Here is a 48,202-nt window from a genome sequence, read left to right on the forward strand (position 1 = left end):
CTCGCTGGGCTCATAACCCAGAGGTCGCAGGTTCAAATCCTGTCCCCGCTACGACGACGAAGGCCCGGATCCCAAGGATCCGGGCCTTCGTCATGCTCAGGGACTCGGCGGGGCTCCGCGCGAACTGCTCGGGGCTTACCCAGCCTGTGGGCGGCTGCCGCGGCAGCCCCTTCACGTTCCGGTGAAAAGAAGGCCGGATCGGCCCCGGGTGAGAAGGGCCGGGGCCCGATTATCAGGCCGAGGCGCAGTTCGGGCAGAGGCCGCGGTAGGTGACCTCGACGCCCGAGACCGCGAAGCCGAAGCGCTCGGCGTCGGGGAGGTCCGCCAGCGGATTGCCGGCGGGGTGGACGTCGCGGACCGTGCCGCACTTCGCACACACCAGGTGGTGGTGGGGGCGGTGCGCGTTCGGGTCGTAGCGCATGGCGCGGCGGTCCGTGCTGACCTCGATCACCTCGCCGAGCGAGACCAGCTCGCCCAGCGTGTTGTAGACGGTCGCGCGGGAGATCTCGGGCAGCCGCTCGGCGGCGCGCGCGTGCACCTCGTCGGCGGTCAGGTGGACGTGTTCCCCGTCGAGAACCTCGGCCACGACCCGCCGCTGCGCGGTGAGACGCCAGCCGCGTCCTCGAAGTCGCTCCAGCAGGTCACTCATGAAATCAGCCTAACAGCGAGGAGGCCGTGTTCCGAACGGGTACGGTCTTCGGCAGAATCTTGACTTGGATTTAGTCCAATGTAGGATCGCAAGCGGCACAGGCCAAGGTCCAGGACGATATGCAGGAGGCGTACGTGACGGTGCAGGGCGAGGCAGCCAAGTCGACAGGGCCGCTGACCACGGAGTCCGGCGCTCCGGTCGCGGACAACCAGAACAGCGAGACCGCCGGCGCCGGAGGCCCGGTCCTGGTCCAGGACCAGCTGCTGCTGGAGAAGCTCGCGCACTTCAACCGCGAGCGCATCCCGGAGCGGATCGTGCACGCGCGCGGCGCGGGGGCGTACGGCACCTTCACGGTGACCGCCGACGTGAGCGAGTACACACGAGCGAATTTCCTCTCCGAGGTCGGCAAGCAGACCGAGACCTTCCTGCGCTTCTCCACGGTCGCGGGCAACCTGGGCTCGGCGGACGCGGTGCGCGACCCGCGCGGTTTCGCGCTGAAGTTCTACACCGAAGAGGGCAACTACGACCTCGTCGGCAACAACACCCCGGTGTTCTTCATCAAGGACGCCATCAAGTTCCCGGACTTCATCCACACCCAGAAGCGCGACCCGTACACCGGCTCGCAGGAGGCGGACAACGTCTGGGACTTCTGGGGCCTTTCGCCGGAGTCGACGCACCAGGTGACCTGGCTGTTCGGTGACCGCGGCATCCCCGCGTCGTTCCGCCACATGAACGGTTACGGCTCGCACACCTACCAGTGGAACAACGCCGCGGGTGAGGTCTTCTGGGTCAAGTACCACTTCAAGACCGACCAGGGCATCAAGTCGCTGACCCAGGACGAGGCGAACCGGATCGCGGGCGAGGACCCGGACAGCCACCAGCGCGATCTGCGCGAAGCGATCGAGCGCAACGAGTTCCCGAGCTGGACCGTGCAGGTGCAGATCATGCCGGCGGCCGACGCGGCCGGTTACCGCTTCAACCCGTTCGACCTGACCAAGGTCTGGCCGCACGAGGACTACCCGCCGATCGAGATCGGGAAGCTGGAGCTCAACCGCAACCCCGACAACATCTTCGCCGAGGTCGAGCAGTCGATCTTCTCGCCGGCGCACTTCGTGCCGGGCATCGGCCCGTCCCCGGACAAGATGCTCCAGGGCCGTCTCTTCGCGTACGGGGACGCCCACCGCTACCGCGTCGGCATCAACGGCGACCACCTCCCGGTGAACCGGCCGCACGCCACCGAGGCGCGCACCAACGGGCGTGACGGGGCGCTGTACGACGGCCGCCACGGCCGGGCGAAGAACTACGAGCCGAACAGCTTCGGCCTGCCGACCCAGACCGACAAGCCGGTGTGGCAGCCGACCGCGGTGAGCGGATACACCGGCAGCGAAGCCGCCCCGTCCCACGCCGAGGACAACGACTTCGTCCAGGCGGGCAACCTCTACCGCCTGATGTCCGAGGCGGAGAAGGAGCGGCTGATCGCCAACCTCTCGGGCTTCATCGCCAAGGTGTCGCGGGACGACATCGCCGAGCGGGCGATCGCCAACTTCCGCAAGGCGGACGAGGACTACGGCAAGCGGCTGGAGGCCGCCGTCCAGGCCCTGCGCGGCTGACGGAACCGCTTGTCCGGCAGCTGGGGCCGATCCCGTACGGGGTCGGCCCCAGCTGCTTGCTCACCCGGCCAGTGCGGACGGCTGCTGTCGGCCCGGGGCCCAGCAGCGGATGATGTCGCGCACCGACACCACTCCGACCGGATCCTGGCTGCCCAGCACTATCAGATGGCGGAAGCCGCCGTGCGCCATGGCCGTAGCAGCCTCATCCAGCGTCCATTCGGGCGCTGCGAAGACGACGTCGGTCGTGGTGTGGGCGTGCGCGGTCTCGTGATCCGGGTCCTGACCCGCGCCGAGGGAGTTCAGGATGTCGCGCTCGGTGAGAATGCCGAGTCCGCTGGTGTCGGGGTCGAGGACGACTGCGGCGCCGACCCTGCGCGCGGACATCAGTCGCGCTGCCTGGCGAAGCGTATGGGCGGGACCGATGGTGAGGACCACCGAACTCATGGCGTCACGGACGAGCATGAATGGAGCCACCTCCTTGGTGAATCCTTTAGAGAAAGAATTCACAAGTTCACAAGCGGGCGGACTCTCATGTTCACATGGGGCGGCTGAGCCAACAAGAGGGCGTGCGCGGTCACGCCGGAGTCGGTGCCGTCGGCACGCAGGGTCGGTGCCGTCGGGCGGGCGGGATCAGTGGGGACCGGTACGCAGAGCCGGCAGAGTCAGTAGCGCTGATTCAGATAGCCCAGCAGGTCGTTGTGGAGCAGACCGTTGGAGGCGGCGGCGTTTGCCCCGGCCGGGCCCGGTGTGCCGTCCAGGTCGGTGAACTCGCCGCCTGCCTCCTTGACGATGACCGCGTTCGCCGCCATGTCCCACAGTGACAGTTCCGGCTCCGCGCAGATGTCCACCGAGCCCTCGGCGACCATCATGTATGGCCAAAAATCGCCGTAGCCGCGCGTCCGCCAGCAGTCGCGTGTCAGGTCCAGGAACCCATCGAGCCGGCCCTGCTCCTCCCACCCGCTCAGCGAGGAGTAGGCGAACGAGGCGTCCTCGATCTTGGCGACCTGCGAGACGTGCAACCGGGTCGCGGAGGTCAGGCTGCGGCCGGTATAGGCGCCCGCCCCGTGGGCCGCCCACCAGCGGCGGCCCAGCGCGGGCGCCGATACCACGCCGACAACCGGCTGGTAGCCACCCTCGCCCGGGACCATCAGCGCGATCAGCGTGGCCCAGACCGGTACGCCGCGGACGTAGTTCTTGGTGCCGTCGATCGGATCGATGATCCAGCGGCGCGGGCCGGTGCCCTCGCTGCCGTACTCCTCGCCGAGCACGGCATCGCGCGGCCTGGCGCGCTTCAGTGAGGAGCGGATCAGCTCCTCCGCCCGCTTGTCCGCCTCGCTCACCGGTGTCATGTCCGGTTTGGTCTCGACCTTGAGGTCGAGGGCCTTGAACCGGTCCATGGTGGCGGCGTCGGCGGCGTCCGCCAGCACGTGGGCCAGGCGCAGATCATCGTGATAGTCGGGCATGTGCGAACAGTATCGACAGGGGTACGAACCGGCCACACGGCCAGGGCCTTACGGGTCCTGCTCTGCTCCGTCAGAGCTATTGACACTCTCTGGCAGCACGTCAATTCTTTGCGAACGTCAGCCATGTGAGCCGCATGCCAGGGAGGCAACGATGCCTACCGCGCGGGAGTCCCTGCTCGACGCTGCCTTCGTGGCGCTGGCGGGCCGGCCGTGGTCCGTGGTGCGCATGGTCGATGTCGCGTCGGCCGCCGGGGTGTCCAGACAGACCCTCTACAACGAGTTCGGCAGCAAGGACGGCCTGGCGCGTGCCCTGGTGCGGCGCGAGGCCGACGCCTACCTCGCGGGTGTGGACAGAGCCCTGGCCGGACCAGCGGGCGCAGCCGCGGGCGCGGATACGGATCCCTGCAGGAGACTCGCCGCGGTGGCGGACTGGACGGTGCGCAGCGCTCGGACGAACCCGCTGGTCAGAGCCGTGCTGACCGGCTACTGGGGCGAACGGCTGCCGACCCCGGTCCGCGTCGTCGGAGCGCCGGCGACCTCCTTCTACATCCCGGCCCAACGGCGCGCCGACGCCGGGCTGCCCTCTCCGGTCGAGTTGCTCGGGCAGGTACGCGACCGGGCGCTGACGTCGCTGAGGGCGGGCCGTCCGCAGGAGGAGGCGGAACGGCTGGCGCGGGCCTGCGAGGTCGCCGTGCGGCTGGCGCTCTCGTATGTGGTGGCCCCCGCCGGTGCGGAGGATCCCGCCCGTCTGGTCAGAGTCGCTCTGCATGCGTGAGAGGGAGCGCTCCGAGCCCTGCGCGGGCCACGCGCGAGTCCCGCGCCGAGCGGAGCCTGCCGGTACCAGTGCCGGCGTCCAGTGCCCAGTGCCGTGCCGCAGCCGGCGCCGTCAGGCTGCGGAGCCGGAGAGCTGGAGGCCGATCACGCCGACGATCACCAGGGTGATCGAGACGATCTTCAGCGTCGATACGAGGTCCCCGAGGAAGATCATGCCGTAGAGGGCGGTGCCTGCCGCGCCGATGCCCGTCCAGACCGCGTAAGCGGGCCCCACGTCCAGCTTCTTCAGGGCGAGCGTCAGCAGCCCGAAGCTGCCGAGCGCGAAGACGCAGAAGGCGATCGTGGGCCAGAGGCGGGTGAAGCCGTGCGAGAGCTTGAGGCAGACCGCGAAACCTGTCTCCAAGAGTCCGGCGACCACCACCAGCAGCCACGCCATCTGTTTTGCCTCCCGCATCCCTGACCGCTTCGCCTGCCGTGGCCGGCCTCACGCGCTCGCCGACCAGGGACTACCCCCGGATACCCTGCGGAACTCCCGGGACGGGTGATCCACTTCGTCTACCTTCGTGCGATTATGCCCTTACCGCGCGCAACGGCCGCCAAACGTCGGGGGATCAGTCTCCTTCGCGTCGCTCCCGCGTCCGCAGCAGCCGCCGCAGCGAGTACAGCCTGGCCGGATCCGCGTGCCCGTCCGCGATCCACTCGTCCAGCGCGCATTCCTTCTCGTCATGGCTGCACGCGCGGGGGCACCCCTCCGTACCCGGTACGAGGTCGGGGAAGGCGTGGATGACCCGTGAGGGATCCACATGGTTCAGCCCGAAGGACCGCACCCCGGGAGTGTCGATGACCCAGCCCTCGCGGTCCGGCAGCGGCAGCGCCAGTGCCGATGTGGTGGTGTGACGGCCCCGGCCGGTCACCGCGTTGACCAGGCCGGTGGCCCGCTGGCGGTCCGGCACCAGCGCGTTGACGAGCGTCGTCTTTCCCACGCCCGAGTGCCCGACGAAGGCCGTGATGCGGCCCGCCAGCTGCTCCCGCACCACGTCGGCGGCCTCGCCGTTCGCCAACTCGTCCCGGCTGGTGACCACATACGGCACACCCAGCGGTTCATACGTCTTCAGCATCGGGCCCGCCGGGGCGAGATCGGACTTGGTGAGCACCAGCAGCGGCTCCAGGCCCGCGTCGTACGCGGCGACCAGACAGCGGTCGATCAGCCGGGGCCTGGGCTCCGGGTCGGCGAGCGCGGTGACGATGGCGAGCTGGTGGGCGTTGGCGACGACCACCCGCTCGTACGGATCGTCGTCGTCCGCCGTGCGTCGCAGCACGGAGGTGCGCTCATCGACCCGGACGATCCGGGACAGCGTGTCCTTGTCGCCTGACACGTCACCGACGATGCCGACCCGGTCGCCGACCACCACGCCCTTGCGGCCCAGCTCGCGGGCCTTCATCGCGGTGATCACACGGCCGTCGACCAGACAGGTCAACCGTCCCCGGTCGACGGTCAGGACGAAGCCGTCGGCCGCGTCCTCGTGCTTGGGGCGGATGTTCGTGCGCGGCCGGTTTCCCTTGCGGTTCGGGCGGACCCGGACATCGTCCTCGTCGGTGTGCTTGCCGTAGCGGCGCATCGCGGGACGCTCTCAGCCTCTCCGTACGGGGGCGGCCCCCGCCGGACTGCCGAGCATGCCCGCCCACAGGTCGGGGAAGTCGGGCAGCGTCTTGGCTGTGGTGCCGACGTTCTCCACCCGGACGCCCTCGACCGCGAGTCCGATGATCGCTGCCGCGGTGGCGAGCCGGTGGTCGTCGTAGGTGTGGAAGACCCCGCCGTGCAGCGGGCGCGGCCGGATGCGCAGCCCGTCCTCGGTCTCGGTGACGTCGCCGCCCAACTCGTTGATCTCCTTGGTGAGCGCGGCCAGCCGGTCGGTCTCGTGCAGCCGCAGATGCGCGACCCCGCGCAGTACGGACTCGGAGTCGGCCAGCGCGGCGACCGCCGCGATGCCCGGGGTCAGTTCGCCGACTTCGCTCAGATCCACGTCGATGCCGTGGATGCGCCCGCTGCCGGTGAAGGTCAGGCCCTCATCCGTGAGCTCACAGGAGCCGCCCATATCGGTGAAGATCTCGCGCAGCGCGTCACCGGGCTGGGTGGTGCGCCGGGGCCAGTCGGGGATGGTGACCCGGCCGCCGGTGACCAGCGCCGCGGCCAGGAACGGCTGCGCGTTCGACAGATCCGGTTCGACGACCAGGTCCCGGCCGAGCAGCGCGCTGGGCGAGACCCGCCAGACGTTCGGCTCGCCGCCCGACTCGGGGGTGTCCACGGCGGCGCCCGCGACCCGCAGCATGTCCACGGTCATCCGGATGTGGGGCAGGGAGGGCAGGGCGCGGCCCACGTGCCGTACCTCGACGCCCTGGTTGAACCGCGGGGCGGAGAGCAGCAGCGCGCTGACGAACTGCGAGGAGGAGGAGGCGTCGATCTCGACGGGTCCGCCGTCCAGGGCGCCGCCGCCGTGCACGGTCATCGGCAGGGCGCCGCGGCCGTCGTCGTCGATCCGGGCGCCCAGCGTGCGCAGGGCGTCGATCACCCCGTGCAGCGGGCGCTCGTACGCCCGCGGGTCGCCGTCGAAGCGGACCGGGCCGTCGGCCAGCGCGGCGACCGGGGGCAGGAAGCGCATCACCGTGCCGGCGTTGCCGACCTCGACCGCGGCGGGGCCGTGCAGTCCGGCCGGGATGATCCGCCAGGCCTCGCCGGTGTCGGGGCTGCTGCCCGCGCCCGAGGTGGCGCTGGACACCGTCTCCTCGATGCCGACGCCCATCGTGCGCAGCGCCTCCGCCATCAGCAGGGTGTCGCGGGAGCGCAGTGGACGGCGCAGCCAGCCGGGCTCCGAGGAGAGCGCGGCCAGGACGAGGCCGCGGTTGGTGACCGATTTCGATCCGGGCACGGTGACGGTCGCTTCGACGGGGCCGGACGCGAGCGGGGCGGGCCAGAGGGCAGTGTGCACGGGGTTACCGGTCATGGCACTCACTTTAGTGGCTCACGCCGAGCACCGATCTTGATCAAAAGTGGAGAAACCCAGCCGAAATATGGCGGTGGTAAAGGAGACATCGCGTCACAGACCGAGCAGCCAGCGACCGCCGCCGACCAGCGAGCTCAGCGCGACGGCGTGAAAGAGGAACAGCCATATCGCCGGTGGGACGTTGGTGAGCCGGGACAGCTGGTCGGCGTCGGAGTCCGGGGCGCCTCCGTGGCGGCGCTTGCGCTGCAGCTCGAACACCGGCCGTACGCCTCCGAGGAGCAGGAACCACACCACTCCGTATGCAAAGAGCGCTTGGACATCGGGCCCTGTCAGCCAGGAAACGAGGAAGAAGGTGGCGCCGGTGAGCAGGACGGTCAGCACGCCGTACGCGTTGCGGGTCATCACCAGCATCGCCGTGAGCAGCACGATCGCGCCCCACAGCAGCAAAGTGATGTGGCCCGCGGCCAGCAGCCAGGCGCCGCCGAGACCGATCAGCGAGGGCGCGGTGTAGCCGGCTGCCGCGGTCAGGATCATGCCGATACCGGTCGGCTTCCCCCGCGAGACGGTCAGCCCGGAGGTGTCCGAATGCAGCCGGATGCCGTCCAGCCGGCGCCCGCTGAGCAGGGCGACCAGGCCGTGGCCCCCCTCGTGCGCGATCGTCACGGCATTGCGGGTCAGCTGCCAGACGCGGTGCGGCAGTACAGCCGCCAGGGCGACGGCGGCGGTGGCGGCGACCAGCCACAGGGAGGGGTCCGGCTGGGTACCGGTGATGCGGTCCCACAGATCGCCGAGCGCTATGTCGTACATGGAGGGGCGGCTCCCTTGTGTGCAGGGGTACGGGCGTGTCGCCGGGTACGGACGTCGTGGCAGTCTGGCACCTATGTGCGGTCGATACTCAGCGAGCCGGAAGCCCGAGGATCTGGTCGGGCTGTTCGATGTGGCGAAATGGGAGCCCAAGGAGGCGCTGGCCGCGGACTGGAACGTCGCTCCGACCAAGGACGTCTACGCGGTGCTGGAACGCCAGGACCGGACGTCGGACAGCCCGGATCCCGTGCGCCAGCTGAGGACGCTGCGCTGGGGGCTCGTACCGTCCTGGGCGAAGTCCCCCGAGGTCGGCGTGAAGATGATCAATGCTCGGGCGGAGACGCTGCACGAGAGGTCCTCCTTCCGGCGGGCCTTCGCCGCCCGGCGCTGCCTGATGCCGGCGGACGGCTACTACGAGTGGGTCACCGGCTCCTCCGAGCGCCGTCTGGAGGAGCAGGGAAAGCGGAAGCGCGCTCGAAAGCAGCCGTACTTCGTGACGCCCGCGGACGGCTCGGTGATGGCGATGGCGGGGCTGTACGAGTTCTGGCGGGACGGCACGCTGCCCGATGAGCACCCGCGGGCGTGGTGGGTGACCTGCACGGTCGTCACGACCGAGGCCGAGACGACCCCGCTGCCCGGTGCGTCCGGGAACGCGGGCCCGCATTCGCTGGCCGAGATCCACCCCCGTATGCCACTCGTACTGCCGCCGGACCGCTGGGCGGCGTGGCTGGACCCGTCACGGACGGAACCGGACGATCTGCGCTCGCTGCTGGCTCCGCCTCCGGCGGGGATGATGCGGGCGTACCCGGTCTCGACCGAGGTCAGCAACGTACGGAACAACGGGCCGGAGCTGCTCACGGAACTCGAGGCTCCGGAGGAGAGCACGCTCTTCTGAACCGGATCCGTGCCTGCCTGGCGGTGCGCGGCGGTGGACGGCGCGCGGTGTTCCCGGGCGGGTGGGCGGAGAGCGGGGCGTGTGGCGGGAGGATGGTGGCGTGATCGAGACCGAGACCGTTCCCACACCCGCGGGCGACGCCCGCATCACCTGGTGCCGCGCGGCCAGGAAGGCGCACCTGCTGCTGGCCGTGAGCCACGGCGCGGGCGGCGGCATCGAAGCCCGGGACCTCCAGGCGCTGGCCGCCGAGCTGCCCGGCCGGGGCGTCACCGTGGCCCTCGTCGAGCAGCCCTGGAGGGTCGCGGGGAAGAAGGTCGCCCCGGCCCCGAAGGCACTCGACACCGCATGGACCGCCCTGTGGCCCGCCCTGGAGAAGCAGGGCCTGCCGATCGTCGCGGGCGGACGCAGCGCGGGGGCGCGCGTCGCCTGCCGTACGGCGCGCGGGCTCAGTGCGCACGCCGTGCTGGCGCTGTCCTTCCCGCTGCACCCGCCGGGGCGGCCCGAGAAGTCCCGGGCCGAGGAGCTGACCGGGGCCGGGGTGCCGACTCTGGTCGTCCAGGGCGGGCGCGACGCCTTCGGCCGCCCCGAGGAGTTCCCGCCCGGCACGGAGATCGTCGAGGTGCCGTACGGCGACCACGGCTTCGCTGTCCCGAGGAAGACCGGGCCCACGGAGGAGGAGACGCTCGCCGTCATCACCGGAGCGGTCGCCGGGTGGCTGGAAAGGATCGCTCGCTGAACCGCTGACCGGGTCCCGGCAGAGGTGAACCGCCGACCCGGGCGGCCGCCGCCCCGGGCTGTCGTCGGCCGTCGTCGGCCGTCGTCGGACGTGGGCCGGACCACGCCCCGCGCCGTCCCGGCAGGTGATTGCCTCCGACGGCCGGGAATGCGGCACTGGCGGCCGGTGTTGTGCCAGTCGTCCTTACGTACAGGAAACGCAGCAGGAGAGGGAGTCCGCCGCATGGGTTCGATCCAATGCCCGCCCCGTCCGCAGGCCGCCGACAGCGAGTGGTCGCACATGGTGGTGGGGCAGCGCACCCTCGCAGGAGCGGCGGGCGGAGTGGATCGTCGTCTATCCTCCGATTCGAGCGGATCCGCATTCGGATTCGCAACAGCGTTGGAGGAGGTGGGTCCGGTCACTGGGACCGAGTCAGGGACCGATGACGGCGGTCAGGCTGTGGACCCGCCGCTGACCTCCGGCACGGAGAACGCCACCTCCCCGAAGAGGAGCGAGGAGGCGGAGACCGCTGCCGAGCGCAACGCGCGCTTCGAGCGGGACGCCCTCGGTTTCCTCGACCAGATGTACTCCGCCGCGCTGCGCATGACCCGTAATCCGGCGGACGCCGAGGACCTCGTGCAGGAGACGTATGCCAAGGCGTACGGCTCCTTCCACCAGTTCCGCGAGGGCACCAACCTGAAGGCATGGCTGTACCGGATCCTCACGAACACCTTCATCAACTCCTACCGCAAGAAGCAGCGTGAACCTCAGCGCAGTGCGGCCGAGGAGATCGAGGACTGGCAGCTCGCCCGCGCCGAGTCGCATATGTCCACAGGACTGCGTTCGGCCGAGTCGCAGGCGCTCGACCACCTGCCCGACTCGGATGTGAAGGCGGCGCTGCAGTCGATCCCCGAGGAGTTCCGCATCGCGGTCTATCTCGCGGATGTCGAGGGGTTTGCCTACAAGGAGATCGCGGACATCATGGCTACGCCCATCGGCACGGTGATGTCGCGGCTGCACCGCGGTCGCCGGCAACTGCGCGGTCTGCTGGAGGACTACGCCCAGGAACGCGGGCTGGTCCCCGCCGGAGCGGCCGCAGCGTCGACCGAGTCGCACGATCGGAAAGGCTCGGGAACATGAGCTGCGGAGAGCCGCACGAGACGGACTGCTCAGAGGTACTCGACCACCTCTATGAGTTTCTCGACCGTGAGATGCCCGCTGGTGACTGCGTCAAGTTCGAGGTGCACTTCGACGAGTGCTCGCCCTGCCTGGAGAAGTACGGCCTCGAACAGGCCGTGAAGAAGCTCGTCAAGCGCTGCTGCGGCCATGACGACGTGCCGACCGACCTCCGGTCCAAGGTCATGGGCCGTATCGACCTCATCCGGGCCGGCGAGGCCGTGCCCGAGCAGACGGTGCTGGAGCAGGCGGTCGCCGACCAGCAGGCGGCTCAGGCCGACTCCGGGCCGGCCGAGGGCCAAGCCGGGTCAGGCAAGGCCGCCTCCGGTAAGGCCGCCTCCGGGAAGTCGCAGCCCGGACAGCCGGGTGCGCGCCAGGTCCCGGGCGTAGACGCTTCCACCGCGTCCGCCCGTGCCGCCGACTCGGCCTGACCGTCACCCGAAGGTGCGAATCCGGCCCCCCCGGACGGCCTAATACGCCGATGCGCCTGCCCACGGGCGGGCGCGGGCCTATTCTCCCCATCCTGACGCGTGCCGAGCCGAGCGCGCGGCGACCGCGGGAGGACGTGCATGCGAGCTGTGCCGCCGGGGGCGCGCGTGTACATCCTGTGCGCCGTGCTCGCCGCCGTGGTGTGCGCCGCGCCCGCCTTACGCGCCGGCGCCGGCACTCCCTGGGGCGCCGTTGTCCTTCTGGCCGTGCTCTACGCCCTGTCCGACCAGGTCACTCGCTGCCCCTTCCTGGGGCACCGGGCACCCGTCGGAATGGGTTCCTTCGTGCCGGTCCTGCTCGCCGGAGCGTTTCTGCTGCCCCCCGCCGCGGCCGCCCTTGTCGCCGTACCGGGGGCGTGCCTGGGGCGTGTCGAAAAACACCCCGTGTGGCTGCGCCGGGCCTGGCACGCCGCCCAGTTCTCGCTCGCGTCGTACGCCGCCGCGTACGCGTTCGGCGGCGTGGGCTCCGCCGAGGGCGCGCGGGGAGCGGTCTCCGCCGCGGACTTCCCGTACGTCCTTCTGCCCGCCACCGGCGCCGCCGTGGCCTTCTGCCTGGTCCTCGCCGCTCTGGACGGCGGCATAAGGGCCACGGCCGAGCGCTGCTCCCCCCGCACCGCCTGGCGCGGGCTGCTGCTGCGCTCGCTCGCCCCGCATCTCGTGCACGGGCTGGCCGGGCTGATGATGGCGGTGCTCTGGCGCAGCCCCTACGGGCCGGTCGCGGCGCTCCTCGTGCTGCTGCCGATGTACATCTCCTGCTGGGTCTTCGCGCAGTACCACCGCGAGCGCGCCGCCCACCAGGCCACCATCCGGGCCCTCGTCCAGGCCGTCGACATCAAGGACCGGTACACCCGCGGCCACAGTGAACGCGTCGGTCGCGCCTCCGTGATGATCGCCCGGGAACTGGGCATGGACGACGACCGCCTCGAAGTGCTGCGCTTCGCCGGCATCCTGCACGACGTCGGCAAGCTCGGCGTCCCCACCCGGCTGCTGCGCAAGGACGGTCCGCTCACTCCGGAGGAGCGGCGGATCATCGAACTCCACCCCGAGTACGGGCACGAGATGGTGCGGGGCATCGGCTTTCTGGGGGAGGCCCGGGCGGCGATCCTGCACCACCACGAGAGGCTCGACGGGCGTGGCTATCCGTACGGGCTCTCCGGCGGGGAGATCCCGGAGTTCGCGCGTGTTGTGGCGGTGGCCGATGCCTTCGACGCGATGACCTCGACGCGTTCGTACCGGCGGGCGCGGCCGGTGGCGACGGCGGTGCGGGAGCTCCGGCGGTGCGCGGGGGCGCAGTTCGACCCGCGCATGGTCCGCGCACTGGCCCGCGCGCTCGACCGGAACGGCTGGCACCCGGCGGTCACGGCGGACGCCCCGGACGGCCCCGGCCTCAGCGGAAACGTCCCGCCAACCGGCCGCACGGCCTCCGGCTCCGGGGCGAACACCCCGCCCGGCGGGCACACGGCAGAGGCCGGCCCCGCCCGTGTGCCGGACGCCGGACGGCCGAACGGTCCGGTCCCGGCGTTGCCGTGGGCGCCTTGGGGAGGCCGCCGATGACGGGCGGACCGGAGCCCGAAGGGGAACGGCCGGCGGGGGATCGGCCGACGGGGGAGCGCGGGGCGGGGGAGAGTCCGTTCCGTGAGCAGCAACGGGGCGGTGGGGACCGGGGCACCGCTCCCGTGGAATCCGGCGGTCCGCCCGCCGCGGAGGCGGAACCGGGGTCAAGTGTGCGACCCGTCAGAGACGTTCACCCGGACGACCCGTCGCCGCATCCGGCATCCGGAGCCATGCACCGGTCAGGAACCATGAACAAAGCCACGCCCGGAGCCGCCCTCTGGGGCCTGCCCGGGGACCCGCCCTCGGACCCGTTCGAGACCGCACCGCAGCCGCACCGCCGGCCCCCGGCGCGCTTCCGCCGTCCCGCCGGCTCCGCGCGCTCCCCGCGTACGCGCCCCCGTACGCCGTGGGCCGTGCTCGGCGTACGGGTCGCCAGTGGAGCGCTCGGCGGCGCGGGGTTCGGATGGACCCTGTGGCACGGGATACAGCGGCCGGGGGCGGCTCTCGCCTTCGGACTGCTCATCGCCGTGGGCGAGCTGGTCCGCCGGGGGCCCGGCGGCCGTGAGGCCGCCCCCCTCGCCGCCGCCGGGGCCCTCGCCTACGCGCTGCTCGGCGAGATCGCCGGGGAGCCCGTCAGCCACGGCGTACTCCAGGTCGTGACCGTCGTCGGCGCTGCCGCCCTCGCCGGCACCGCTCCGCACGTCGCCTTCGGCCGCACCCCGGTCCTCGACCACCTCGCCCGCCGCGTCCTGACCGCGGGTTTCACCGCCACCTGTTTCCAACCTCTGTACGGCTCGGACGCGTTGCCCGAGTGGACCGGTCAAGGCCCGTACCGCGCCCTGCTCCTGCTTCTTCTGCTCGTCCTCACCGCACTCTGCGACGCGGTGCTGGGCGCCGCTCTCGCCCGCGCCCGTACCGGCTGGCCGTACGGACCGCTGCTCCGTGACGAACTGCGGGCGCTGATCGGCATCGGCTCGGCGATCTGCGCGACGGGCGTGGTCATCGCCCTCGCCGTGGCCGTCGCGGGGCTCTGGGCGCTGCCGGTGTTCTGCGTGCCGCTGCTGCTCACGCAGTTCTCCTTCCGCCGCTACGCCGCCGTAAGGACCACCTACCGGCAGACCATCGCCTCCCTCGCCCGCGCCACCGAGATCGCCGGTTACACCCCGGCGGGCCATGCCCGCCGGGTCGCCGGCCTCAGCTGTGCCGTGGGACGCGAGCTGGGTCTGTCCGAGGCCGATATGACCGTGCTGGAGTACGCGGCGCTGATGCACGACATCGGCCAGCTCTCCCTCCTCGACCCGGTTCCCTCGGGCGCCACCGAGCCGCTGCCGCACGAGGAACAGCGCCGTATCGCGCTGCTCGGCGGCGCGGTCGTACGGCAGACCGGGGTGCCCGCCGAGGTCGCCGTCGTCGTCGAGCGGCAGGCCGACCCGTACCGCGAGCAGCCGCTCACCGCTCGTATCGTCCGCACGGTCAACGCCTACGACGACCTGGCGGGCGGCGGTGGGCGGCTCGGCGGCCCGCTGACGGCGCTGGAGCGGCTACGGCTGGCCACCGCGCGGGACTACGAGCCGCGGGTCGTGGAGGCCCTCGCGCGCGTGCTCGCGCGTGGCGGCGGCCCGCCGTCCTGAACACCGGTCCGCCGCGGTACCCGGCCTGCTGCGTCCCCGGTCCGCCGCGGCCCCTGGCCTGCTCGGCGGAAGCCCACCGGCAGACGCGGTGACAGCCTTCAGCGGAGGCGTGGAACCCACGGGTAATGAGCGCGTGCCGAGATGGGCATGGTTGGATGCGAAGGGAGGGGTTCGGGCGTCGCCAAGCGGCAAGGAGCAGTGGTGGACGTCGGTATCCAGGCTGAGAGGGTGGCCAATGTGTGGCAGGTTGTCCTCAAGGAGGGCGACGCCGTACAGGTGGACGACACCGTGTTCGCCCGGGGTCGAGGAAGACGGAGATCCCGGTGCCCAGCGGGCGCCGGGGACGGTCACCGGTATCCGAGGTGACCGAGGGGGACGTCATGCAGCAGAGGGACGTTCCGGCCGTCCTCGGCCGGCCCACACGGCACAGGACATGGAGCTAACCGGCAGGCGGGAATCGTGAAGATCTTCGGCAAGGTACGGCATCGGCCCTCCGCCTCGTGGCGACAGGCGACCGACCGCGCTTTCACGCTGATCGGCGACGGTCGGTACGAGGACGCGGGCGCGCTGCTCACCCGGGCCGCCGACCTGGAGCCCTGGCTCTCCGAGTCATGGTTCAACCTCGCCCTGCTGCACAAGTTCCGGCACGACTGGGAACAGGCGCGCGCCGCCGGACTGCGCGCCGTCGCGCTCCTCGACCGCGAGTCCGGCGCCCCGGACTGGTGGAACGTGGGCATTGCCGCGACCGCCCTGCAGGACTGGCCGCTGGCGCGCCGCGCCTGGCAGGCCTACGGGCTGCGGGTGCCCGGCGAGGGTGCCCCGTCGGCCGAGCCGGTCGGCATGGAGCTGGGCAGCGCGGCTGTACGGCTGTCGCCCGAGGGCGAGGCGGAGGTCGTCTGGGGCCGCAGACTCGACCCGGCCCGTATCGAGGTGCTGAGCATCCCGCTGCCGTCCTCCGGACGGCGCTGGGGCGAGGTCGTGCTGCACGACGGCGTACCGCACGGTGAGCGGATCACGGCTGCCGGTCCCTCGTACCCGGTCTTCGACGAGATCGAGCTGTGGGCGCCGTCCCCGGTGCCGACCTGGGTGGTGCTGCTGGAGGCCGCTTCGGAGACCGACCGGGACGCGCTGGAGCGGCTCGCGGCCGACGCGGGCTTCGCCGCGGAGGACTGGTCGTCCTCGGTGCGGCTGCTGTGCCGTACCTGCTCGGAGAGCCGGATGCCCGTCGACGAGGGCGACGGCGAGCAGCACCTCGACCCGCACGACCACAGCGAGCCCGGGCACCCCGGCCCGCTGGGGCACCGCACGTCGGGCGATCTGTGGGTACCGGAGCGGGAGTGCGGGATCGCGGCGCCCTCCGGGCTGGTCCGTGGTCTGCTGGACGGTTGGGTCGCCGACAGCCCCGGCACGCGCGCGTGGCGGGACCTGGAAGAAGTCTGCTGACGCACCAGGGGTTCCGGGCGGGCCGTACTCTGTACGGAGCCCGGTCACGGGCTCAGGGGCGGTCCCACAGGGTTTGAGGAAGGCGTACAGCGGCATGGCGCAGCAGGACAGCGGGCAGCAGGTGGCGGGCGAGGTGGACGAGGCGGAGACCTCGGGATTCCTGGACGACACGGTGGATGCCGAGGCCCGCGAGCAGGCCCACCGCGAGCGCGGGACAGCCCGCCCGATCACTGTTGTCGGCAACCCGGTGCTGCACCGGGGCTGCCAGGACGTGACCGCATTCGACGACAAGCTTGCCCAGCTCATCGACGACATGTTCGCCAGCCAGCGGGCGGCGGAGGGCGTGGGCCTCGCCGCGAACCAGATCGGCGTCGACCTGCGGGTATTCGTCTACGACTGCCCCGACGACGAGGGCGTTCGGCATGTGGGCGCGATCTGCAACCCGGTGATCGAGGAGCTGCCCGCCGACCGCCGGGAGCTGGACGAGTCCAACGAGGGCTGTCTGTCGGTCCCCACCGCGTACGCTCCGCTGGCCCGGCCCGACTACGCGATCTGCCGCGGCCAGGACCTCCGAGGGAATCCGGTCGCCGTCGAGGGGAGGGGCTACTTCGCGCGCTGCCTCCAGCACGAGACCGACCACCTCAACGGCTATCTCTACATCGACCGGCTGTCCAAGCGGGACCGCAAGGACGCCCTGCGGCAGATGGCCGAGGGCACCCCGCGCTACGAGACCGTCCCCAACGACTGAGCCCAACGACCGAGCCGGGGGCTGAGCGGGAGAGCCGAGCCGGAGAACTGAGCCCGAGAGCTGAGCCAGGGCCGAGCCGAGAGCTGGGCCCTGGCCGAGCCGGGGGACCGAGCCGGAGTCCTGGCTCAGTTCCCCATCAGCTCCCCAGCGTCGAGGTGGCGTACGCGGTCCAGATACGGACCGGGAAAACGTTCCCGCGCTCGGAGTCCGGTCCGCCCACGCCCTGCATGGGGAGCAGCTGCGGTGTGCCGGGCTTCGACCGGAACATCGTTACGGCGGTGGTCATTTCACCGGTGTGGCCCACGAACCACGCGGATTTCATCCTGTCGTTGGGCCCCGTCCTGCCCGCGGTGACGTAGCCGAGTTTCCGGGCGGTCTCCGGATCGATGCTGTCCCATGCGACGGCGCTCAGCGCGCCCGAGACCTCTTCGGCCACCGCGGGGGCCATGACGCGCGCCGCCGGAGGCCTGACGAAGCCGCCTATCCGTCGGCCGTCCCGGAAGACCTTGGTCACCGAATAGGGATCGGTCCGGGTGCCGCCGTTGACGAAGGTGCTGTAGGCGCCCGCCATCCGGATCGTGCTGGGCGTCGAGGTGCCGAGGGCGAAGGTCGGCTCCAGCGGCGCCATGCTCTCCCTGCGCAGCCCGGACGCGACAGCCGTCTCCCGCACCCTGTCCAGGCCGACTTTTTCGGCCGCGGTGACGAATGGCACATGGGCCGAGGTCACCAGGGGCTTGAACAGGTCGAGCTCCGGCCTCTGCACGGCCCTGGGGCCGACGACGTCGTACGGCGCGGCACCGTTGTCGTACAGGGCACCACTGTTGTTGAGGACGGCGGCCATCACGAAGGGTTTGAAGGCGGATCCCACCGGTACGCCGGAGGTGTCCGCGTTGTTGCTGAAGTGCTCGGTGGCATCGGCCCCGCCGTAGACCGCGACGATGGCTCCGTCCGTGTACCGCACCGAGGCGCCGCCCACCTCCACATGGGTGTCGGACCGGCGCTTCTTCGGGTCGATGCTGCGTTCCCGCTCGCGCTTCACGGCCCGCTCCAGCTCCCGCACCTTGTCCTTTTCGAATGTGGTGTGGATGCGGTAGCCACCGCGGGCGAGGTCCTTGTCGGTCAGCTCCGTGCGCTGCTTGATGTACTTGTTCGCGACATCGATGAGATAGCCGGTCTGGCCGGCCTGGCTCGTCGGCTTGGAGAGCTTTCGCGGCTCCGGGAAGTCGCGGTATCGGGCCCGTTCCGCTTTGCTCATCAGACCTGTTGCGACCTGCCGGTCCAATATCCACTTCCAGCGTGCCTCGGCATGCTCGTGATTGCTTTCGCCGAGCCCCGGGTCGTACTCCTCGGCTCCCTTCAGCAGGGCGGCCAACAGCGCGCCCTGGCTGGGGTTCAGGTTCTTGACGGACGTGCCGTAGTACGCGCGGGCGGCAGCCTCGATGCCGTAGGAACTGCGCCCGAACCAGCTGGTGTTGAGGTATCCCTGAAGGATTTCCCGTTTGGACTTGCTGTTGTCCAGCTTCAGCGAAATACAGAATTCCTTGAGCTTCCGCTTGAGGGTCTGTTCCTGCGAGAGATAGGTGTTCTTCACATATTGCTGAGTGATGGTGGACCCGCCCTGGATCTCCTCACCGCTGAGCATGTTGACGACCGCGCGGGCGGCGCCCTTGAACGAGACGCCGGAGTCGCTGTAGAAGCCTGTGTTCTCCGCCGCTATCACGGCGTGTTCGACGGAGTCGGGCACCTGCTGGAGGGTGACGTTCTGCCGGTTGACGGCCCCCACGCTCACCATCTGGCTGCCGTCCGCCCAGTAGTAGACGGTGCCTTCCCGGCTCGCCGCGGCATTCTCGTCGGGAATGTCGACACTCGCGTACACCACGGCGAACAGTCCGGCCGCCCCCGCGGCGGAGAGCAGCAAGGCGCTCAGCCACTGCCGCCACGACGGCGTCCAGCGCCGCCACCCGCGCCGGCCGTGGCGCGGGTAGTCGACGAAGCGCTTGCGGCCGGCGGCGCGGGTGCGCCTACGGCCGTGCGGCAGGGACGTACTGCGGCGCAGCAGGGGCTCAAGGCGGCGTAACTTCATGTTCCGCATCTTTCCCTCGACGAAGAGGACTTCGCCGAGGGAGATGGGAAACCGGAGGTTCCGGTTGCTTCCTGCCCGAATGGTCCGGTTCAGGGTCGGGGGCCTGCCGTACCCGCGGGATCAGAAGTCGTCGTCGAAGGCGACTGATCCCTCGACCGCCACCTGGTAGGCGGAGACGCGGCGCTCGAAGAAGTTGGTCAGCTCCTGGACGCCCTGCAGTTCCATGAAGGAGAACGGGTTCTCCGAGCCGTACCGCTCCGGCAGGCCGAGACGGCGCAGCCGCTGGTCGGCGACGCACTCCAGATACGCCCGCATGGAGTCGGTGTTCATGCCCGGCAGTCCCTCGCCGCACAGGTCGCGGGCGAACTGCAGCTCGGCCTCGACGGCCTCCTCCAGCATCGCCGTGACCTGCTTGCCCATCTCCTCGTCGAAGAGATCCGGCTCCTCCTCGCGGACGGTGTCCACCACCGAGAAGGCGAATTCCATATGCATGGACTCATCGCGGAACACCCAGTTCGTGCCCGTCGCCAGGCCGTGCAGCAGCCCCCGCGAGCGGAACCAGTAGACGTACGCGAAGGCGCCGTAGAAGAACAGGCCCTCGATACAGGCCGCGAAGCAGATCAGGTTGAGCAGGAAGCGTCGCCGGTCCTCCCTCGACTCCAGCCGGTCGATCTTCTCGACCGAGTCCATCCACCGGAAGCAGAACTGGGCCTTCTCGCGGATGGAGGGGATGTTCTCGACCGCGTCGAACGCGGCGACGCGGTCGTCCGGGTCGGGGAGATACGTGTCCAGCAGCGTCAAGTAGAACTGGACGTGGACGGCTTCCTCGAAGAGCTGGCGGGAGAGGTAGAGCCGCGCCTCGGGGGAGTTGATGTGCTTGTAGAGGGTGAGCACCAGGTTGTTGGAGACGATCGAGTCACCGGTCGCGAAGAAGGCGACCAGACGGCCGATCATGTGCTGCTCGCCGGGGGAGAGCTTGGCGAGGTCGGCCACGTCCGAGTGGAGGTCGACCTCCTCCACGGTCCAGGTGTTCTTGATCGCGTCGCGGTAGCGCTCGTAGAAGTCCGGGTAGCGCATCGGACGCAGGGTCAGTTCGAAGCCCGGGTCGAGAAGGTTCTTGTTCCGGGCGGCGGAGGACATCCCGGCGGAGGACATCGTGGCGGAAGACATTACTGGCAGGCCTCGCAGGACTCGGGGTTCTCCAGGGAGCAGGCCACGGCGTCGTCCGCTTCGGTGGTCTGCTGGAGGGGGATGGGGGCGGTGGTCGCCGATGAGCCGCTCGCCGCGCGGGCGATCCTGGTCGCCGGCCGCGAGCGCAGGTAGTAGGTCGTCTTCAGCCCCTTCTTCCAGGCGTAGGCGTACATCGAGCTGAGCTTGCCGATGGTCGGCGAGGCCATGAAGAGGTTCAGCGACTGGCTCTGGTCGAGGTACGGCGTACGGTCCGCGGCCATGTCGATCAGCGCCCGCTGCGGGAGTTCCCACGCCGTGCGGTACAGCTTCCGTACGTCCTCGGGAATCCAGCCGAAGTCCTCCACGGAGCCGTTCGATTCACGCAGCGCCTCCCGGGTCCTGGCGTCCCACACGCCGAGCCGCTTCAGCTCCTGCACCAGGTAGGAGTTCACCTGGAGGAACTCACCCGAGAGCGTCTCGCGCTTGAAGAGGTTGGAGACCTGCGGCTCGATGCACTCGTACACACCCGCGATCGAGGCGATGGTGGCCGTCGGCGCGATCGCGAGCAGCAGCGAGTTGCGCATGCCGGTGGAGGCGATACGGGCGCGCAGCGCCTCCCAGCGCTCCGCCAGGACGGGCTCCGCGACGGCGTCCGGGAAGTGGTCCGGGTGCAGAACTCCGCGCGAGGCACGGGTGGAGGACCAGGCCGGGTGCGGCCCGTGCCGCTCGGCCAGGTCGCAGGAGGCCTCGTACGCCGCCAGCATGATGCGCTCGGCGATCCGCGTGGAGAGCAGGGTCGCCTCGGGGGAGTCGAAGGGCAGCTTCAGCTGGAAGAAGACGTCCTGGAGGCCCATGACGCCGAGGCCGACGGGCCGCCACCGCCCGTTCGACGCCGATGCCTGAGGCGTCGGGTAGAAGTTGACGTCCACGACACGGTCGAGGAAGGTCACGGCGGTACGGACGGTGGCGTCCAGCCGCTCCCAGTCCATCTCGCCGTCGGGGCCGAGGTGCGCGCCGAGGTTGACCGAGCCCAGGTTGCAGACGGCCGTCTCGCCGTCGTCCGTCACCTCCAGGATCTCGGTGCAGAGATTGGAGGAGTGGATGACCTTGCCGGGTTCGGCCGTCTGGTTGGCGGTCCGGTTGGCGGCGTCCTTGAAGGTCATCCAGCCGTTGCCGGTCTGCGCGAGGGTGCGCATCATCCGGGCGTAGAGCTGGCGGGCCGGGACCCGCTTGTGCGCCAGGCCCGCGGCCTCCGCCTCGCGGTACGCGCTGTCGAACTCCTCGCCCCACAGGTCGACGAGGTCGGGCACGTCCACCGGGGAGAACAGCGACCACTCGGCGTCGGCCTCCACGCGGCGCATGAACTCGTCCGGGATCCAGTGCGCGAGATTGAGGTTGTGGGTGCGGCGCGCGTCCTCACCGGTGTTGTCGCGCAGCTCCAGGAACTCCTCCAGGTCCGCGTGCCAGGTCTCCAGGTAGACACAGGCCGCGCCCTTGCGCCGGCCGCCCTGGTTGACCGCGGCGACCGAGGCGTCGAGGGTGCGCAGGAACGGCACGATCCCGTTGGAGTGCCCGTTCGTGCCGCGGATGAGGGAGCCGCGGGACCGCACGCGGCTGTACGGCAGACCGATGCCGCCCGCGTGCTTCGACAGCCGCGCGACCTGGTGGTAGCGGTCGTAGATCGAGTCCAGCTCGTCGAGCGGCGAGTCCAGCAGATAGCAGGAGGACATCTGCGGGTGCCGGGTGCCGGAGTTGAAGAGCGTGGGGGAGCTGGGGAGGTATTCCAGCCGGCTCATCAGCCGGTAGAGCGCGGTGACCTCGCCGACCGCACGGTCCGGGCCCGCCGCCGGATCGAGCGAGGTCTCGGCGAGTCCGCAGGCCACTCGCAGCATGAAGTGCTGCGGGGTCTCGATGACCTGACGGGTGATGGGGTGGCGCAGCAGGTACCGGCTGTAGAGGGTGCGCAGGCCGAAGTAGCCGAAGCGGTCGTCGGCGCCGTCGGCGATGGCGACCTCGACCAGCGTGTCGAGCCGGGCGGCGTGCAGCCGTACGAACTCCGCGGTGCCGTCGGCGATCAGACCTTCGCGGTGGCCGACCTCGACCGAGGCGGTGAAGCAGTCCGCGCCCTGACCGGCCGCCTCGTCGGCGATGGCGCGGGTGAGCAGCCGCGCCGCGAGCCGGGAGTACTCGGGGTCCTCCGAGATCAGACCGGCGGCGGCCTCGGTCGCCAGTTCCCGCAACTCGGCCTCGTCGGAACCCGCGTGGCGGCCGCGGAGCGCGGCTGCGGCGACCCTGCCCGCGTCGGTCGCGGGCAGATCGGCGGTGAGGTCGGTCAGGGTACGCAGCAGCGCGGTGCCGGGGCCGTCGGTGACGGTGCTGTCCACGACCGCGGCGGAATCCGTGGCGGATTCGGGTGACACAGGCTCCGTGTCTGCCGCAAGCGGTGCGGGCGCGATGGTCACGTGGTGCTCTCCCTCGCTCGGCTGGGGCCGCGAGGGGTGCTCGACGGGCGCATGCGGGCGTACCGCACCCAGGGCAGGGCAAGCACACCGCGCAGCGTCCACCGGCCCAACCCGCGAGGCCCGGACGATTGGTCGCCCGGCTCGGTCGAGCAGGGCAGGCTGCCGGCAGGTCATCGGACTAGGAAGCACGCGAACATGCGCACTTCATACCGTTGCGGGACAGTTCCGGATTCGCACCGGATTCCCCTGCGTGGACAGCGAGCACGAGCATACATCTTGTGTTGCCGACCGCGTGCAACACCACATGTAGTGTCGTGACTTCGGGGGTGCGGTTTGCAGGGGAACACTTGTGGTACAGGTGGCAGGCCGCCGCAGCACGGGGAAGCGGGCGCCTTGCACGGTCAGGATTTCCTTTCGGGATGTCTGCGCGGGCCGGTCGGCCGGTGCTTCACGGCCTTGACTGCCGTACGCGTGCCCGAACGATGCCGGCGCCCGGCCCCCGTGCGGGCGGGTGCGCACGGGGAGCGGAACGGACAGCGGGCCGCCGCCCCGGTCCTGGGGCGGCGGCCCGCTTCCATCCGTACCGCGTGCGGCGTATCGCGTGCCGCTCAGCAGCAGCGGAAGCCGTCGCGCGGATCGGCCTCCCGCGCATCGGTGCGCTGCCGCTCGAAGTCCCGCCGGGTCAGCACCTTTGCCTCCGGGTCGCAGGTCCGCGCATGGGCGACGTACCGGTCGTACGCAGCCTCGCCCGACGCCTCGCGCCAGAACCAGCGGATCCGCGAGACGGCCCTCCGTACGGTCCGGGCGCGCCCGGCCCTTACGGTCCCGGCACTCACACCGGCCCCCCGGAGACGGGAGCGGAGTCGGAGTCCGGGGTGTCGTCCTTCCGGATCCCGCCCTCGCTGCCGACCCCGGCCGCGACCAGTTCGGCCTTCTCCTCCTGCGTGGGGATGAGCCCGGCCGGGGCGACCAGCTTCGACTCGACGTAAGGCGTCTCCTTGAGCTGTGTGGCCTCCGGGTTGCGGACCGCCTTGATGCACACCCGCGTGGCGTCCGCGATCACCACGACGATCAGGATCGCGAACAGCGCCGCCAGGACGCCGTCGACCGTGGTGTTGGTGACCACGGTGTGCATCTCGTCCATGTTCTTCGCGGGCGGCAGCACCTTCCCGGCATCGATCCCGGCCTGGGCCGCGTCACGCTGAGCGAAGAAGCCCACCCGCGGGTCTTCGGAGAAGACCTTCTGCCAGCTCGCGGTGAGCGTGACGGCCGCGTCCCAGGCCAGCGGAACCGCCGTCACCCAGGCCCACTTGAGCCGCCCGGACTTGACGAGCAGGGTGGTGCACACCGCGAGCGCGACCGCGGCCAGCAGCTGGTTCGCGATACCGAACAGCGGGAACAGCTGGTTGATGCCGCCCAGTGGGTCGTGCACGCCGACCCACAGGAAATAGCCCCACGCGCCGACCACGACCGCGCTGGCGGACCACAGGCCCGGCTTCCAACTGACGTCGCGGAACGGCTTGTAGACGTTGCCCAGCATGTCCTGGAGCATGAACCGGCCGACCCGGGTGCCCGCGTCCAGCGTGGTGAGGATGAACAGGGCCTCGAACATGATGGCGAAGTGGTACCAGAAGGCCTTCATCCCGGCACCGCCGACGACCGCGGAGAAGATATCCGACATGCCGATCGCGAAGGTCGGCGCGCCGCCGGTCCGCGACAGCAGCGACTGCTCCTCGACGTCCTTGGCCGCCTGTGCCAATTGGTCGGGGCTGATGGTGTAGCCGAGGTTCGCCACCGCTTCGGAGGCGGACTGGACGCTGTCACCGATGACACCTGCGGGCGAGTTCATCGCGAAGAACAGACCGGGCTCGATGATGCACGCGGCGATCAGCGCCATGATGGCGACGAAGGACTCCATCAGCATCGAGCCGTAGCCGATCATCCGGACCTGCGTCTCCTTCTGGATCATCTTCGGGGTGGTTCCCGAGGAGACCAGGGCATGGAAGCCGGACAGCGCGCCGCAGGCGATGGTGATGAAGACGAACGGGAAGAGCGAGCCCGCGAAGATCGGACCGTCCCCGCGGGAGGCGAAGTCGGTGAGCGCGGGCATCTTCAGGGACGGCAGGGCGATGACCACGCCGAGCGCCAGCAGGCAGATCGTGCCGATCTTCATAAAGGTCGACAGATAGTCGCGGGGCGCCAGGAGCATCCACACCGGCAGTACGGAGGCGACAAAGCCGTAGGCCACCAGCCAGATGACCAGTGTGCCGGGCTCCAGGGTGAAAGTGTCAGCGAGCGAGGACTCGGCGATCCAGCTGCCGGCGACGATCGCGAGGAGCAGCAGCGCCACCCCGATGACAGAGACCTCGGTGACCCTGCCGGGACGGAGAATCCGCAGGTAGAAGCCCATGAACAGGGCGATCGGGATGGTCATCGCGATGGAGAAGGTGCCCCAGGGGGATTCGGCGAGCGCGTTGAGCACCACCAGCGCCAGCACCGCCAGCAGGATGATCATGATCGCGAACACGGCTACGAGCGCCGCCGCCCCGCCGAACGGGCCGATCTCGTCCCTGGCCATCTGGCCCAGCGACTTGCCGTCGCGGCGCATGGAGAAGAACAGCGTCACCATGTCCTGCACCGCACCCGCGAAGATCACACCGACGATGATCCAGATGGTGCCCGGCAGATAGCCCATCTGTGCGGCGAGCACCGGGCCCACCAGTGGCCCGGCCCCCGCAACCGCGGCGAAGTGGTGCCCGAGGAGCACCCGGCGGTCGGTGGGGTGGAAGTCGACACCGTTGTTGAGCCGTTCGGCCGGTGTGGCGCGCGTCCTGTCGACCTTCAGCACGCGTTTGGCGATGAAGCGCGAGTAGAAGCGGTAGGCGATGGCGTACGAGCCGAGGGCGGCGGCTACCATCCAGACGGCCGACACCTCCTCGCCGCGCGAGAGCGCCAGCACGGACCAGCCGGCCGCACCGATCATGGCGACGAGAGCCCAAATGGCAACCGACACAGGGTTGACGCTGCGCTTCGGGGCGTTGGGTGGTGCTGGCTCTGGCATGACAACGGCTCCGTCCCTGACGATGATCTCCTGCGCAATGCGCCTGGAAATCTAAGTCAGCGTCCCGGCACGCGTCACTACCCGTCCGCATACCGGTACGGACACGGTTGGGAAACCAGCAGGTCAGCGGGGGTCCGCGCCGGTGTCAGTCCGCAGGCCGCCGGAGCCGGGCCACGCTGTGCCGTCCCGGGGGATACCCCCCGGGCCCCCAACTGGGTCGGGGGTGGCCCGCCTTCTCAGTCCGCCGGCCGCTGCAGCCGTGCTACGAACTTGTACCGGTCGCCGCGGTAGACGGACCGCACCCACTCCACCGGCTCGCCCTGCGCGTCGTGCGAGTGCCGCGAGAGCATCAGCATCGGCAGCCCTACGTCGGTGCCGAGCAGCCCCGCCTCGCGCGGTGTGGCCAGTGAGGTCTCGATGGTCTCCTCGGCTTCTGCGAGGCGCACGTCGTAAACCTCCGCCAGGGCCGTATAGAGAGAGGTGTACTTGACGAGGCTGCGGCGCAGCGCGGGGAAGCGCTTCGCCGACAGGTGCGTCGTCTCGATCGCCATCGGCTCACCGCTCGCCAGCCGCAGCCGCTCGATGCGCAGCACGCGCCCGCCGGTCGCGATGCCCAGCAGGTCCGCCAGCCGGTGATCGGCCGTCACATAGCCGATGTCCAGCAGCTGCGAGGTCGGCTCCAGGCCCTGTGCCCTCATGTCCTCGGTGTACGAGGTGAGTTGCAGCGCCTGGGAGACCTTGGGCTTGGCCACGAAGGTGCCCTTGCCCTGGATCCGCTCCAGCCGGCCCTCGACGACGAGTTCTTGGAGCGCCTGGCGCACCGTGGTACGGGAGGTGTCGAACTCGGCCGCGAGGGTGCGCTCCGGAGGGACCGGAGTCCCGGGCGGGAGCGTCTCGGTCATCTCCAGCAAGTGCCGCTTCAGCCGGTAGTACTTCGGGACGCGAGCGGTGCGTGTCGCGCCGCCCGCCCCGCTGGGTCCGCCGTTCCCGGCGCCCCCGTCCGTCTCCATGGCCAGCCTTCCCGACTCATGTCCTGCTGCCGTCACCGGCTCCTCCGTACGTAGCGGCTCACATGGTGGCACGGTCCGGCCTCGTCAGGGCATGGCTCCCGCCCAGGTGTCGGTCCGGTAACGGACACGACAGCGACTCTTATACACCCTTGACACCCCAAAAGGTCTAGGCCAAGCTGCGGGCACTGGTCTAAACCATTAAAGACCATGTCCCAGACCCACGGACGGTGCGCGCCCGTAACGAGTCGATTGCGGCTGAGCGGACTCCGGGCGGTGGGGGGGTTCTCAGGCATCCCTTGAGGAGGGTGGCGTGAAGCGCAAGCTCATCGCGGCGGTAGGCGTCGTGGCCATGGTGGCGGGCGTCGCGGCGTGCGGTTCCGACGGCGGCGGCAACGCGAACAAGGACCCGAAGGAGCGCACCGGGGACCTGAAGGTCTGGCTGATGGTGGATGCGCAGACGGCCTGGCCCGAGCTGGTCGAGGACGTCAACGCCGAGTTCCGGAAGAAGTACCCCAAGGTCAAGGTGAAGGTCGACTTCCAGCAGTGGCCCAACAAGGTGCAGAAGCTGGACGCCGCGCTCACCGGCAAGGGCGCCCCGGATGTGGTGGAACTCGGCAACACCGAGACCATGCAGTACATCCTGGGCGGCGCGCTCGCCGAGATCGACGCCGAGCAGTACGAAAACTCCGACACCTGGATCAAGGGTCTGAAGGACACCTGCACCAGTGACGGCAAGCTCTACTGCGTCCCCTACTACGCCGGTGCGCGGGTCGGGATCTACAACGAGGACATGTTCAAGGGCGCCGGCGTGCAGGCGGCGCCGGAGACCGAGGACGCGCTGACCGCGGCTCTCGACAGGATCGAGAAGAAGTACGGCTCGGAGAAGGCCTTCTCCTCCCTCTACATGCCGGGCCGTTACTGGTACGCGGCGATGTCGTACGTGAAGGCGTACGGCGGCTCCATCGCCACCGAGGACGGCGGCAAGTGGAGGGCGAGCCTCTCCTCGCCGGAGTCGATCAAGGGCATCGAGCACTGGGCGGAGCTGGTCGAGAAGTACTACGGCGGCGACAAGACCAAGGACGAGGCCGATCAGTCCGCGGTCATGTCCCAGAAGAAGTCCGCGGTCATGTACGGCAACGGCTGGGAGGCCGGGGTCGTCTTCGACAAGAAGGCGGGCGACCCGAAGCTCGAGGGCAAGATCAAGAATTTCGCCTTCCCCGGCCCCGGGGGCAAGACCCTGCCGTCCTTCATCGGCGGCTCGGACCTCGCGATCACTCAGCGCTCCGAGAACCAGGATCTGGCCGCCGCCTGGATCAAGGAGTTCACCAGTGAGAAGTCCCAGAGCGTACTGGTCGGCAAGAACACCCTGCCGAACAACACCAAGCAGCTCGAGCCGCTGAAGAACAAGCCGGAGACCGCCGCCTCCGCGAACGCGGTCGAAGGCGCCTGGTTCACCCCGATCGCCCCGGGCTGGGCCTCCATCGAGAAGAAGCAGATCCTCCAGAAGATGCTGGTGGACATCGTGACCGGCAAGAAGTCCGTGAAGGAGGCCGCCAAGGCCGCGGACACCGAGATCGACTCGATCATCAACACCGGCTGACCCGCCGTCGGCTCCCGGACACAACCGTCACATCCGGGAGGGGCCGGCGCCGCCGGTCCCTCCCGCCCCGCCGACCGCGGGGAACCGAGGGGATCAGCTCATGAGCGCCGCTGGCACACGCGCGGCAGGGCCGGGCACGCCACCCACCGCGTCGACGGCCGACCGCACCAGGACGCCCGGCCCGTCGGGCGGCCGGCCGACACCGGAGAGGCCCGGCGGCCGCGCGCCGGGCCGCCGCCGTATCCGCACACCCCTGCCGTACGCCCTGATCGCGCCCGCCGTCCTCGGCCTGGGCGCGGTGCTCGGCTGGCCGATGATCCACATGATCATCCTCTCCTTCCAGGACATGCGCAGGAACAACCTCTGGGGGAATCTGCCCGCGCCCTGGGTCGGCCTCGACCAGTACACGCGCATCCTCGGGGACTCCCACTTCTGGGTGGTGGCCGCCCGCACCGGGCTCTTCGTCGTCGTCTGCGTGCTGCTGAGCATGTCGCTCGGCCTGCTGACCGCGATGCTGATGCAGCGGGTCTCCACCTGGGTCCGACTGCTGATCATCGCGGCGCTGGTCGCCGCCTGGTCCATCCCCCGGCTGGTGGCGACCTCCATCTTCCGCTGGCTGTTCGACACCGACTACGGCTTCGCCAACTCGGCACTGACCGCGCTCGGCTTCGACCACCAGGGACACAACTGGTTCGTGAACCCCTGGTCCGGCTTCGGCGTGATCGTGCTCGTCGTGGTCTGGGGCGCCCTCCCCTTCATCGCCATCACGCTCTACGCCGCGCTCACCCAGGTCCCCAAGGAGCTGGAGGAGGCGGCCAGGATGGACGGCGCCTCGGGCGCCGGCATCTTCCGCCATGTCACCCTGCCGGTGATCAAGCCCGTGCTGACCATGGTCACCACGCTCTCCGTCATCTGGGACTTCGGCGTCTTCGAGCAGGTTTGGCTGATGCGCGGCGCCCATGTGGAGGCGGACTACGAGCTGTTGGGGCTGTACGCCTTCAACGCGGCCTTCACCGGCAACTCGTTCAGCCAGGGTGCGGCCATCGCCCTGATCACCATGCTCCTGCTGCTCGGAATCTCGCTGTTCTACCTGCGCCAGATGCTGAAGATCGGAGAGGACGAGTGAGCACCCACACGGGGGCACGCACCCGCCGCCGGATATCGAGAACCGGCTACAACCTGCTTGGCCTGCTGGCCTTCGCCGTCATGGCCTTCCCGGTGTACTGGCTGGTCAAGGGCGCGGTCAGCCCGCGCGGAGACCTCTACTCCTACGATCTGCGGCTGTGGCCCAGCGAGTTCACCCTGGAGGGGTTCCGCACCGCGGTCGGCACCCCCACCTTCTGGGACAACCTGCGGGCCAGTGTCGTCGTCGGCCTGTGCACGGTGGTGATCGCCATCGCGATCGGGCTGCTCGCCGCGTACGCCATCGCCCGGTTCGGCTTCTACGGCCGCAAGGGCCTCATGGTCGCCCTGCTCGCGGTCCAGATGGTCCCGCAGACCGCGCTGATCATCCCGCTCTACATCCAGCTCAACGCCTTCGACGGAGTCGATCAGCTCTGGGGCGTCATCCTGGTCTATATGAGCTTCATCCTGCCGTACACGGTATGGATGCTCCGCGGCTTCATCGTCAATATCCCCAAGGAGCTGGAGGAGTCGGCCATGGTCGACGGCTGCACCAGGATGGGGGCGTTCCGCAAGGTCGTCTTCCCGCTGGTCGCCCCCGGCCTGGTCGCCACGTCCATCTACGCGCTCATCCAGGCCTGGAACGAGTACGTGCTCGCGTATGTCCTGCTCTCCAGCAACGACAAGCAGACCCTGCCCATCTGGCTGGTCGGCTTCGCCACCTCGCGGGGCGTCGACTACGGCGCCCAGATGGCCGGTGCGACGCTCATCGCGCTGCCCGTCGTGATCTTCTTCCTGATCGTGCAGCGCAAGGTTGCTGCAGGCCTCACCTCCGGCGCAGTGAAGGGATAACGCTCTCCATGACCCTCGCCCGCGGCACCACTGCATCCTCCCGGCAGGCACGGCATCCGGCGGCGTCCTCGCCGCGGGCCGGAGCCCCCGATGAGCTCACCCGGAACGCCCTCGCCGTCCTCCAGCCCGGATTCACCGGCACCAGCGCGCCCGACTGGCTGCTGCGCCGACTCGGCGAAGGGCTCGCCGCGGTGGGCCTGTTCGGCCGCAACATCGCCTCGCCCGAGCAGCTGGCGGCACTCACCGGACGGTTGCGCGCCGAACGCCCCGAGGTGCTCGTCGCGATCGACGAGGAGGGCGGCGACGTCACCCGGCTGGAGGCCCGACGCGGCTCCTCCTTCCCCGGCAACCTCGCTCTCGGCGCCGTCGACGACCCCGCCCTGACCCGGGCCGTCGCCCACGAGCTGGGCCGTCGGCTCGCCGCCTGCGGCGTCAATCTCAACTGGGCGCCCTCCGCGGACGTCAACTCCAACCCGGCCAACCCGGTCATCGGCGTACGCTCCTTCGGTGCGGAGCCGGACCTCGTCGCCCGGCACACGGCGGCGTACGTCGAGGGCCTCCAGTCCGCCGGAGTCGCCGCCTGCACCAAGCACTTCCCCGGCCACGGCGACACGAATGTCGACTCGCACCACGACCTGCCGCGCATCGGCGCCGGCCTCGACACGCTGTACGCCCGTGAACTCCCCCCGTTCCGGGCGGCGGTGGCGGCCGGCACCAAGGCCGTCATGAGCGCGCACATCCTGCTGCCCGCGCTCGACCCGGACCACCCCGCCACGCTCAGCAGCTCCGCGCTGGGCGGACTGCTGCGTGCCCCGGTCAGCGAGGGCGGCCTCGGCTTCGACGGGCTGATCGTCACCGACGGCATGGAGATGCGCGCCATCTCGGCGACCTACGGCATCGAGCGTGGCAGCGTCCTGGCCGTCGCCGCGGGCGCCGACGCCCTCTGCGTCGGTGGCGGACTGGCCGACGAGGCGACCGTGCTGCGGCTGCGCGACGCGCTCGTCACCGCCGTACGCGAAGGGGGGCTCGACGAGGAGCGGCTCGCCGACGCGGCCCGCCGCGTCCGGGAGCTGGCCGTATGGACGCTCGCGGCGGCCCCGGGGACGGACGGCTCCCCGGCGGAGCGGGCCGCCGGGCTCGCGTCCTCGCCCGAGGTGGGGCTCGCCGCGGCCCGCCGGGCGCTGACCGTCACCGCCCGGGAGACATACGAGCCGCTGACCGCGCCGCCCTACGTCGCCGCCTTCACGCCGGTCACGAACATCGCCGTCGGGGAGGAGACGCCGTGGGGCGTCGCGGCCGAGCTGGCCCGGCTCCTGCCGGGCACCGGCACCGGCACCTACGACAGCGCGTCCGCGAACAGCGCGTCCGTGGGCAAGACGTCCGCGAACGCCGCGTCCGGGGACGGGTTGCCCGCAGTGATCGCACATGTGCTCCAGCAGGCCGCCGACCGTAGGATCGTCGCTGTGGTCCGCGACGTTCACCGGCACCCCTGGATGGCGAGCGCACTGGACTCTCTCCTCGCCGCACGGCCGGATACGGTCGTGGTCGAGATGGGTGTACCCCAGGCGCCGCCCACCGGAGCGCTGCATATCGCCACCCATGGCGCCGCCCGCGTCTGCGGTCGGGCCGCCGCGGAGGTCATCACCGGCAAGAACGCCGGGCGCTGACGGCCGCGGACAGCGCAACACCGAACAACTGGAGGCACCCAGCATGTCCGCCACGAATCCGGCCCAGCACAGTGAGCAGCCGGGCCGGATCATGTCCGGCGAGATGGCCGAACAGCCCGCGGTCCTGCGCAGGCTGCTCGAGGAGGGCGCGCCGAAGATCCGGGAGGTCGCGGAGCGGGTGGCCGCCCGTGAACCGCGCTTCGTACTGCTGACCGCGCGCGGCACCTCCGACAACGCGGCGCTGTACGCGAAGTACCTGCTCGAGGTGTTGCTGGGCAAGCCGTGCGGACTGACCTCCATGTCCACCACGACGGCGTACGGTGCCCGGCCGGACCTCACCGATGTCCTGGTCATCACGGTCAGCCAGTCCGGTGGCTCCCCCGACCTGGTGGCCTCCACCCTGGCCGCCCGCGACGCCGGAGCGATCACCGTCGCGGTCACCAACAACGCGGGCTCGGCCCTGGCCGAGGCCGCCGAGTTCCACATTGACGTCCTCGCCGGTCCGGAGAAGGCGCTGCCGGCGACGAAGAGCTACACCGCCGAGCTGCTGGCGCTCTACCTCTTCGTCGAGGGCCTGCGAGGAGGCGACGGCTCGGCCGCCAAGGTGCTGCCGGAGGTCGCCCAGCAGATCCTCGACCGCCAGGGCGAGGTGAAGGCGCTCGCGGGGCGCTACCGCTTCGCCGAGCGCATGGTTCTCACCTCCCGCGGCTACGGCTATCCGACCGCCAAGGAGGCCGCGCTGAAGCTGATGGAGACCAGCTACATCCCGGCGCTCTCCTACTCCGGAGCCGATCTGCTGCACGGTCCGCTCGCGATGGTGGACAACATCTCGCCGGTCATCGCGATCGTCCCCGAGGGCAAGGGCGGCGACGCCCTTCAGCCGGTGCTCGACCGGCTGCGCGGCCGCGGCGCCGATCTGGTCGTCATCGGCAGTCAGGCCGAGGTCGACAAGGCATCCGCGGGATTCGCGCTGCCGACGTCGGGAGTCGCGGAGGAGGTCCAGCCGATCCTGGAGATCCTGCCGCTGCAAATGCTGGCGTACGAGGTGACGATCGCCCGCGGTCAGGACCCGGACGCACCGCGCGCGCTGGCCAAGGTGACCGAGACCCACTGACCGGCCGGCACCGGCCCAACGGCCCGGAAACACCCGCGGGCCGCGGCGCCGGGACAGGACCCTCAACCTGTCCGGCACCGCAGCCCGGAGCTGATGCCGGCCGCCCGCTGAACGGGCCGACCGACCGGAGGCCACGGCGCAGTCAGGGCAGAGAGCGTCGCGGGCCTCATTCCGCCCTCCTGTGCGGGGAGGACGGAGGTCTTTATCCGGCCATTGTGGACTAGACCATTCTTGTCTGTCTACGTGTTCGCCTAGGATTCAACAAGGATTCAACGGATCGCGCCACCGGTAGGCTCGCACACGTGCCCTCCATGAACGACCTCGTACGCCAGCACACGGCCCTCGACGAATCCGACCTCGAGTGGCTGCATCTGCTGGTCTCGGAGTGGCAGCTGCTCTCCGACCTCTCCTTCGCCGATCTCGTCCTCTGGGTCCCGACGCTCGACGGCACCCGCTATGTCTCCGTCGCGCAGATGCGCCCCAACACCGGGCCCACCTCCTATCAGGACGACATGGTCGGCCATCTCGTTCCCCGCGGCCGCCGCCCGATGCTCGACGCCGCCCTGGACGAGGGCCGCATCGTACGGGAGGGCGACCCCGAGTGGCGCGAGGAAGTCCCGGTCCGGGTCGAGTCCATCCCCGTACGCCGCGAGGGCAGGGTCCTCGGCGTCATCGCGCGCAATACCAATCTGCTGACCGTACGGACTCCGAGCCGGCTCGAGCTCAGCTATCTCCAGAGCGCGTCCGACCTCGCCCAGATGATCGCCGCGGGCACTTTCCCGTTCCCCGGGCAGCAGGTCGACATGGACGCCTCACCGCGCGTCGGTGACGGCCTCATCCGCCTCGACGCCGACGGAGTCGTCCAGTACGCCAGCCCCAACGCCCTCTCCGCCTACCACCGTCTCGGCCTTGCCGCCGACCTCGTCGGCCACCACCTCGGCCAGGCCACCGCCGAACTCGCCCCGTCCCGGGGCCCGGTGGACGAGGCGCTGGTCAAACTCGCCAGCGGCTGGGCACCGCGCGAGACGGAGGTCGAGGGCAACGGCGGCGTCATCCAGCTGCGCGCCATCCCGCTCAAGCCCAAGGGCACCCGGATCGGCTCGCTCGTCCTGCTGCGCGACGTCACCGAGCTGCGCCGCCGGGAGCGCGAGCTGATCACCAAGGACGCCACCATTCGGGAGATCCACCACCGGGTGAAGAACAACCTGCAGACCGTCGCCGCCCTGCTGCGTCTCCAGGCCCGCCGGATGGATTCGGACCAGGGGCGCGAGGCGCTGGAGGAGGCGGTGCGCCGGGTCGGCTCGATCGCCATCGTGCACGAGACGCTCTCGCAGAACCTGGACGAGCGGGTGGAGTTCGACGACATCGCGGACCGGGTTCTGGCCATGGTGTCGGAGATCTCTCCCGGCCGGGTGACCGCTCGCCGTACGGGCCGGTTCGGCATTCTGGACGCCGAGGTGGCCACCCCGCTGTCGATGGTGCTCACCGAAGTGCTGCAGAACGCCCTGGAGCACGGCTTCGGACCCGGGGAGCAGGGCACGGTGGAGGTGTCGGCGGTGCGCGGCGGGACACGGACCGAGGGCCGGCTGCTGGTGACGGTGCAGGACGACGGACGCGGACTGCCGGACGGCTTCGACGCGCAGCGGACCGGCAATCTGGGCCTGCAGATCGTACGGACGCTGGTGGAGGGCGAGTTGGGCGGGTCATTCGACATGCAGCCCGCCCCCGAGCGCGGCACCCGCGTGGTCCTGGACATCCCCGTACGCGCCGAGAAGCAGTGAACGGCCCGGCGCCGCACGGCACTTGAACAGCAATGAGCCCCGGACCTGTGGGTCCGGGGCTCAAGGCTCACGTTGCGATGCGCATCGGGGGTACTGCGCGCTGCGGCTCGGGGGCGGGAGGTACGTGCGCGCTCAACGAAGTAGTCACGTCGGGCACACGCGCCGCCCTGGCAAAGGGGTTCGGTCAGGCGCTCGCGTTGCGCGCCCGGTTGCGAGCGGCGCGGCGCTTCATCGCGCGGCGCTCGTCCTCGCTGAGGCCACCCCACACACCGGAGTCCTGGCCGGACTCCAGCGCCCACTGCAGACACTGCTCCATGACGGGGCAGCGGCGGCAGACGGCCTTGGCTTCCTCGATCTGCAGCAGCGCAGGACCGGTGTTGCCGATGGGGAAGAAGAGCTCGGGGTCTTCCTCGCGGCAAACGGCGCGGTGACGCCAGTCCATGGCTGCTCCATCTCCTTGTATTACCAGCTGATTGCTTGTGAATGTGAACGCTTTCACGAATCCCTCCGCAAGGGATGGGGCCGTCGTCCAGTTACCTGGTGCGGTCCCAGTGGAATGAGGAGGGGTTCTGGCTCTCAAGGAGGCTGTGTTGCGGGTGCCGTCCCGAGCGCCATGAAGAGACTCGCAAACCTCGGCGGCGGATACAACCCCTTCCGGAAAGTTTTTTTTGATTCCTTGGTGTCGTCTCGGTCACAGCCGTACTTCCAGTGGGTGGAGGCTGGCCTAAACGTTCGAGTAGAAGGAGTTTTGCCTCTTCCGCTCACACAATCACACGCAGTGCACGGCGTACGCCTGTGAACGTCACGCTCGTTCGCACTCCCAGGTGGTCACCGTCCATCTGGAAGGGCAGCGGCGCCTGGGAATGCAAGGTGAAGTCCGTCAGATCGTGCAACGACACGGCGTGCTTTCCATGGGGTCCGCGTTCCGGTGACGACGTCAGCAGCTGGGTCGCATAGCGGGCAACCGCGGGGGCCGAGAGCTTGCTGAGTCCGAGCACGTCGAGGGCCGTGTCGAAGGACGCCTCGGGGGACGCGTACACCGGGCGATTGCCCAGGTAGGTCCAGGGGGCGGTGTTACAGACTATCGACAGCACGAGGTCGTGCACGGGGTCCTCGCCCGGCCGCTCCAGGGTGATCGTGCCCCGTCTGCGGTGCTGCTCCTTGAGGAACTGCCGCATCACCTGCCGTACGTACAGCGCATGGGTCGAGCGCTTGCCCTGCTCGCGCTGCTGTTCGACCCGTCCCACCACACCCGCGTCGAAACCGAAGCCCGCGCAGAACGTGAACCAGCGGGTGGGCGCGCCCTCGTCCTCGGTGCCGGGTGTGCCGGCGGCCAGCCCCAGCCCCACTGTTCGCTCGCTGTGGTCGTGCAGCGCGTCCAGCAGGGCGCCGGTGGCCTCGACGGGGTCGTTCGGCAGCCCGAGGGCGCGGGCGAAGACATTGGTCGATCCACCGGGCACGACAGCGAGGCCGGGCAGCGACTCGGGCGCGGGGCCGTTGTGCAGCAGTCCGTTGACGACTTCGTTGACGGTTCCGTCGCCGCCGAGCGCGACGACCAGTTCGGTCTCGCCGCCCTCGGCCGCCCGGCGCGCCAGATCGCGTGCGTGCCCGCGGTACTCGGTCATCGCGACCTCGAGCTTGAGATCGCTCGCGAGCGCGTGGATCAGGACGTCCCGGGTGCGGCCACTGGTAGTGGTTGCTGCCGGATTGACCACGAGAAGGGCGCGCATGCCCAGCACACTACCCACCCCTCGGCGTACGGGCCCAGCCGCGGTGGGCGCCGCGGGCTACCCTGCTGGGGTGAGCAGCAAGCAGACCCAGGCCCCCGACGACGACTCCCCGGCCGGGCCCCGCCCGGCCCGGCTGACCGTGGCCGCCGCGCTGGCCGGTGCGGAAGGTGTGGTGCTGGCCGCGTTCGGGGCGTATCTGCTCGTCATGGGGCTGGTAGGGGATCCGGACAGCCCGAGGCAGGCGGAGATGGGCGGGCTGACCCTGCTGGCGCTCGCCGCTCTGCCGCTGGCCGCCGCTCGTGGGCTGCTGCTGCGGCGCCGGTGGAGCCGGGGTCCGGCGCTGATCATTCAGATCATGGCTGTGCCGGTCGCCTGGACGCTGATCGGCACGGGGGGAGCGGTGATCGTCGCCGGGGTGGCGCTCGCTCTGGTGGCGCTGGCCGTGCTGGCGCTCCTGGTCAATCCGACTGCGACCGAGGCACTGGGCATCGCACCCCGCGACGCGTGACCGCTCGCGGCGTATGACCGTTCGTGGGGCATGACCGTTCGTGTTGAACCCGCGGTGTATGACTACCTGCGGTGTGTGGGCGCCCACGGCGCACGCTGAGTCGCCGTCCTGGCGTCACCGCCGCCCTTGGCCCGGCGAGCGCCGTGGAGCGGGAGCGCCGGACCGGTGTCCCGCCGGTATCACCCGGCAGGACACATGGCTCGCTCCGTAGTGGAGCGGTCACTCCTCGACGAGCAGCCTGTCGCGGAGCTGGGCGAGTGTGCGGGCCAGCAGCCGTGAGACGTGCATCTGGGAGATGCCGACCTCCTGGGCGATCTGCGACTGGGTCATGTTCCCGAAGAACCGCAGCAGCAGGATCTTCTTCTCCCGCGGCGGCAACTCCTCCAGCAGCGGCTTGAGCGACTCGCGGTACTCCACACCCTCCAGGGCGTCGTCCTCCGCGCCCAGGGTGTCGGCGACCGCCGGGGACTCGTCGTCCGTGTCCGGCACGTCGAGCGAGAGCGTGCTGTAGGCGTTCGCGGACTCCAGCCCCTCCAGCACCTCCTCCTCCGAGATGCCCAGGTGCTCGGCCAGCTCGTGGACCGTCGGCGACCGGCCGTGCCGCTGGGACAGCTCTGCGGTCGCGGTGGTCAGCGACAGCCGCAGCTCCTGGAGCCGGCGCGGCACCCGTACCGCCCAGCCCTTGTCGCGGAAGTGCCGCTTGATCTCTCCGACGACCGTCGGCGTCGCATAGGTGGAGAACTCCACCCCGCGATCCGGGTCGAAACGGTCCACCGACTTGATCAGACCGATGGTGGCGACCTGGGTCAGATCGTCCAGCGGCTCGCCGCGGTTGCGGAACCGGCGTGCCAGGTGCTCCACGAGCGGCAGATGCATCCGCACCAGGTGATTGCGCAGCTCCGCGCGCTCCGGCGAACCGTCCGGCAGCTCACCGAGCTTGATGAACAGGGCCCGGGCACCACTGCGGTCGTGCACATCGGGCAGCTGCCCGTGCTCGTGCTCGTACGCGTGCTCCGGCTCGTGCTCGCGCTGAGCGCCCTGGTGCTGCTCGGTCCGATGCTGATCGTTCTGACTCTGCTCGGTGTGCCGCAGTTCGTCCTGGCGCTGCTCGTGCTGATGCTGGTCCTGGTCCATATGGTCCGCCCGCTCTGCCTGCTCGGGAATGGCCGTACTGGGCACCACCCGCGAGACGCGCCTCTCGTCCTGCACCGGCCTCCCCGTCCCGTCCGTCACGGCTGTCCAGGGCCCGCGCCGCGCTTCTTGTGCAGGCTGATGCTGACCGTACGGTCCTCCCCGACGGTCGAGTCGACCTCGCCTGCCAGTGCGGAGAGCACCGTCCAGGCGAAGGTGTCGCGCTCGGGCGCGCGCCCGTCGGTGGTGGGAGCCGAGACGGTCACCCGCAGTGCGTCACCGACCAGACGGAAGACGCAGCTGAGGACGCTTCCCGGTACGGCCTGCTGCAGCAGGATCGCGCAGGCCTCGTCCACCGCGATGCGCAGATCCTCGATCTCGTCGAGGGTGAAGTCCAAGCGCGCTGCGAGGCCGGCCGTGGCCGTTCGCAACACCGACAGGTAGGCACCCTCAGCGGGCAGCCGGACTTCCACGAAGTCCTGGGTCCCGGGCTCGCCTGCGATCTGGGACACCCTCACCTCCAAGGTGGCACAAGCTGGTTGAGCTGGTTGGACGCCGGCCCCGATCCCCGCTCGAAGGCGAGGTGCGGACCGACGCGGCACATGGTCCGGCTGTGACGCTATCGCGATCTGTGGGTCGAGGTCCCGCGGACCCGGGGAGCGTTACTCATTGTAAGCCTGTGTGCACGGAAAGTCGCTAGGTTCTCGGGGCTCAAATCGAGGGGATGCGCACACGGTTGGTGACTAGGCGATCCGCTGGTCGACAAAGCACCACCGCCAGCTCTCGCCGGGCTGGAAGGAGCGCATCACCGGGTGTCCGGTGTCCTCGAAGTGCCGTGAGGCGTGCCGCTCCGGCGACGAGTCACAGCATCCCACGTGACCGCACGCCAGGCACATACGCAAATGGACAAAGTCGCTCCCCAGCGCCCGGCACTCGAGGCAGGTGTCGCTCAGCGCGGAGGGCTCGGGGCGCGGCAGTTCCGGAACGTGCGGGCACTCGCTCATGATTGCCAGGTTAGAACGCGCCGAATCGCGGCGGGTGGTGCGCTGGTGACGGATGGGGACTGAGCGAGCCGATGGACGCATTTCCCCTGCTGTTGCTGGTCGCAGGCAGCGCGGCCGTCGCGGGTCTGGCTCGCCGTACCCCCGTTCCCGTGCCGCTGCCGCTGGTCGCCGCCGGACTCATCGCCAGTTACGTACCGGGTGTTCCGGACTACGCGCTCGACCCGGATGTGGTGCTTCCGCTGGTGCTGCCGCCGCTTTTGCATCTGGCCGCGCTCGACAGTTCCTATCTCGGACTGCGGGCCAATATCCGGCCGGTCGCGCTGCTGTCGGTCGGCTATGTGCTGTTCGCGACGGCCGTGGTCGGCTGGATCGTCCACCTCGTCGTGCCGGGCATCCCGCTGACCGCTGCCCTGGTGCTGGGCGCTGTCGTCGCCCCGCCGGACGCGGTGGCCGCGACAGCCGTGGCCCGCAGGATCGGGCTGCCGACCCGGATCACCACGATCCTGAAGGGCGAGTCGCTGTTCAACGACGCGACCGCGATCACCGCCTTCAAGGTCGCGCTGGCCGCGGCGGTGGGCGAGGGCGCGACCTGGGCCGGGGGCCTCACCGAATTCGCCGTCGCCGCGGTGGGCGGCGTGGGCGTCGGGCTGCTGCTGATGGGCCCGCTGCACTGGTTGCGGACCCGGCTGCGGGAACCGCTGTTGCTGAACACCCTGTCGCTGCTGATCCCGTTCGTGGCGTACGCGGCCGCCGAGAAGGTGCACGCCTCGGGGGTGCTCGCGGTCGTGGTGGTCGCCCTCTACCTCGGGCACCGCTCCTGGCAGGTCGATTTCGCCACCCGGCTCCAGGAGGCGGCGGTCTGGAAGATGGTCGCCTTCATCCTCGAGTCGTCGGTCTTCGCGCTCATCGGCCTGCAACTGCGAGTCGTGCTGCGAGGCCTCGACGACTACGAGCCGGGGGAGGCGGCCGTGTACGCGGTCGTGGTGCTCGCGGCCGTGATCGTCTCGCGCTTCGTCTGGGTCTACCCGGCGACGTATCTGCCCATCCTGCGCAGCCCGAGCGAGAGCAGGCCGCCGTGGAGGTATCCCTTCGTGCTGTCCTGGGCCGGGATGCGCGGGGTGGTCTCGCTCGCGGTCGCCTTCTCGATCCCGGTGGCCGCGCACGGCGGGGAGCGGTTCCCGGACCGCGATCTGGTGCTCTTCCTGACCTTCACGACCGTCATCGGGACGCTGCTGTTGCAGGGGCTGACGCTGCCGCCCCTGATCAGACGGCTGGGGCTGCCGGGGCGCGATGTGCACCAGGAGACCCTGGTGGAGGCAGAGGCGCAGAACGAGGCGTCGGTCGCCGCGGAGCGACGGCTCGACGAGCTGCTGGCCGACCCGCGCAACGCCCTGCCGGCGCCCCTGGAGAACCGGCTGCGCACGACGCTGGAGCGGCGGCGCCACGCGGTGTGGGAGCGGCTCGGTGGCGTGAACGAGGTGACGGGGGAGTCGGCGGACGACACCTACCGGCGGCTGACCCGGGAGGTCATCGCTACGGAACGCGAGGTGTTCGTACGGCTGCGCGACCAGGGGCGGATCGACGACGAGATGCTGCGGACGCTGCTGCACAAGCTGGATCTGGAGGAGGCCGCGGTGTACCGGGAGGAGGCGGAATAGTCGCTTCTCGGGGGCGCGACCTGGGCGAGAGCAACTGCCCCGCTGCGCGGGAGGCCACGCGCGGCGGGGCGGACGACCGGGCTAGTTGAGGCGGTCGCGGATGCGGTTGCGCATCGAGGTCATGGTGAACCCTCGCGGATCGACCTTGCCCGGCTGCCATTCCAGGTGCCCGATCACGGATCTCTCGTTCCACCCGTGGTGCCGGCAGACCGCGGCGGCCGCGCGCTCGATCGCCTCGAGTTGGGCCGCCGGCCACGGGTCCTCGCCGTCGCCGAGGTTCTCGCACTCGAAGCCGTAGAAGTGGCGATTACCGTCGGTGTTGGCCTCGTTGTCCGGGGGGAGCGCCTCTTCGGCGATGACGGCGCGCAGCACGTCGTCATCGCCGAGACCGGCGTGGTTGGCGCGCCCGTACCCGACCAGGTGCACGGTGCCGTCCTTGGCGATGACGCCGAGGCACAGCGGGCCCGGCAGGGACTCGTATCCGTCCCGGCAGATGCGGACCGTTGCCGCGGTCCCCTGCGTCACGGAGTGATGGATCATCACCCCGTGCACCGGGCCCCAGGGGCCCTTGTGATTGCGGTTGTGGTGACGCCAGTCGCCGACCTGAACAACCGTCAGGCCTTCGTCCTTCAAGGCGTCGAGGAAGCTGCTCGCGGACATGGGTGGGGCCACGGCCGCCCTCCTTCGTGGGGACGACGGCCACCGATTGTGACCGCCTCCTACGTTCCGCTTGTACCGGAGGAACGACTCGTCCGCCAGATCATTCGCACGGCGTACGAGCCGATCCAGCCGCGAAAACGCCCGGTCGTCGGCCCGGTGAGGCGCACCGGTAGAGGCGCACCGAGTAGGAGGCGGTGTCTCAGGTGCGCAGGAACGCGTCCCCGTGTGTGGCGATGTGGCCCTCGACGGCGGTCAGCGCCTGCTGGGTCGCCTCCGGCGTGCCGGCGCCGCGCTTCTCCGCGTAGTACGCCGCGCCCAGCTGCTTGAGCAGGTCGTGTCCCGTCCGTTGCGCCTGCACCTCGTCGATCTTCTGCTTGCCCTGATTGAGCCCGCGCTGTGCCTGTTCCTTGGCGCGGTCCAGAAACCCAGCCATGCTGCCTCCTGCGATTGGGGCGGATGGGGCGGAAGTGACCTTGCGCCCTCAACCCGGACAACGGCTCATCCGCCTACCGGGTTCCCCCGGACCGCTATCCGGAATCGCAAGAAATGGCAGCTTTATGCGGGTGATGTCAGCGTAGTCGGCCCCCAAGGGACGCGCTTTCTTCACCTACGCCTCCCGCTACGCATCCCGCTATGGCCGCCCGACGCCGGCCGGGCTGCGGGAGTGTCCGGCGGCGGGGTGGTCCGGCTCCAGGGTGCGGCGCCGGGCGGCCGGAGCGCGGCTACGGGCAGCGTATGACCTGGCCCGCGTACGACAGATTGCCGCCGAAGCCGAACAGCAGCGCCGGAGCGCCGGGCTCGACCTCGCCGCGCTCCACGAGCTTGGACAGGGCGAGGGGGATGCTCGCGGCCGAGGTGTTGCCGGAGTCGACGACGTCCCGGGCGATCACCGCGTTGACCGCGCCGATCCGGCGGGCGACCGGCTCGATGATCCGCAGGTTCGCCTGGTGCAGAACGACCGCCGCGAGGTCCTCGGGCCGTACCCCCGCCTGTTCGCACACCCGCCGTGCGATGGGCGGGAGTTGGGTGGTGGCCCAGCGGTAGACGGACTGGCCCTCCTGGGAGAAACGGCCGGGGTTGCCCTCGATGCGTACGGCGTGGCCCATCTCCGGTACCGATCCCCACACCACCGGGCCGATCCCCGGCTCCTCCGATGCCACGACCACGGCCGCGCCCGCGCCGTCGCCGACCAGGACACACGTCGAGCGGTCCGTCCAGTCGGCGAAGTCGGTGAACTTCTCGACGCCGATCACCAGAGCCCGGGCGGCCGAGCCCGCCCGGATGGCGTGGTCGGCGGTCGCGAGCGCATGCGTGAAGCCCGCGCAGACGACGTTGATGTCCATGGTGGCGGGGGAGGCCAGACCGAGCTGGGCGGCGACGCGGGCTGCGGTGTTCGGGCTGCGGTCGACGGCCGTGCAGGTCGCGACCAGGACGAGGTCGATGTCCTCGGCCGCCAGCCCGCTGCCCGCCAGGGCCTTCGCCGCGGCGGCGGCCGCCATCCGGTCCACCGGCTCGTCCGGTGCGGCGATGTGGCGCGTACGGATCCCGACCCGGGTGCGGATCCACTCGTCGCTGGTGTCGACCGTCGCAGCCAGGTCGTCGTTCGTCAGAACCCGGGCGGGCTGGTAGTGGCCCAGAGCCAGTACGCGTGACCCGTGCGTCATCGGACGGTCTCCCTGTTCGTGCGGTCGGTGGTATGCATCCAGTCTTGGGAAGACAGTCCCGTACCGAGGGCGTGTGATCGACCAAGGTTCCGCCGCGAGAACTGGCGCTACCCGCATATCGCCGGGCAGCCTCGCTCGCCCGTTCGATGCGATGTCGCAGGGCACCCTACCTGTCCTCAGCGGCTGGAGCTGCCACCCACCGCTACGGATGGCCATGAAACGGGCAGATTGTGTAGTAGCGGACGTGTCGACCTCCTCCTCCCGGAGAGGTCGAGTACCGGCCCTCGGCTCCGACGTCTCCTGTGACAGGTGCTCGTTCCGGGCGCCGGCACCGCGAGAGGTGAAGAGATGAAGTACATGCTGTTGCTGCTGGGCAGGCAGGAGTCCTGGGACGCGATGGGCCTGGGGGCGAGGGAGGAACCCGTCTGGGCCGAGGAGGACGTCGACATGGTGTTCCGTTTCATGAGCGCCGTGACGAGGGACCTCAGCGAGTCCGGTGAACTGGTCGACACGCGGGGTCTGGCCGATCCGGCGCACACCAGGACCGTCCGGCTCAGGAACGGCGTTCCGGCGGTGACGGACGGGCCGTTCTCGGAAGCCAGGGAAGTCCTGGCGGGCTATCTCGTGGTCGACTGCGCGAGCCTCGAGCGGGCGACCGAGATCGCCGCACGCATCGCGTCGTGCCCGGTGCCCGCGGGCTACGATCCCGACCCGGTGGAAGTGCGGCCGATCATGGAGGACGCCGGGACGGAGATGTGAGAGCGGACTCCGGGGTCGAGGACCTGCTGCGGCGGCTCGCGCCGCAGGTCCTCGGCGCGCTCGTCCGGCGCTACGGACACTTCGACACCGCTGAGGACGCGGTGCAGGAGGCGCTGCTCGCCGCCGCCGTCCAGTGGGCCGAGGACGGCGTACCGGAGAATCCGCGGGGCTGGCTGATCAGGGTCGCCTCCCGCCGGATGACCGACCTGCTGCGCAGCGAACAGGCGAGGCGGCGCCGGGAGGAGACGGCCGCGGCGCTGACGCCGCCCGACGAGCTCCTGGCGCCGTCCCCCGGCGAGGGGCGCACGCCGGCCGAGGACGACACGCTGACGCTGCTGTTCCTGTGCTGTCACCCGGTGCTCTCCCCGGCTTCCCGGATCGCGCTGACCCTGCGGGCGGTCGGCGGCCTGACGACGGCCGAGATCGCCCGCGCGTTTCTCGTTCCGGAGGCGACGATGGCCCAGCGCATCAGCCGGGCCAAGCGACGCATCAAGTCCTCCGGCATCCCGTTCCGGCAGCCCGCGGACCGGGAGCGTACGGAACGGCTCGGCGCTGTCCTGCACGTGCTGTACCTGGTGTTCAACGAGGGCTACACGGCCACCTCCGGCAGGAACCTGCAGCGCAACGAGCTGTCGGGCGAGGCGATCCGGCTCACCCGCGCGGTCCGCCGACTGCTGCCGGACGACGGCGAGGTCGCCGGACTGCTCGCACTCATGCTCCTCACCGACGCACGGCGGCCGGCCCGCACCGATCCGGACGGCGCCCTGATCCCGCTGGCCGAACAGGACCGGAGCCGGTGGGACCGGGAAGCCATCGACGAGGGCATCGCACTCGTCACCGACGCGCTGTCCCGTACGCTCCCCGGCCCGTATCAGCTCCAGGCCGCGATCGCCGCCGTGCACGACGAGGCGGTGCACGCCGAGGACACCGACTGGCCGCAGATCCTCGCGCTGTACGAGCTGCTCGAACGCCTTTCACCGGGCCCCGTCGTGACGCTCAACCACGCCGTCGCGGTCGCGATGGTGGACGGCCCGCGGGCCGGTCTCGACCTGCTCGAGACGCTGGACGCCGATGGCCGGCTGACGGGCCATCACCGTCTTGACGCGGTGCGCGGCCATCTCCTGGAGATGGCCGGTGACCACGGAGCGGCACGCTCCGCGTATCGCACGGCGGCCCGCCGGACGATGAGCATCCCCGAACGCCGCTACCTCCAGGCCCGCGCCGCGAGACTCACGTGAAGAACCGGTCGGCGGCGGTCGGCGTGGTGGGGCGATCACCGCTGGGATCCGGGGTGATCGCCGCTGAGGATCAAGGGCGAGGCATACCGATCGAGTGGTGTATGAATTTCGTTGCCGTCGGGCTGCAAGCGCGTCGGCACCGGAGGGACTCGAGTTCCGGAGAGCGAACGACTCCAGTCCGGGCTGGGAATCGAGAGGTTCTGGGGGCTATGTGTCACAAGCTGGCGCTGACGCGGGCGTTGACGCGCCGTCGGGGGACATGGGCGCGACTCGATCCTGAGGCAGGCAGTGCGGGAGCAGGCGGTGTTCGTCCCCGAACATAGGACCGCACCCGGTCCGTCGTAGACGCCGTGGCTGGCGGTCTGCGGAGCGGGTGCGGTCCGGGGACCTGCAGCCTGGGAAGTCGCAGGTCCGAACGCGTGATCGAGGATCAGGCCTTCTTGGTCTCCCAAAAGATCTTGTCGATTTCGGCGATCAGGTCCAGTAGCTTCTGGCCGGTCGCCGGGTCCGTCGAGCCCTTGGCGGCGCTCGCGGCCTTCAGAGCGTCGTTGACCAGCTGGTGCAGCTGCGGGTACTTCTCGAAGTGCGGGGGCTTGAAGTAGTCGCTCCAGAGCACGGAGATGTGGTGCTTCGCGAGCTCCGCGCGCTGCTCCTTGATGATGATGGCCCGGGCACGGAAGTGTGCGTCCTCGTTGGCCTGGTACTTCTCCTGGACTGCCTTGACGGATTCGGCCTCGATGCGGGCCTGAGCCGGGTCGTACACGCCGCAGGGCAGGTCGCAGTGGGCGCTGACCTGCACCTTGGGGGCGAACAGGCGGGAAAGCATAGAGCTGTCCTTCCTCGTGATCGTCTTCTCAAGTGGGAGATTACTCCGTAGGGGATGTGTTCTCGCGTGTGCCCCTGGGGGCTTAGGACAAAAGTCCAGTGTCACGCTGGTACTGGCGGAGGAACGGACCGGGAGGTGCCGGATGCCGGAAGGTGGCCGGTGGCAGGGGTACGAAGACGGTCGTGAGCTGGGGCCGGAGCATGTCCGCGAACGCCGGGGGGCACTGCCCTACGGGCTCGCCGAAGTGGTCGGACCATCCATGGTGCCGACCCTGCAACCGGGCGACCGGCTCGTCGTCCGGTACGGGGCGCCGGTCCGTCCCGGCGGTGTCGTCGTCCTGCGGCACCCGATGCAGCAGGACCTGCTCATCGTCAAGCGCGCCGTCGAGCGGCGCGAGGGCGGCTGGTGGGTGCTCGGCGACAATCCGTTCGTCGAGAACGACAGCCGGGAGTTCGGAGCCGTTCCCGATGAACTGGTCCTGGCCCGCGCGCGCGTGCGGCTGCGGCCCCCCAGCGTGCTGAAGGGTCACAGGTCGCCGGTGGCGCTGCTCTCCTGGATCGTCTCGGCCGTCTGCCCCGTGCGCTCCGACCGCTCGCTCTCCAGGCGCTTGCGGGCCCGGTAGGCCGCCACATTGGCGCGTGTGGCGCAGCGGTCCGAGCAGTAGCGCCGGGAGCGGTTGGTCGATGTGTCGAGATAGGCGTTGCGGCACGGTGCGGCCTGGCAGATGCCGAGCCGCTCGACGCCCAGTTCGGTGAGGTGGAAGGCGAGCCCCATGGACGCCGTCGCCGCGAAGCCGGCGGTGGCGTTCGCGGGGTGGTCGGCGATGTGCATGTGCCAGTTCGGGCGGCCGTCCGCGTCTCGTGTCTCGTGCCCGGAGATCTGCGGGCTGACAGGGAACTCCATCAGCAGGGCGTTGAGCAGGTCCACGGCCCGTACCTCGTCGCCCTCGTCGGCCGCCTCGAAGACGGTGCGGAGCCGGGCCCGTACGGCGCGCAGCCGGGTCACGTCGGCCTCGGTCGCGCGCCGGGCCGCCTGCGAGGAGGAGCCGAAGAGGCCCCGGACCGCCTCCACCGAAGTGAGCCGGTCCGTTCCGCGGGCCGGGTCCTCGCTGTTGACCAAGCGCACGGCGTAGTCCGAGTAATAGGCCAGTTCCACTTATAGTCCTTACAGAGGCGGTCTAGAGTCGATGGCGATCGGTGTAATGGCCGGTCTACCTTTGAGGGTATTACGAGCATGACGAGTTCGGACGAGTTGGAGGGGATCGCGGTGGCGGAAACGGTGGCGAGCGCCGACTGGGCAGCCTGGCAGACCAGTTGGGACCGCCAGCAGGAGTGGTACCTCCCGGACCGCGAGGAGCGCTTCCGGGTGATGCTCGACATGGTCGAGGCGCTGGTGGGCCCCGAGCCGAGGGTGCTGGATCTGGCGTGCGGTACGGGCAGTATCTCGGACCGGCTGCTGCGCAGGTTCCCCCGGGCCGTCAGTACCGGAATGGACCTCGACCCCGCGCTGCTCACCATCGCGCAGGGCTACTTCGCGGGCGACGACCGGGTGCAGTTCGTGACGGCCGATCTGCACGACCCGCAGTGGATCGACAAGCTCCCGTACGAGACGTACGACGCGGTCCTCACTGCGACCGCGCTGCACTGGATGCACACCGAGCCGCTGCGGGAGCTCTACGGCCTGCTCGCCGGCGTCATCCGGGACGGCGGCGTCTTCATGAACGCCGACCACATGCCGGATCCCTCCACGCCGCGGATCAACGCGGCGGACCGTGCCCACCGGCACGCGCGGATGGACCGTGCGAAGGCCGGGGGCGCGCTGGACTGGAGCGACTGGTGGGAGCTCGCCGCCGCTGACCCGGTGCTGGCCGAGCCGACCGCGAAGCGCTTCGAGATCTACGGCGAGCACGCCGACGGTGACACCCCTTCCCCCGACTGGCACGCGGAGGCGCTGCGCTCGGCGGGCTTCGCCGAGGCGCGGGCGGTCTGGCGTTCGCCCTCGGACGGGATGGTCCTCGGGCTCAGGTAGCGGCGCGCGGGGCGGCGAAGGCGGGGGCGGCGAAGGCGGAGAGGGAGAAGGCGGAGGGGGAGAGGGAGAAGGCGGAGGGGGAGACGAGAGAGGCGGTACGGGGCCAGGACCGGCAGATCGGA

General features: G+C 70.2%; 45 protein-coding genes and 1 riboswitch. Of the genes, 22 read left to right on the forward strand and 23 right to left on the reverse strand.

Features of this window, described 5'->3' with window-relative positions:
• Positions 1–232: 232 nt before the first annotated feature.
• Positions 233–649: a Fur family transcriptional regulator gene (locus ABZW18_RS24025; protein WP_356190766.1), complete on the reverse strand. Its 417-nt coding sequence runs from the start codon at positions 647–649 to the stop codon at positions 233–235.
• A 119-nt stretch (positions 650–768) separates the two neighbouring features.
• Here ABZW18_RS24025 and ABZW18_RS24030 point away from each other — a divergent pair, with 119 nt between their 5' ends.
• Complete coding sequence (locus ABZW18_RS24030; protein ID WP_356190768.1) at positions 769–2,259, forward strand: catalase; 1,491 nt, start codon at positions 769–771, stop codon at positions 2,257–2,259.
• A gap of 60 nt (positions 2,260–2,319) precedes the next feature.
• Here the strand turns inward: ABZW18_RS24030 and ABZW18_RS24035 are convergent, their stop codons facing one another.
• Entirely contained in the window at positions 2,320–2,721 is a 402-nt protein-coding gene (locus tag ABZW18_RS24035; RefSeq protein WP_356190770.1) for a CBS domain-containing protein, read from the reverse strand.
• A gap of 200 nt (positions 2,722–2,921) precedes the next feature.
• On the reverse strand, positions 2,922–3,722 hold the full coding sequence (gene hisN, locus ABZW18_RS24040; protein WP_356190773.1) for a histidinol-phosphatase: 801 nt from the start codon (positions 3,720–3,722) through the stop codon (positions 2,922–2,924).
• Positions 3,723–3,873: 151 nt separating this feature from the next.
• On the opposite strand from hisN, the gene ABZW18_RS24045 reads away from it, so the two are divergent.
• Positions 3,874–4,497 (forward strand): helix-turn-helix domain-containing protein, encoded by a 624-nt coding sequence (locus ABZW18_RS24045; protein WP_356190775.1) that lies wholly within the window; start codon positions 3,874–3,876, stop codon positions 4,495–4,497.
• A gap of 111 nt (positions 4,498–4,608) precedes the next feature.
• Here ABZW18_RS24045 and ABZW18_RS24050 read toward each other — a convergent pair whose 3' ends face one another.
• The 4 genes from ABZW18_RS24050 to ABZW18_RS24065 form a co-directional block, all read right to left on the reverse strand.
• Positions 4,609–4,932, reverse strand: a complete 324-nt coding sequence (locus ABZW18_RS24050) for a multidrug efflux SMR transporter (protein ID WP_356190777.1) — start codon at positions 4,930–4,932, stop codon at positions 4,609–4,611.
• A gap of 175 nt (positions 4,933–5,107) precedes the next feature.
• Positions 5,108–6,115 carry a ribosome small subunit-dependent GTPase A gene (gene rsgA / locus ABZW18_RS24055; protein WP_356190779.1) on the reverse strand — a complete coding sequence of 336 codons (1,008 nt, stop codon included), beginning with the start codon at positions 6,113–6,115 and terminating at the stop codon, positions 5,108–5,110.
• A gap of 12 nt (positions 6,116–6,127) precedes the next feature.
• A complete protein-coding gene (gene aroA / locus ABZW18_RS24060; protein ID WP_356190782.1) occupies positions 6,128–7,498 on the reverse strand; it encodes a 3-phosphoshikimate 1-carboxyvinyltransferase in 1,371 nt (456 codons plus the stop codon).
• A 93-nt stretch (positions 7,499–7,591) separates the two neighbouring features.
• Complete coding sequence (locus ABZW18_RS24065; RefSeq protein ID WP_356190785.1) at positions 7,592–8,305, reverse strand: M50 family metallopeptidase; 714 nt, start codon at positions 8,303–8,305, stop codon at positions 7,592–7,594.
• A 73-nt stretch (positions 8,306–8,378) separates the two neighbouring features.
• Here ABZW18_RS24065 and ABZW18_RS24070 point away from each other — a divergent pair, with 73 nt between their 5' ends.
• The 8 genes from ABZW18_RS24070 to def all read left to right on the forward strand — a co-directional run bounded on the left by ABZW18_RS24070 (position 8,379) and on the right by def (position 16,952).
• On the forward strand, positions 8,379–9,197 hold the full coding sequence (locus tag ABZW18_RS24070; protein ID WP_356190788.1) for an SOS response-associated peptidase: 819 nt from the start codon (positions 8,379–8,381) through the stop codon (positions 9,195–9,197).
• Positions 9,198–9,300: 103 nt separating this feature from the next.
• On the forward strand, positions 9,301–9,933 hold the full coding sequence (locus tag ABZW18_RS24075) for an alpha/beta family hydrolase (protein WP_356190852.1): 633 nt from the start codon (positions 9,301–9,303) through the stop codon (positions 9,931–9,933).
• Between the two features lie 387 nt (positions 9,934–10,320).
• Positions 10,321–11,052 (forward strand): sigma-70 family RNA polymerase sigma factor, encoded by a 732-nt coding sequence (locus ABZW18_RS24080; RefSeq protein WP_356190855.1) that lies wholly within the window; start codon positions 10,321–10,323, stop codon positions 11,050–11,052.
• Positions 11,049–11,519 (forward strand): mycothiol system anti-sigma-R factor, encoded by a 471-nt coding sequence (rsrA, locus tag ABZW18_RS24085; protein WP_356190790.1) that lies wholly within the window; start codon positions 11,049–11,051, stop codon positions 11,517–11,519. Before ABZW18_RS24080 ends, rsrA begins: the two co-directional genes overlap by 4 nt.
• A 138-nt stretch (positions 11,520–11,657) precedes the next feature.
• On the forward strand, positions 11,658–13,130 hold the full coding sequence (locus ABZW18_RS24090; RefSeq protein ID WP_356190792.1) for an HD-GYP domain-containing protein: 1,473 nt from the start codon (positions 11,658–11,660) through the stop codon (positions 13,128–13,130).
• Positions 13,131–13,378: 248 nt separating this feature from the next.
• Entirely contained in the window at positions 13,379–14,761 is a 1,383-nt protein-coding gene (locus tag ABZW18_RS24095) for an HD domain-containing protein (protein ID WP_356190795.1), read from the forward strand.
• Between the two features lie 459 nt (positions 14,762–15,220).
• A complete protein-coding gene (locus tag ABZW18_RS24100) occupies positions 15,221–16,204 on the forward strand; it encodes a hypothetical protein (protein WP_356190798.1) in 984 nt (327 codons plus the stop codon).
• Positions 16,205–16,298: 94 nt separating this feature from the next.
• Complete coding sequence (gene def, locus ABZW18_RS24105) at positions 16,299–16,952, forward strand: peptide deformylase (protein WP_356190800.1); 654 nt, start codon at positions 16,299–16,301, stop codon at positions 16,950–16,952.
• Between the two features lie 136 nt (positions 16,953–17,088).
• Here def and ABZW18_RS24110 read toward each other — a convergent pair whose 3' ends face one another.
• From ABZW18_RS24110 to ABZW18_RS24135, 6 genes are all read right to left on the reverse strand, one after another.
• Positions 17,089–19,035: a transglycosylase domain-containing protein gene (locus tag ABZW18_RS24110; protein WP_356190802.1), complete on the reverse strand. Its 1,947-nt coding sequence runs from the start codon at positions 19,033–19,035 to the stop codon at positions 17,089–17,091.
• A 120-nt stretch (positions 19,036–19,155) separates the two neighbouring features.
• Positions 19,156–20,175 carry a ribonucleotide-diphosphate reductase subunit beta gene (locus ABZW18_RS24115; protein WP_356190857.1) on the reverse strand — a complete coding sequence of 340 codons (1,020 nt, stop codon included), beginning with the start codon at positions 20,173–20,175 and terminating at the stop codon, positions 19,156–19,158.
• A gap of 29 nt (positions 20,176–20,204) precedes the next feature.
• Positions 20,205–22,625 carry a ribonucleoside-diphosphate reductase subunit alpha gene (locus ABZW18_RS24120; RefSeq protein WP_356190859.1) on the reverse strand — a complete coding sequence of 807 codons (2,421 nt, stop codon included), beginning with the start codon at positions 22,623–22,625 and terminating at the stop codon, positions 20,205–20,207.
• Positions 22,626–22,813: 188 nt separating this feature from the next.
• A riboswitch (cobalamin riboswitch) is annotated at positions 22,814–22,951 on the reverse strand.
• 324 nt (positions 22,952–23,275) lie between these two features.
• Positions 23,276–23,503: a YbdD/YjiX family protein gene (locus tag ABZW18_RS24125; RefSeq protein ID WP_356190805.1), complete on the reverse strand. Its 228-nt coding sequence runs from the start codon at positions 23,501–23,503 to the stop codon at positions 23,276–23,278.
• Positions 23,500–25,728, reverse strand: a complete 2,229-nt coding sequence (locus ABZW18_RS24130; RefSeq protein WP_356190808.1) for a carbon starvation CstA family protein — start codon at positions 25,726–25,728, stop codon at positions 23,500–23,502. The genes ABZW18_RS24125 and ABZW18_RS24130 overlap by 4 nt, the downstream gene beginning before the upstream one ends.
• Positions 25,729–25,964: 236 nt before the next feature.
• Positions 25,965–26,738 carry a GntR family transcriptional regulator gene (locus tag ABZW18_RS24135; RefSeq protein WP_356190861.1) on the reverse strand — a complete coding sequence of 258 codons (774 nt, stop codon included), beginning with the start codon at positions 26,736–26,738 and terminating at the stop codon, positions 25,965–25,967.
• A 310-nt stretch (positions 26,739–27,048) separates the two neighbouring features.
• Here ABZW18_RS24135 and ABZW18_RS24140 point away from each other — a divergent pair, with 310 nt between their 5' ends.
• The 6 genes from ABZW18_RS24140 (at position 27,049) to ABZW18_RS24165 (ending at position 34,874) form a co-directional block, all read left to right on the forward strand.
• A complete protein-coding gene (locus ABZW18_RS24140) occupies positions 27,049–28,338 on the forward strand; it encodes an extracellular solute-binding protein (RefSeq protein WP_356190811.1) in 1,290 nt (429 codons plus the stop codon).
• A gap of 100 nt (positions 28,339–28,438) precedes the next feature.
• Positions 28,439–29,464 carry an ABC transporter permease subunit gene (locus tag ABZW18_RS24145; protein WP_356190813.1) on the forward strand — a complete coding sequence of 342 codons (1,026 nt, stop codon included), beginning with the start codon at positions 28,439–28,441 and terminating at the stop codon, positions 29,462–29,464.
• Complete coding sequence (locus ABZW18_RS24150) at positions 29,461–30,312, forward strand: carbohydrate ABC transporter permease (RefSeq protein WP_356190815.1); 852 nt, start codon at positions 29,461–29,463, stop codon at positions 30,310–30,312. The genes ABZW18_RS24145 and ABZW18_RS24150 overlap by 4 nt, the downstream gene beginning before the upstream one ends.
• A gap of 8 nt (positions 30,313–30,320) precedes the next feature.
• On the forward strand, positions 30,321–31,979 hold the full coding sequence (locus tag ABZW18_RS24155; protein WP_356190817.1) for a glycoside hydrolase family 3 N-terminal domain-containing protein: 1,659 nt from the start codon (positions 30,321–30,323) through the stop codon (positions 31,977–31,979).
• Positions 31,980–32,022: 43 nt separating this feature from the next.
• Positions 32,023–33,093: an SIS domain-containing protein gene (locus ABZW18_RS24160; RefSeq protein ID WP_356190820.1), complete on the forward strand. Its 1,071-nt coding sequence runs from the start codon at positions 32,023–32,025 to the stop codon at positions 33,091–33,093.
• Positions 33,094–33,404: 311 nt separating this feature from the next.
• Complete coding sequence (locus ABZW18_RS24165) at positions 33,405–34,874, forward strand: PAS domain-containing sensor histidine kinase (RefSeq protein WP_356190864.1); 1,470 nt, start codon at positions 33,405–33,407, stop codon at positions 34,872–34,874.
• A gap of 184 nt (positions 34,875–35,058) precedes the next feature.
• On the opposite strand, the gene ABZW18_RS24170 is transcribed toward ABZW18_RS24165, so the two are convergent.
• A complete protein-coding gene (locus tag ABZW18_RS24170) occupies positions 35,059–35,316 on the reverse strand; it encodes a WhiB family transcriptional regulator (RefSeq protein ID WP_003983230.1) in 258 nt (85 codons plus the stop codon).
• A gap of 319 nt (positions 35,317–35,635) precedes the next feature.
• The gene (locus ABZW18_RS24175) at positions 35,636–36,604 is read right to left on the reverse strand and encodes a diacylglycerol kinase family protein (RefSeq protein ID WP_356190823.1); all 969 of its coding nucleotides are present in this window, start codon (positions 36,602–36,604) and stop codon (positions 35,636–35,638) included.
• A gap of 70 nt (positions 36,605–36,674) precedes the next feature.
• On the opposite strand from ABZW18_RS24175, the gene ABZW18_RS24180 reads away from it, so the two are divergent.
• Entirely contained in the window at positions 36,675–37,112 is a 438-nt protein-coding gene (locus ABZW18_RS24180; RefSeq protein ID WP_356190824.1) for a hypothetical protein, read from the forward strand.
• A gap of 219 nt (positions 37,113–37,331) precedes the next feature.
• Here the strand turns inward: ABZW18_RS24180 and ABZW18_RS24185 are convergent, their stop codons facing one another.
• The 3 genes from ABZW18_RS24185 to ABZW18_RS24195 form a co-directional block, all read right to left on the reverse strand.
• Positions 37,332–38,453 carry an RNA polymerase sigma factor SigF gene (locus ABZW18_RS24185; protein ID WP_356190866.1) on the reverse strand — a complete coding sequence of 374 codons (1,122 nt, stop codon included), beginning with the start codon at positions 38,451–38,453 and terminating at the stop codon, positions 37,332–37,334.
• A complete protein-coding gene (locus ABZW18_RS24190) occupies positions 38,342–38,755 on the reverse strand; it encodes an anti-sigma regulatory factor (protein WP_356190826.1) in 414 nt (137 codons plus the stop codon). The genes ABZW18_RS24185 and ABZW18_RS24190 overlap by 112 nt, the downstream gene beginning before the upstream one ends.
• 231 nt (positions 38,756–38,986) lie before the next feature.
• The gene (locus ABZW18_RS24195; RefSeq protein ID WP_356190828.1) at positions 38,987–39,247 is read right to left on the reverse strand and encodes a UBP-type zinc finger domain-containing protein; all 261 of its coding nucleotides are present in this window, start codon (positions 39,245–39,247) and stop codon (positions 38,987–38,989) included.
• 71 nt (positions 39,248–39,318) lie between these two features.
• On the opposite strand from ABZW18_RS24195, the gene ABZW18_RS24200 reads away from it, so the two are divergent.
• Positions 39,319–40,905, forward strand: a complete 1,587-nt coding sequence (locus ABZW18_RS24200) for a Na+/H+ antiporter (protein ID WP_356190830.1) — start codon at positions 39,319–39,321, stop codon at positions 40,903–40,905.
• Positions 40,906–40,986: 81 nt separating this feature from the next.
• Here the strand turns inward: ABZW18_RS24200 and ABZW18_RS24205 are convergent, their stop codons facing one another.
• The 3 genes from ABZW18_RS24205 to ABZW18_RS24215 form a co-directional block, all read right to left on the reverse strand.
• Entirely contained in the window at positions 40,987–41,577 is a 591-nt protein-coding gene (locus ABZW18_RS24205; RefSeq protein WP_356190832.1) for an N-acetylmuramoyl-L-alanine amidase, read from the reverse strand.
• A gap of 187 nt (positions 41,578–41,764) precedes the next feature.
• The gene (locus tag ABZW18_RS24210) at positions 41,765–41,998 is read right to left on the reverse strand and encodes a hypothetical protein (RefSeq protein ID WP_356190835.1); all 234 of its coding nucleotides are present in this window, start codon (positions 41,996–41,998) and stop codon (positions 41,765–41,767) included.
• Positions 41,999–42,287: 289 nt separating this feature from the next.
• Positions 42,288–43,229, reverse strand: coding sequence for a beta-ketoacyl-ACP synthase III (locus tag ABZW18_RS24215; protein WP_356190837.1), 942 nt, complete (start codon positions 43,227–43,229; stop codon positions 42,288–42,290).
• Between the two features lie 348 nt (positions 43,230–43,577).
• On the opposite strand from ABZW18_RS24215, the gene ABZW18_RS24220 reads away from it, so the two are divergent.
• Together ABZW18_RS24220 and ABZW18_RS24225 are read left to right on the forward strand one after the other, a co-directional pair.
• Positions 43,578–43,988 carry a YciI family protein gene (locus ABZW18_RS24220; RefSeq protein ID WP_356190840.1) on the forward strand — a complete coding sequence of 137 codons (411 nt, stop codon included), beginning with the start codon at positions 43,578–43,580 and terminating at the stop codon, positions 43,986–43,988.
• Positions 43,985–45,226: an RNA polymerase sigma factor gene (locus tag ABZW18_RS24225; RefSeq protein WP_356190842.1), complete on the forward strand. Its 1,242-nt coding sequence runs from the start codon at positions 43,985–43,987 to the stop codon at positions 45,224–45,226. The genes ABZW18_RS24220 and ABZW18_RS24225 overlap by 4 nt, the downstream gene beginning before the upstream one ends.
• Positions 45,227–45,656: 430 nt before the next feature.
• On the opposite strand, the gene sodN is transcribed toward ABZW18_RS24225, so the two are convergent.
• A complete protein-coding gene (gene sodN, locus ABZW18_RS24230) occupies positions 45,657–46,052 on the reverse strand; it encodes a superoxide dismutase, Ni (protein WP_356190844.1) in 396 nt (131 codons plus the stop codon).
• A gap of 142 nt (positions 46,053–46,194) precedes the next feature.
• On the opposite strand from sodN, the gene sodX reads away from it, so the two are divergent.
• Positions 46,195–46,674: a nickel-type superoxide dismutase maturation protease gene (sodX, locus tag ABZW18_RS24235; RefSeq protein ID WP_356190846.1), complete on the forward strand. Its 480-nt coding sequence runs from the start codon at positions 46,195–46,197 to the stop codon at positions 46,672–46,674.
• Here sodX and ABZW18_RS24240 read toward each other — a convergent pair.
• The gene (locus tag ABZW18_RS24240; protein ID WP_356190848.1) at positions 46,578–47,207 is read right to left on the reverse strand and encodes a CGNR zinc finger domain-containing protein; all 630 of its coding nucleotides are present in this window, start codon (positions 47,205–47,207) and stop codon (positions 46,578–46,580) included. The genes sodX and ABZW18_RS24240 overlap by 97 nt on opposite strands.
• A 78-nt stretch (positions 47,208–47,285) precedes the next feature.
• Between ABZW18_RS24240 and ABZW18_RS24245 the strand changes: the two genes are divergently transcribed.
• Positions 47,286–48,080 (forward strand): methyltransferase domain-containing protein, encoded by a 795-nt coding sequence (locus ABZW18_RS24245; protein WP_356190850.1) that lies wholly within the window; start codon positions 47,286–47,288, stop codon positions 48,078–48,080.
• The last annotated feature ends 122 nt before the right edge of the window (positions 48,081–48,202 follow it).

The sequence above is a fragment of the Streptomyces sp. NPDC004647 genome, from assembly GCF_040609575.1.
In the GTDB taxonomy this organism is placed as follows: domain Bacteria; phylum Actinomycetota; class Actinomycetes; order Streptomycetales; family Streptomycetaceae; genus Streptomyces.

What these genes read in the sequence shown, in the direction of transcription:
- ABZW18_RS24025 (WP_356190766.1), bottom strand. Translation starts at nt 649, where the DNA reads ATGAGTGACCTGCTGGAGCGACTTCGAGGACGCGGCTGGCGTCTCACC.
- ABZW18_RS24030 (WP_356190768.1), top strand. Translation starts at nt 769, where the DNA reads ATGCAGGAGGCGTACGTGACGGTGCAGGGCGAGGCAGCCAAGTCGACA.
- ABZW18_RS24035 (WP_356190770.1), bottom strand. Translation starts at nt 2,721, where the DNA reads ATGCTCGTCCGTGACGCCATGAGTTCGGTGGTCCTCACCATCGGTCCC.
- hisN (WP_356190773.1), bottom strand. Translation starts at nt 3,722, where the DNA reads ATGCCCGACTATCACGATGATCTGCGCCTGGCCCACGTGCTGGCGGAC.
- ABZW18_RS24045 (WP_356190775.1), top strand. Translation starts at nt 3,874, where the DNA reads ATGCCTACCGCGCGGGAGTCCCTGCTCGACGCTGCCTTCGTGGCGCTG.
- ABZW18_RS24050 (WP_356190777.1), bottom strand. Translation starts at nt 4,932, where the DNA reads ATGGCGTGGCTGCTGGTGGTGGTCGCCGGACTCTTGGAGACAGGTTTC.
- rsgA (WP_356190779.1), bottom strand. Translation starts at nt 6,115, where the DNA reads ATGCGCCGCTACGGCAAGCACACCGACGAGGACGATGTCCGGGTCCGC.
- aroA (WP_356190782.1), bottom strand. Translation starts at nt 7,498, where the DNA reads ATGACCGGTAACCCCGTGCACACTGCCCTCTGGCCCGCCCCGCTCGCG.
- ABZW18_RS24065 (WP_356190785.1), bottom strand. Translation starts at nt 8,305, where the DNA reads ATGTACGACATAGCGCTCGGCGATCTGTGGGACCGCATCACCGGTACC.
- ABZW18_RS24070 (WP_356190788.1), top strand. Translation starts at nt 8,379, where the DNA reads ATGTGCGGTCGATACTCAGCGAGCCGGAAGCCCGAGGATCTGGTCGGG.
- rsrA (WP_356190790.1), top strand. Translation starts at nt 11,049, where the DNA reads ATGAGCTGCGGAGAGCCGCACGAGACGGACTGCTCAGAGGTACTCGAC.
- ABZW18_RS24090 (WP_356190792.1), top strand. Translation starts at nt 11,658, where the DNA reads ATGCGAGCTGTGCCGCCGGGGGCGCGCGTGTACATCCTGTGCGCCGTG.
- ABZW18_RS24095 (WP_356190795.1), top strand. Translation starts at nt 13,379, where the DNA reads ATGAACAAAGCCACGCCCGGAGCCGCCCTCTGGGGCCTGCCCGGGGAC.
- def (WP_356190800.1), top strand. Translation starts at nt 16,299, where the DNA reads ATGGCGCAGCAGGACAGCGGGCAGCAGGTGGCGGGCGAGGTGGACGAG.
- ABZW18_RS24110 (WP_356190802.1), bottom strand. Translation starts at nt 19,035, where the DNA reads ATGAAGTTACGCCGCCTTGAGCCCCTGCTGCGCCGCAGTACGTCCCTG.
- ABZW18_RS24115 (WP_356190857.1), bottom strand. Translation starts at nt 20,175, where the DNA reads ATGTCCTCCGCCGCCCGGAACAAGAACCTTCTCGACCCGGGCTTCGAA.
- ABZW18_RS24130 (WP_356190808.1), bottom strand. Translation starts at nt 25,728, where the DNA reads ATGCCAGAGCCAGCACCACCCAACGCCCCGAAGCGCAGCGTCAACCCT.
- ABZW18_RS24135 (WP_356190861.1), bottom strand. Translation starts at nt 26,738, where the DNA reads ATGGAGACGGACGGGGGCGCCGGGAACGGCGGACCCAGCGGGGCGGGC.
- ABZW18_RS24145 (WP_356190813.1), top strand. Translation starts at nt 28,439, where the DNA reads ATGAGCGCCGCTGGCACACGCGCGGCAGGGCCGGGCACGCCACCCACC.
- ABZW18_RS24155 (WP_356190817.1), top strand. Translation starts at nt 30,321, where the DNA reads ATGACCCTCGCCCGCGGCACCACTGCATCCTCCCGGCAGGCACGGCAT.
- ABZW18_RS24160 (WP_356190820.1), top strand. Translation starts at nt 32,023, where the DNA reads ATGTCCGCCACGAATCCGGCCCAGCACAGTGAGCAGCCGGGCCGGATC.
- ABZW18_RS24165 (WP_356190864.1), top strand. Translation starts at nt 33,405, where the DNA reads ATGAACGACCTCGTACGCCAGCACACGGCCCTCGACGAATCCGACCTC.
- ABZW18_RS24170 (WP_003983230.1), bottom strand. Translation starts at nt 35,316, where the DNA reads ATGGACTGGCGTCACCGCGCCGTTTGCCGCGAGGAAGACCCCGAGCTC.
- ABZW18_RS24175 (WP_356190823.1), bottom strand. Translation starts at nt 36,604, where the DNA reads ATGCGCGCCCTTCTCGTGGTCAATCCGGCAGCAACCACTACCAGTGGC.
- ABZW18_RS24195 (WP_356190828.1), bottom strand. Translation starts at nt 39,247, where the DNA reads ATGAGCGAGTGCCCGCACGTTCCGGAACTGCCGCGCCCCGAGCCCTCC.
- ABZW18_RS24200 (WP_356190830.1), top strand. Translation starts at nt 39,319, where the DNA reads ATGGACGCATTTCCCCTGCTGTTGCTGGTCGCAGGCAGCGCGGCCGTC.
- ABZW18_RS24210 (WP_356190835.1), bottom strand. Translation starts at nt 41,998, where the DNA reads ATGGCTGGGTTTCTGGACCGCGCCAAGGAACAGGCACAGCGCGGGCTC.
- ABZW18_RS24215 (WP_356190837.1), bottom strand. Translation starts at nt 43,229, where the DNA reads ATGACGCACGGGTCACGCGTACTGGCTCTGGGCCACTACCAGCCCGCC.
- ABZW18_RS24220 (WP_356190840.1), top strand. Translation starts at nt 43,578, where the DNA reads ATGAAGTACATGCTGTTGCTGCTGGGCAGGCAGGAGTCCTGGGACGCG.
- sodN (WP_356190844.1), bottom strand. Translation starts at nt 46,052, where the DNA reads ATGCTTTCCCGCCTGTTCGCCCCCAAGGTGCAGGTCAGCGCCCACTGC.
- sodX (WP_356190846.1), top strand. Translation starts at nt 46,195, where the DNA reads ATGCCGGAAGGTGGCCGGTGGCAGGGGTACGAAGACGGTCGTGAGCTG.
- ABZW18_RS24245 (WP_356190850.1), top strand. Translation starts at nt 47,286, where the DNA reads ATGACGAGTTCGGACGAGTTGGAGGGGATCGCGGTGGCGGAAACGGTG.